Source organism: Halostella salina (genome assembly GCF_003675855.1).
GTDB lineage: Archaea > Halobacteriota > Halobacteria > Halobacteriales > Natronoarchaeaceae > Halostella > Halostella salina.
The window spans coordinates 1-54927 of sequence record NZ_RCIH01000006.1 but is presented as its reverse complement, the minus strand read 5'-3'; the positions used below and the strand labels follow the sequence as shown (position 1 = coordinate 54927).

Below are 54927 nucleotides of genomic sequence, written 5' to 3'. Positions count from 1 at the left end.
TGAAAGCTCGGCGAGACGACGAACTCCGCGCCGGCGAGGCTGGCGGCCCGCGCAGTCTCCGAATCGAGGACGGTACCCGCACCGACCACGACCTCGGTGTCGTCGAGCGCGTCGACCACGTCCTCGATGAGGCCCATCACACCGGGCGTGTCGGCGGTCAGTTCGAGCGCCGTGACGCCGCCCTCACGGAGCGCGTGGGCGATGTCGACGACCGCGTCCGCGTCCGCGCCGCGCATGACCGCGACGACGCCGCTGTCCTGCATCTGCTGGAGCGTCTCCTGCCGTTCCATACCCGACAGTGCCACCGCCGCGCTCTTGTAAGTACTCTTCTCCGCTAAACTACGGCGGGTCGTGGAAAACAGGGGGAGAGCGCCCGTGAGCAGCTTACTCCCGCTTCGCGGCGGGGTTGGTCACCGCGCCGTTGGCGGCGGAGTCGAACGCCGCCCCGTATTTCGCCAGCACGCCGCTCTCGTAGGTCGGTTCGTGGTCGTAGCCATCGAGCCGTGCCTCGATCTCATCGTCGGAGAGGTCCACCGAGAGTTCGAGGTCGTCGATGTCGATTGTGATCCGGTCGCCGTCCTCAAGCGCCGCGATGGGGCCGCCGGCGGCGGCTTCGGGGGCGACGTGGCCGATGGAGAACCCGCGGGTCGCGCCCGAGAACCGGCCGTCGGTGAGCAGCGCCACGTCGTCGGCGTGGCCCTGGCCGGCGACGGCGGAGGTGACGCCGAGCATCTCGCGCATCCCAGGCCCGCCGCGTGGCCCCTCGTTGCGGATGGCGATGGCGTCGCCCGACTCGACGTTGCCCTCCTGCACGTACTTCATCGCGTTCTCCTCGTCCTCGAACACCCGGACGGGGCCCTCGTGGTGGAGGTGGTCCTCGCCGGTGATCTTGATGACCGCGCCGCCGGGCGCGAGGTTGCCCGTCAGGATGCGGATGGCCCCGCGCTCGTGGATGGGGTCGTCGACGGTGTGCAGGAAGTCGGCGTCGAGGTCGGCGACCGCGGGCGGGTCCCGCTGCTCGATGGCCTCGGCGAGCGTGTCGCCGGTGACCGTCAGCGCGTCGCCGTGGAGCAGGCCGGCGTCGTGGAGCTCCCGGAGGACGACCGGGACGCCGCCCACGTCGTGGAGGTCCTTCATCACGCGCTCGCCGCCGGGCTGGAGGTCGGCGATCTTGGGCGTCCGCTCGCTGATGCGGTTGAAATCCTCGATATCCAGGTCGACGCCGGCCTCGGCGGCCATCGCCAACAGATGGAGGACCGCATTGGTCGAGCCGCCGATAGCGACCTGCAGCGCGATGGCGTTCTCGAAGGACGCCTTCGAGAGGAAATCGGACGGCCGGTGCCGGTCCTGCACGACCTGCACGGCGAGTTCGCCGGCGCGCTCGGCCTCCTCGTAACGGGAGTCGGCCTCGGCGGGCGGCGACGCTGCACCGAGCGGCGAGAAGCCCAGCGCCTCAGCGATGGAGGACATGGTGTTCGCGGTGAACATCCCGCCGCAGGAGCCGGCTCCGGGGCAGGCGTTGCGTTCGAGGTCGTCGAGTTCGTCCTCGGACATCTCGCCCTCGGCGACGGCCCCGACGCCCTCGAACACGTTCTGGATGGTGACCTCGCGCCCGTTGTGCTCGCCGGGCATGATCGAGCCGCCGTAGAGGAACACGGACGGCAGGTCCGTCCGGATGGCGGCCATCATCATCCCGGGCATGTTCTTGTCGCAGCCGCCGATCGTGACTAGCCCGTCCATGCGCTCGCCGAAGGCGACGAGTTCGACGCTGTCCGCGATGACCTCACGCGAGATCAGCGACGCCTTCATCCCCTCGGTTCCCATCGAGATGGCGTCGGAGATAGTGATCGTGCCGAACTCGATGGGCATCCCCTCGGCCTCGTCGACGCCGTCGTAGGCGGCTTCGGCGAGGTCATCGAGGTGGACGTTACACGGCGTGATGTCGGCGGCGGGGTTGGCGACGCCGACCATCGGCGACGACAGGTCCGCGTCGTCGTACCCCATCGCGCGGAACATGGCGCGGTGGGGCGCGTGTTCGGTGCCCTCGGTGACCTCGGCGCTGCGCAGGTCGGGATCCTTGCCCCCGTCGCCGGGAGCCCCGTCCGCGTCGTCCCCGCGTTTCGCTTGCTCCTTGTTCATACGCGGCAATTGCGACGCGGCGGCTTAAGGGGTCGGCTCGGGGACAAGCGTTGCCCCCGCCCGAACGTGTGCGCCGACACGCTGGAAGGGGGTCGCGGAACGGCTGGAGGACCAGCCAGCGTTGCCATGGCCGAAACCGAAAACCCCCTCCCCCCCGAACGGCCGGCAATGGCGACTGTCGAAACGGCGGCGCGGCTTCACTTCGGCTTCGGCAACCTCTCGCTGGCCCACGAGCGGCTGTACGGGAGCGTCGGCGTCGCGCTGACCGCGCCGCGGCTCCGGGTCGAGGCGACGCCCGCCGACGCGGTGAGCGCGACCGACGATGCGGCCCGCGAGTACGCCGAGCGCGCCGCCGTACTGCTGAACGTCCCGGGCGCGGCGGTGACCGTCGAACAGCGGCTCCCGCGCCACGTCGGCCTCGGCAGCGGCACACAACTGGCGCTGGCCGTCTACGCGGCCGTCGCGCGGGCGAACGGGATCGACCCGGACGTCCGGGACGCAGCTCCCAAACTCGGCCGGGCCGGGCGGAGCGGCGTCGGCGTCGCCGGGTTCGAGCAGGGCGGGTTCGTCGTCGACGCCGGCCACCCGACGGCGCGGTTCACGACGGACCGCCCGGCGGACGGCGAGTGGCAGGTGCCCGCGGTCGTCGCGCGCCACGAACTCCCGGAAGACTGGCGGTTCGTCCTCGCGCTCCCGGACGCGGACCCCGGCCGGAGCGGCGACGAGGAAGAGTCGAGCATGCGGGCGGTGGTCGAGCGGGCCGACCCCGCCGTCGCCGACGAGATAAGCGGCGTCGTCTCGCGGCGGCTGCTCCCGGCGGCAGCGGAGGGGCGGCTGTCCGCCTTCGGCGACGCGGTCGCGGAGGTCGGCCGCCTCAACGGGGCCTGGTACGCCGACGCGCAGGGCGGCGTCTACCGGCCGCCGGTCGGCACGGTGGTCGAGCGGCTGTCCGACTGCCCGGCGGTGGCGGGGGCGGGCCAGTCCTCCTGGGGGCCGACGGTGTACGGTGTGACGGACGCCACAGGCGTCGACGCGGCGTGCGAGTCGGCCCGCGACGCGCTCCGAGCGGCCGGCGTCGACGGCGACGTACTGGTCGCGCGGGTCCGCAACGAGGGCGCGACGGTTCGCGGGGGCGTGACGGGCGACCCCGTCGGCGAGCGCCCGTAAAGCGTAAGCGAGTCCGCCCGAACGGGTTTGCCATGGACCGCATCCCCTTCGGGGTCTCGCGGCTCGACTCGATGATAAACGGGGGCGCGCCGCCGGGGAGCGTCGTCCTCCTGGCGGGCGACATCGGAGCGGGGGCGCGGGAGTTCCTCTACACGAGCGCGGCGATGAATGCGCTCGTCGAGGCCGAGCCGGAACTGTTCGACCTCTACTACGGCTCGCTCCATGAGAACTCGACCGTGCCGGGGTCGATCCACTACCTCTCTTTCACCAGCGACCAGCCGGCGATCGTCGACGAGATGGAGTTCACCATGGACGGCGACATCGTCGACGCGGTCGCCGACCCGATCCGCTTTGCGGACCTCTCGCCCGAGTACTTCCAGCTCTCCCCGGTGCCGACCGAGTGGTACACCCAGCGAACCGGCGACATCACGTCGCTCGGTGACCGCCACGACCGCCGGGACGTGCTCGACGCGATGGGCGACTACCTGAACGAGCACGCGGCCGGCAACCTCGTCCTCGTCGACTCCGTCACCGACCTCATCAGCGCGGCCAGCGACAGCATGGACTGGTCGGACATCACGATGCTGATGAAGGGGCTGAAGAAGGCCTCCCAGGCCTGGGGCGGGCTCATCCTGTTGCACGTCAACGTCGAGGCGCTGACCGACACCCAGCTCGGCCGGCTCAACGACGCCGCCGACGGGACGATCCGGTTCAAGTGGGAGAGCGGCGGCAGCGAGCGGGACCGCTCGATGATCGTCCAGTCGTTCCGCGGCGTCCTCTCCCGATTGGAGGAGGAAAACATCGTCCAGTTCGAGACGGAGATCGACGACGACGGGTTCAACATCACGAACGTCCGCAAGATCCGCTGACCGCGGGACGCGAGCGGCACGGCAACAACCCTTAAGAACGCGCCCTCCCAAGCCGACACGAATGGCAAGCGAGGAGACGGGGGAGCTGTCAGTCACCGTTCCGCGCGACGTGAGCGAGTGGCTCGACCGCCGGGCCGCGGAGCAGGACACCGACAGGGGGACGGTGCTCCGCCGTCTCCTCGAGTCCGCACACGCCGTCGACCAGCTCGACGACGACGGCTCCCCCGAAGCCGTCGCCGAGCGCCTCGTCGCGCCGGACGACGAGGTCCCCCCCGCCGTCGAGGAGCGGATCGACGACCTCGACGACGAGTTCACGGCGCTCGTCGAGGACGTCCGGGAGCGCGTCATCCAGGTCAAGCGGGAGGCCGACGGGAAGGCACCGGCCGACCACGACCACCCCTCGCTGGACGGCCGGCTCGACGACGCCGACGCCGCCCTCGACCGGATCGAGGACGACCTCGACGAACTCGAGGACCGGGTGGACGAGGTCGACCGGCGGCTGTCGGCTGGCTTCGAGAACTACGAGGACGTGCTGGAGTACCTGACCGACGCCACCGACGACCTGCAGGACCGGACCGACCTGCTCGCCCGCGCCGTCGTCGACGTTCGCACCGAGGTCCGCCGGCTCGCCGGGGAGTCGGCCCGCCGGGCGGAGGCCGAATCGCTCCAGCTGGCGGCCAACCGCGCCGGCATCCGGACCGCCGACTGCGAGCACTGCGGGGCGGAGGTCGACATCGCCCTGCTCGCCGCGCCGGAGTGTCCGGAGTGTGCGACCACGTTCAGCGACGTGGAGCCGAAACGCGGCTTCCTCGGCTCCTCGACGCTTCTCACCGGCGACCCACCGGCGCTGACGAGCGGAGCCGAACCGGACCTCGACGAGGCGCTCGACGACCTCGTAACCGAGGAGGACGGCCGGAGCGCCCCCGAGGGAACCGGGCAACTCGGGGCCGACGGCGGTGAGAACCAGTGACCGACGACGGCGAGCCGGACGCTGCGGCCGATCCCGACGACCCCCTCTCCGGGCTCGTCGACGACCTGCCCGACCCGGCGGTGACCGGGGACGCGGACGGCGAACCCGCCGGGGGGACCGACGCTGCCGACCACGCCGAAGCCGACGCGTCGGCGGACGATCCGCCCGACCGTGAACCGGTCGACGACGCGCCGCTTGGCGACCTCGCCGCGCGGATTGACGAGCGGCGGACCGAACGCGCGTCGGCGACCGAATCGGAACTGTTCACCGAGCAGTCCGCGGAGAGCATCGACAGCGACCGCCTCTGGGAACAGGTCACCGGTGCAGACGACGCCACGCCGCCGGACGACGCCGGCAACGCCCCGCAGCGCGACGAGCGCGTGGTCTCGAAGCGGTCGTACTGTCAGGGCTGCGAACACTTCTCCGCGCCGCCGGACGTGCGCTGTGACCACGCCGGCACCGAGATCCTGGAGGTCGTCGACCTGGACCGGTTCCGCGTCGTCGACTGCCCGGTCGTCCGCGAGGAGGAACTCCTCGACGACGTCGGCGACGCCCGCGACGACGCGTAAGCGGGCCGTTTTTCGTCCCGGAGCGAGTAGCCGGGGGCATGCAGTTCTGCGACGACTGCGGCTCGATGATGAAATCGCAAGACGGAGAGATGGTCTGTACGAGCTGCGGCGCGAGCGTCGAGCGCGACGAGGGCCGGGCCGCCGAGTTCGTCAGCACCGAGTCCCAGTCCGAGGACGACGTGATCGAGACGGAGGAGGGGGCGAACTTCGAGGGGAAACCGACCGCTGACGACGTGGTCTGTGACGACTGCGGCCACACGAAGGCGTGGTACACGATCAAGCAGACCGGCTCGGCCGACGAGCCGCCGACGCGCTTCTTCAAGTGTCAGGACTGTGGCAACCGCTGGCGGGACTACAATTAAACTAAACACCTACTCACCCCATTACCAGTAATCGGTAGACTGTAACAGATCAGACCTCAGCCATATCTATACCAGTCATGCCACCCATGCTGCCCATGCCGCCATTTTATCCATTTTCTCCATGCCGCCCATGCCACCCATGCCACTAAACTAAAGCAAACTTTATGGTGTGGTAGCATTATTAAACGCATATGCCCGATACACACTCCTCAATAACGTTTGAGTCTACGGGGGAAAATGCTCTAAATAGCGCTCTAGACGCATTGGAGATGATCAATTCAAAGGGACAGGATTTCGAGAGAGTATACATAGAATTAGAGTCTAAGCCTCGGGTAGAAGACGATCCAAGTATAGACTCACGTCAAACCACCCAATCAGAATTTATGCGAAATAGTGAAAACGAACAAGTTGAGGGTCAAATACGGCAGGGAACTTCTCATCACAAAATCCTTAGAGCGTTATACAATGATATTCCACATCCACCTGCATCTACTAAAAAAATCTTAGAAAAAACTGACCTTGGCGAAGGAACTGGCTATGCCGCAATGTCAGATCTCCATGATCGGGGTTTAGTTATTCGCTCTGAGGGAGAAGGGCAAAGCTATGAATATGAGATTTCAGAGGCTGGAAAAAATGAGCTAAGACGACTTAGCGGGGATTAAGCAATGGCAAGCAAATCCACAGGTGGAGATAGTGACCCACCTGATTTCACTACTACTATAAATTGGAAGAAGCTATTCTACATGGCAGGAGTGTTTTCTGGCTTCGTAACAGCTATCTATTTTGGCATACAGCTTCTGATGTTAATCGTATAGCCCAAATGAGGCTAACTATTAGCACCGATCATTCGTATTCTATCACGAATTTCGGTTCACGAACGTAGTTTTCGCCACTATTCGGTGAGTTTTACCCCATGGGTGTCCATGGGTGCGATATGCGATTGCACAACAGGGAGGTACGCCAGGACGTCCGGGAGCTCGGGGCGCTCCTCGGGGACGTGCTGGCCGACCAGGCGTCCCAGTCGGCGTTCGAGACGGTCGAGACGCTCCGGACCTCGGCCATCGACTACCGGGCGGACGAACTCGACTCGCGAGCCCCGCTCCAGAACGAACTCGACGGGCTGACGCCCGAGCTGGAGAGCGTCGTCGCCCGCGCGTTCACCACCTACTTCGAGCTGATCAACCTCGCGGAGGAGCGCGAGCGCGTCCGGGCGATCCGAACTGGATCACACGAGGGCGACCTTGAGGACAGCCTGGAGGCGGCCACGGCGGAGCTGTCCGACGCCGACCCCGAGACGGTCGAGCAGGTGCTCGACGACGTGCTCATCGAGCCGACGTTCACCGCGCACCCGACCGAGGCGCGCCGGAAGACGGTGAAATCGAAGCTCCGGCAGGTCGCCAACCACCTGGAGACGCTGGACGAGCGCCTGCTCACCGACAAGGAACGCGGGCAGGTCGAGCGCGACATCGACGCCGAGGTGACGAGCCTCTGGCAGACGCCGCAGGTCCGCAAGCGCCGTCCCAACCCGGAGGACGAAGCGCGCAACGTCCAGTGGTACCTGGAGAACACGCTGTTCGACGTGGTCGGCGAGGTGTACGACGAACTCGAGGACGCCTTCGACGAGGAGTTCGCCGAGTCGATCGACGTGCCGAAGCTGTTCGAGTTCCGGTCGTGGGCCGGGAGCGACCGCGACGGCAACCCGTACGTGACGACCGAGGTGACCGAGAACACGCTGGAGCGCCAGCGCGCCGTCGTCCTCGAACGCTACCGCGAGCAGCTGAAGGAGCTGTCGGGCGTCCTCAGCCAGGACGGGAGCCGGATCGACGTGGGCGAGCGCTTCGAGAAGTCGCTGGCCGCCGACCGCGAGCGCCTGCCCGGCATCGCCGACGAGGCCGAGGAGCGCTACCCCGGCGAGCCCTACCGGCAGAAGCTGAAGCTGATGCGCGAGCGCCTCGACCGCGTCGGCGACGTGCGCCCCGGCGGCTACGAGGACGTGAGCGAACTGCAGGACGACCTCGCCGTGCTGGCCGAGAGCCTGCGCGCCAACGGGGCCGACAGCGTCGCCGAGGCCCACGTCGACCCGCTGACCCGCCGCGTCGACACGTTCGGGTTCAGCCTGGCGAGCCTCGACCTGCGCGACCACCAGGAGAACCACACCGAGGCCGTCGCCGAGGCGCTGGCCCGCGAGGGTATCGACTACGAGTCGATGTCCGAGGACGAGCGCATGGAGACGCTGACCGAGGCCGTCCTCCAGGACGAGCGGGTCGTCGACGTGAGCGACCACAGCGGCGTCTCCGACACGGCAGCGCGCGTGCTGGAGCGGTTCGACACCCTCGCTGAGTGGCACCGGGAGTACGGCATCCAGGCCATCGACACCTACGCTATCTCGATGACCGACGAGCCGAGCCACGTGATGGAGGTGCTGTTCCTCGCGGACCAGGCCGACGTGGTCGAACTGCCGGGCCACTGCGGGCTGGACATCGTCCCGCTGCTGGAGACCGAGCGCGCGCTGTCCGGCGCACGCCGGATCATGGGGACGCTGTTCGAGAACGAGGCGTACGCCCAGGCGCTTGCCGCCCGCGGGAACACCCAGGAGATCATGCTGGGCTACTCCGACTCGAACAAGGAGAACGGCTTCCTCGCGGCCAACTGGTCGCTGTACAAGAACCAGCGCCACCTCGCCGAGATCTGCGACGACTTCGACGTCACGATGCGGCTGTTCCACGGCCGCGGCGGCTCCATCTCCCGCGGCGGCGGCCCGATGAACGACGCCCTGCTCGCCCTGCCCAACGAGACGATCACCGGGCAGGTGAAGTTCACCGAACAGGGCGAGGCGATCGCCGAGAAGTACGCCAACCCCCGGGTCGCGGAGCGCAACATCGAGCAGATGCTCAACGCCCAGCTCCGGGCGCGCTACCGGGCGATGAACAACCCGACCGAGGACATCGAGGACGAGTGGGTCGAGGCGATGGACCTGATGGCCGACGCCGCCCGCGAGGAGTACCGTGACCTGCTGGAGACCGACGGCTTCGTCTCGTACTTCGGACAGGCGACGCCCATCGCCGTCATCGAGGACCTCAACCTCGGCTCCCGGCCGGCCTCCCGGTCGGGCGAGCGCAACGTCGAGGACCTGCGGGCGATCCCGTGGGTGTTCTCGTGGACCCAGTCGCGCTGCATCCTGCCGGGCTGGTACGCGCTGGCGACCGGGCTCCGGGCGTACCTCGACGACGGCGGCGACGTGGAGACGCTGCGCGAGATGTACGAGGAGTGGCCGTTCTTCCGGACGACGCTCGACAACGCGGCGATGGCGCTGGGCCGCACCGACATGGAGATCGCAGCCGAGTACGCCGATCTGGCCGAGGCCGACCTGCGCGAGCGGTTCTTCCCGCGCGTGACCGAGGAGTACGAGGACGCCGTCGACCTCGTCACGGAGATCGCCGGCCGCGACCATACGATCGCTCGCGACTGGCTCCGCGAGAGCCTGCGCCGCCGGAACCCGTACGTCGACCCGCTGAACCTGCTCCAGACGCACCTGCTCCGGCAGACTCACCGGACCGAGGAGGAGGAGCGGACGCTCCGCCTGACGGTGAAGGGGATCGCCGCCGGGATGAAAAACACCGGGTAGCGGCGTTCCGACCGCGGACCGCCGCCCGGCGACGCATCGCAGATCGGTCAAACACCCGTTTGTCCCTTCTGAAAGTACTTACCCGGCGGTGTCCATCCGCCGGATATGCAACGACGACGCCTGCTCGGCGCGCTCACCGCCGGCATCGGCGCGTTCGGGGGCTGTCTCTCCCGGCTCGACGGCGACGCGACCGACCGGACGGACACGACGACGGACTCCGGGGACGGGTCGACCGACGGCGTCCGGGTGACCGACGTGACGGTCGCGCCCGCGCTCGTCGGGGCGAACTCCCCGGACTCCGTCGGAACGTACGGCGACCGGGACGAGCAGTACGTCCTCGCGACCGTGGCGGCAAGCGAGCTACAGGCCCCGCCGCCCGACGAGTTCGCGCTCGCCGCCGGCGGAGAGGCGTATCGAGCGCGAACGGAAGTCGGCTACGGCAGTCGGCTCTGGGAGCGCGACGAGCCGTACGGCGAGGATGCGAACTTCGAGGGCTGGCTCGCGTTCCGCCTCCCGAACCCCCTCGATGCGGATGAGGTCGCTATCGGCTGGGAAGACGGCGAACACGTCCTCGGCGACGACGCCGTCGCGGCACTCACGCGGCCGCCGACCGCCTGGAAGGTTCGGGAGTTCGCCGCACCGGACTCGGTCGCGCTGGGCGAGGAAGCGACCGTCTCGCTGACCGTCGAGAACACGGGTGACGCCGACGGCACGTTCGTCGGCGCGGTCAACCGCGTCGGTCCGTGGATCGCGTACGCGCCGCAGACGGCCACCTCGATCGACGTGGCGGCCGGCGAGACGGCGTCGTGGGAGTTCAGCCACACTGTCGACGAGGACCGCGCCGGCGGCGACGCCGACGAGCGCTCGATGCGGTTTCACCTCCACTGGCGCGGCGAGAAGCTGACCCGCGAAGTGACCGTCGAGATGGAGTGACTGCCGGGAAGCACCGTCCGCGGCGCTTATCCCCTGCGCTCCCGAACAGGACGCCGTGACGACCGAAGCGGACGGCGAGCGCCGCGTCGAAGTGTACCCCGGCAAGGAGGCCGTGGTCGACTTCGACCCCGCGCTGACCTTCGAGTGCGTCGACGACTGCACCTGGTGCTGTCAGCACGGCGTGTTGCTGTACGAGCAGGACTTCCTCGAACTCGCCGACCGCGAGAGCGTGAACCGGGCGACGACGCAGTTCCGGGGGCAGGACTTCGTCAAACGCGAGGAGAAGGACCGCGACGAGCACGTCGCCGACGACGGCGCGGCCTGTTACTTCCTGCGGGAGGACGGTCTCTGTGCGCTCCACGACGAGCACGACTGGAAGCCGGCGCGCTGCTCGGTGTTTCCGCTCGCGGTCAGCGTCGAGGACGGCGACATCCACGTCGACGTGCGCGACTCCGCCCACGAGCACTGCGAGGGGCTGGACGTGAGCGAGCGCCGGGTGATAGAGGAACTCGACGCCTTCCTCCCGGAACTGCTGTGGGACCTCGACGACCCGTCCTCGGACCGGGAGATCTGAGACGGACTCGTCGGGATCAGCTGAGGGATAGCCACGCGAGGAACACGACGACTGCGCCGACCGCGGTGCTGCCGACCGCGTGGAGGCGGAGGCGGTCCAGCAGGCTGTGGGCGTCGTCGCTCACCTGCGCCACCTCGTACACCTCGCCGCCGAGTTCGCACTCGGGGAGGAAGTCCATCGCGACGTGGAGGAACACGCCGGCGGCGAATCCGAACACCGCGGCGTTGACCGTCTGGTTGGCCGGGAGCTCTATCAGCGCCGACGGGATGGCGGTGAGGCCGACGCCGGCGGCTGGCAGGAGCAGCACCGAGACCGAGCGGCCGTCCGCGGCGAGGCGGCGGGCGGCAGCGTAGCCTGCCGGTCCCTTGTGTGAGACGATAGCCAGTCCGAGCAGCGGCCCGAGTTCGGGCATGTTGCCGTAGATGATCCCGATGATCGCGCCGGCCGACAGCGCGTGGGCCGACAGTTCGATCGCGGTGTGGTCGAAGCCGAAGTCGACGTGGGTGAAGCGGTGGCCGACGGTGTGTGCGCCGAAGCCGGCCAGCAGCCCGGCGGCGACGCCGAAGCCGCCGATCTTCGGATGCAGCCCGAACGCCTGCGGGAGCAGGAACACGGCGGCGCTCGTCACCATCGCGCCGCTGGCGAGGCCGTACCCCCACACGAGCGTCAGCGCGCGCTCGTTGCCGGCGCTGCGCGCGCCAAGCGGCGCGGCACCGGCCATCGCGGCGAAGGCGACCCACGAGATGCCCACGACCTTTCCGGCACCCGTCGTCTCGCCGGCGAACAGCGCGACGAAGGCCGTCATCCCGACCAGCAGCGCCACCGCAACGACGCCGATGCCCGAGGTTCCCCGGACAGTGTTAATAACACTAGTTTGCTTGTTAATACTCATTCAGTAGAACAGCGTATCTCGATAGTAATAAACTCCGGGTTATCGCGTGGCCGACCGCCACTCGCGGAGGCCGAGCACGTTCCCGTCGAGGTCCTCGGCCGCTGCCTCGGTCGCCGCCCACCGGAACATGGGCGCGACCTCCGCCGGGTCCCGCCCCTGCGGTCCCGAGAGGTCGGTCGCCACCATGCCGGGGTCGACGCAGCCGACGGCGTACGGCGTGTCGACCGCGAAGCCGCGCGCGACGGCCTCCGCCGCGGCCTTCGAGACGGCGTACGAGCCGAGGCCCGGTTTCGGCTCCCGGGCAACGGATCCGGTCGGTACCAGCACCCGAGCGCCGTCGTTCAGGTGCGGCAGCGCCTCGCTGACCGTCGCGAACACGCCCCGGGCGTTCGTCCGGAGGTGGTCGTCGAACGCCGCGTACGACTCGCCGGAGAGGGGCGTCTCCCCGGTTTCGCCGTGGTAGACGCCCGCGTTGGCGACGACGCAGTCGATCCCGTCGGCTTCGAAGCGGGCGGCCGTCTCCATCAGCCGTTCCACGTCGAACTCGTCGCGGGCGTCGGCCCGGATGCCGGTCGCCGTGCCGCCGTCCGCCTCGATCGCCTCGACCGTCTCGGCCACGGCGTCCGCGTCGCGGGCACAGAGCACCACGTTCGCGCCGGCGTCCGCGAACTCCCGTGCGACCGCGCGTCCGATGCCGTCGGTGCCGCCGGTCACGACGGCCGTCTCGTCGTCCATACCCCGCCTAGGGGCGAGGCGGGCGTAAAACCACGGGGGGAGAGGGGAGCGCTTTTTATCACTCCGCCGTACTGTGAGGTATGCAATCGCTCGCGGGCCGGTCGGTCGTGGTCATCGGCAGCGGGTTCGGCGGCCTCTCGACGGCGTGTTACCTCGCCGACGCCGGGGCCGACGTGACCGTACTGGAGAAAAACGACCAGCTGGGCGGCCGCGCCAGCAGGCTGGAGGTCGACGGGTTCCGGTTCGACATGGGACCGTCGTGGTACCTGATGCCCGACGTGTTCGAGCGCTTCTTCGGCCACTTCGACCGCTCGCCGGAGGCGTACTACGGGCTGGAGCGGCTCGACCCACATTACCGGATCTTCTTCAAGGAGAACGAGGGACGGCGTCCCGTTGCCCCGGAGGGCGAGGAGCTTCCGGAGGGGTTACACGCACGCCCCGACGGCGACGTGGTCGACGTGCCGGCCGACAAGGAGCAGTCCAAGCGCATCTTCGAGGCCTACGAGGACGGGGCCGGCGACGCACTCACGGCGTATCTGGAGGAGGCGTCGTACACCTACGACGTGGGGATGGAACACTTCGTCTACGAGGACCGGAGCCGGTTCCGGGACTTCCTCGACCCGAGCATCGCCAAGCACGCCGACGGACTCTCCCTGCTCGGAACGATGCAGGAGCACGTCGAGGGGTACTTCGACCACCCGAAGCTCCAGCAGATCATGCAGTACACGCTCGTGTTCCTCGGCGGCTCGCCGACGAACACGCCGGCGCTGTACAACCTGATGAGCCACGTCGACTTCAACCTCGGCGTCTACTACCCCGAGGGCGGGATCGGCGGCGTCGTCGACGGCATCGTCGAACTCGGCGAGGAGCTGGGCGTCGAGTTCCGGACCGGCGAGCCGGCGACCGAGATCAAGGGCAAGCGCGGCGGGTTCCTCGTCGAGACCGAGGGCGGGAAACACCTCGCGGACATCGTCGTCAGCAACGCCGACTACGCCCACACGGAGCAGGACCTGCTCCCGCCGGAGAAGCGCGGCTTCTCGGCGGAGTACTGGGACTCCCGGACGTACGCCCCCTCCGCCTTCCTCATGTACCTCGGCGTCGAGGGCGACGTGCCGGAACTCGCCCACCACACCCTCGTCCTGCCGGCCGACTGGCAGCAGCACTTCGACCGCATCTTCGAGGACCCGGGCTGGCCGGAGGACCCTGCCTACTACCTCTGTGTCCCCTCGAAAACCGACGACACGGTCGCACCCGAGGGCCACAGCAACCTGTTCGCGCTGGTCCCCATCGCGCCGGGACTCGACGATGGTCCCGAGGTCCGCGAGGAGTACCGTGACCTCGTCCTCCGGGACATCGCGACCCACGCCGACACCGACCTCCGTGACCGGATCGTCGTCGAGGAGACCTTCTCCGTCTCCGACTTCGCCGACCGGTACAACAGCATGCAGGGGACGGCGCTCGGGATGGCCCACACGCTCCCCCAGACCGCCGCGTTCCGGCCGCCCCACCGGTCGAAAGAGGTCGACGGCCTCTACTTCACCGGGTCGTACACGACGCCGGGCATCGGCGTCCCGATGTGTCTCATCAGCGGGGACGTGACCGCGGAGATGGTGGTCGAGGACGCGCACGCATGAGCGCGGGCCGCGCGGCGTACCTGCTGAAGCTGTCGCGCCCGCGGTTCTGGCTCTACCTCGCCGGGCCGGTCGTCGTCGGCGTGGCCTTCGGCGCGCGGGCGGTAGCCGACCTGTTCACGCCGGTCACCGTCGCGCTGTTCGCGTACTTCCTCGTCCCGGCGAACGTCTACCTCTACGGGATCAACGACGTGTTCGACGCCGACATCGACGCCGAGAACCCGAAGAAAGAGGAGAAGGAGGTCCGCTACGGCGGCCAGCGGTTCGTCGTCGCCGCCGTCGTCGTCTCGGCGGCCCTGCTGGCCGTCCCGACCGCGCTCGCGCCGCCGCTGGCGCTCCCGTGGCTCGCGGGCTACTTCCTGCTGGCGACGGAGTACAGCGCCCCGCCGCTGCGGTTCAAGACGACGCCGTTCCTCGACTCGCTGTCGAACGGGCTGTACGTCCTGCCGGGGGCGGCCGCCTACGCCGCCGTCGCCGGCGAGCACCCGCCCGCGCTGGCCGTCGCCGGCGGCTGGTGCTGGTCGATGGCGATGCACACGTTCTCGGCCATCCCGGACATCGAACCCGACCGCCGCGCGGGGATCCGGACGACCGCGACGGCGCTCGGCGAGCGCCGGACGTACGCGTACTGCGCCGTCCTCTGGACGCTCGCGGCAGTCGCGTTCGTCCCGCTGGACCCGCGGGCCGGCGCGCTGCTGGGCGTCTACCCCGCCATCGTCACGGGCGTCGCGCTGTCGGACGTGGCGGTCGACCGGGCGTACTGGTACTATCCGGCGATAAACACCGTCGTCGGCGCGGTCCTGACGATGGGCGCGCTGTGGGGGACCGTCCATGGATAGGGCCGCCCTCCAGCGGCGGCTGGACGACCTGGTGCGCGAGAACCGCTTCACCATCGCCGTCGTGTTCCCGGCGGTCGGGGCCGTCCTCCTGCTCGCCAGCGCCGAAGGGGTCGTGCCGCCGCCGCTGGCCTTCCAGCCGACGCTCATCCTCTTCGGGACGCTCGTGATGCGCCTGCCCCTCATCGCCGGCGTCGGCCCGCTGGTCGACCGCCGGGCGGCCGTGGCGATACTCGCGGTGACCGCTTACGCCTACGGGATCGAGTTCGTCGGCGTCCGCACCGGGTGGCCGTACGGCCACTTCGAGTACGGGATCGACCTCGGGCCGATGCTCGCCGGCGAGGTGCCGGTCGGGCTCCCCGTCTTCTTCCTGCCGCTGGTGCTGAACAGCTACCTGCTCGTCCTGCTGTTGCTCGGCGATTCGGCCCGGCGGCGCGCGGTCCGGCTGCTGGCGACGCTCGCGACGGTGCTCGCCGTCGACCTCGTGCTCGACCCCGGGGCCGTCGCGCTCGGGTTCTGGGCGTACGACGGCGGCGGCGCGTACTACGGCGTGCCGCTCTCGAACTACGCCGGCTGGGTGCTGTCGGGGGCGGTCGCCGTCGGCTGCTTCGACCTCGGCTTCGACCACGGGGCGCTGGTCGAGCGCCTGCGCGCCTGCTCGTTCATGCTCGACGACCTGGTGAGCTTCGTGCTGCTGTGGGGGCTGGTGAACGTCTTCTACGGCAACGCCGTGGCGGCGCTGGTCGCCGCCGGCTTCCTGGCCGCGCTGCTCCGGACCGACGAGTTCGACGGGGCGGTCCTGCGGCGGCCGGTCGAGCGGTTCGCCGGACGGTGAGGGACTGTAGAACGATGCCTGACGGCGGTTAGCGGACCGGAACCGGCTCCGGCGGTTCGACCTCGTACCGGGCCGTCCCCGATTCGGGGAGCGCGCTGACACGGCGGAACACGGCGACGGGGTCGCGGTTCCACTGCCAGTGCCAGCGCGTCCGGAGCGCCAGCCACGCCTTCCGTGCGGTGCCCAGTTCCGGCTCCGACGAGAGCACGTCGTACCCCTGCTTGCGGATCAGGCGGTGGTGGTCGGCGTACAGCACCGCCGACAGCAGGACGGCGAACTGACAGTCCTCGGGCAGGTACTGGATGCCGGCGACGCCCTGCCGGTACAGCCGCTCGGTGCGGCCGAGTTCCTCCCGCATCGCGTCGGCGAAGGCGTCGGAGAACTCCAGGTTCTCGACCTGCTCCTCGGGGACGCCGTGCCGGTCGAGGGTCTCCTGTGGCAGGTAGATCCGGTCGCGGTCGATGACGTCCTCGCGCACGTCCCGGAGGAAGTTCGTCATCTGGAACGCCTCGCCGAGCGCGACGGCGTGTGGCAGGGCGGCCTCCTCGTCCTCGGTGCCCATGATCGCCGTCATCATCGCGCCCACCGCGGCGGCGGAGCCGCGCATGTACGCCCGGAGGTCGTCGTACGTCTCGTAGCGGTCCGTGTCGATGTCCGACTTCATCGCGTCGACAAAGGCGTGGATCTCGCCGTCCGGCACGTCGTACTCCGCCCGGACCTCCTGGAACGCCGACAGCACGTCGGAGTCCGTCTCGACGCGGCCGAGCGCCTCGTTCCGGAGTTCCTCGAGGCGGGCGGCCTGCTGGTCGGGGGGCGTGCCGTCGGCGTCGTCGACGACTTCGTCGGCGATCCGGAAGAACGCGTAGAGAACGTACGTCGGGTGGCGAACGCGCTCCGGGAGAACGCGGGTGGCGAAATGGAACGTCTTCCCGGTTCGTTGCTGGATCGCCTTGCTCTTCTGGACCCGCCCGTCGTCAGGCATGGTTGTGTCCGGACGCGGCGGCCTGTCTTCGGACGGGACGTGCTACACCGAGCATGAATACACCCATGGTAAGGATTGTAGTAGTATAATAATTCGTGTCGCGTCACGTGGTTCGAACGGGGCGTCTCGGCGGCGCTGAACCCCCGGTCACAGACCGATAGCTCGCTCCGCTGCCCGTCAGAGCGTGTCAGCATGCCGAGATCGCGTATTTGCCCGTCCGGTACGTACGGTGTGTATGCGGGTCACGATCCAGTACTACGACCTCGTCCTCCTGGGCATTCCGGGTAGCCTGGTGCTCGGGGCGGCGGTCAGCGTGCTGACGCCGCTCCCGTCGGCGGCCGGGACGGGGCCGACGTGGGCATCGCGGTCGGCGCGGTCGCGATCAGCCTCGGCGGCTTCACCATCGCCCGCCGGACGATGGAGTCGGTCGGCAACGACCTCACGGAACTGCCGCTGCTGGCGGCGCTGATCGTGGCGCTGACGGCCGCCACCATCACGACCATCCTCTCGTGGATCGGCATCCCGATCAGCCTCGTGATGGCGACGGTGATGACCATCGTCGGCCTCGGCTGGGGCCGTGCGAGTCGGACGGCGACCATCGCCGGCCTCGCCCGGGGCGAGGAGGAGTTCGAGCTATCGATGGGCGTGCTCACGGAGGAGACGCCCGCGGAGGTGCCCCCGATCGGCGAGGAGGACCCGGCGGACGTGGCCGACGCCGATGACCTGGTTCGACCCGACGCAGTCGCACGCTTCGTCGCCTTCTGGATCATCGGGCCGTCGGCGTCGGCCGGGCTGGCGTACGCCTTCCTTCTGGCGGTGCCGGTCTGACCGCCGTCCGCGCTTAAGCCGCTGGTCGTCGTAGGTCGGCCATGCTTTCCCGCGTTCTCGTTCCGATGGACGGCTCCGAGATGGCGGAGCGCGCGCTCGGCTACGCGCTGGAGAACCACCCGGACGCCGACGTGACCGTCCTCGTCGTCGTCGGCGAGCCGTCGGTGATGATGGGCGAGGCGATGAGCCTCGCGTTCGAGGAAGACATCGAGGCGGCCGCCGAGCAGCGCGCCGAGGCGGTGGTCGACCACGCCCGCGAACTGGCGTCGGACCACGACGCGGAGATAGATACCGCCGTCGCAGTCGGCCGGCCCGCCCGGGCCATCGTCGCCCGCGCCGAGAACTACGACGCGGTCGTGCTGGGCAGCCACGGCGGCAGCCTCTCGGACCGCCTGTTCGTCGGCGACGTGGCCGAACGGGTGTTCCGCCGCTCGCCGGGGCCGGTGACGACGGTTCGGTGACGGCGGCCGGCTGTCGACCCGTTCGCCGGCAGGCCTTTGTGCGCTCGGCTCCCGACGACGGCCATGCGATACCTCGTTGCGACGGACTCGGTCCACACGAGCGCGGCGGCGTGTGACTACCTCGGCGAGCGCCTCGCGGACGGCGACGCGGTCGTCGGCGTCGCGGTCGCGGAGACGGACGGTTCCGACGCGGAGCGCGACCGCCGGGAGGCGCTGAACGTGTTTCGCGTCAGGCTCCCGGGCGCGGGCATCGAGACGGAACTCCGGCACGGCGACACAGCCGCCGAACTCCGGAGCGCCGTCGACGACCACGGGGCGGACGAACTCGTCATCGGACCGCGCCGCGGCGACCCGGACGCCGACCCCGTGCTCGGCGGCACGGCCCGCGACCTGCTCGCCGACCCGACGGTGCCCGTCACCGTGGTCCCGCTCGACGGCGGGTAGGGGCGTCAGTCGTCGACCAGATTGTCCGCGAGCATCGGGACGAACGTGCCGATGTCCGACACCATGCCGATGGCCTGCGCGCTCCCGCGGTCGAGCAGCTGGGTGACGGTCGAGGGGTTGATGTCGACGCAGACGACCCGCGTCGTGGAGGGGAGGCAGTTGCCGACGGCGACGGAGTGCAGCAGGGTGGCGAGCATCAACACCATGTCGGCGTCGCGGGCCTGCTCCCGGATGGCGTTCTGAGCCTCGACGGCGTCGGTGATCGTGTCGGGGAGCGGCCCGTCGTCGCGGATCGAGCCGGCGAGGACGTACGGCACGTCGTTCTCGACGCACTCGTACATGATCCCCTCGGTGACGACGCCCTCCTCGACGGCTTCCTCGATGCCGCCGGCGCGGATGATCTCGCTGATCGTGTAGATGTGGTGCTTGTGGCCCTTCCGGGGGTGCTCCATCGTCTCCATGTCCATCCCGAGCGAGGTGCCGTAGAGGCCGCGTTCGAGGTCGTGGACGGCGAAGCCGTTGCCCGCGGAGATGCCATCGATGTACCCCTCGCGGACGAGGCGGGCCAGGTCGTCGGCCGCGCCGGAGTGGATGAGCGCGGGACCGCACACCGCCAGCACGTCGCCGCCGTCCTCCTTGGTCTGCTCGACGGCGTCGGCCACCTTGGCGATGAGCGACTCCGAGGGCCGTTCGCTGGAGACGCCGCCCTGCATGAAGCCGAACGCACCGCCCTCGTCGCCCCGGGGACGCTCCGGCGGTTCGACGCGGATGCCGGCCTCGCCGGTAACGATCATGTCGCCCGCCTCGACGGCGTTGAGCACTTTGGTGTAGGCGCGCGGGCCGTTCGCTCCCGCGTCGTCCCCGCGTTCGACGACGACCGCACAGTCCATCTCGATGGCCTCGACCTCGATCCACTCGCCGTCGACGCGGACGAACGTGGGGTGGTTCGTCGTGGAGTAGAAGCCGGTCGGCACGACCCTGTCCTCGGGTGCCGGCTCCAGCGTCGCGTCGGAGGGGTCCAGCAGGGTCGCCCCGTTCTGGTGGAGTTCGTGGAGGATCGCCTGCAGGTCGTGCTCCGTGTCGGCCGAGACGGCCAGCCGGGCGTACGACTCGGCGTGCTTGTGGCGGCCGATGTCGAACTGCTCGACCTCGAAGGAGCCGTCCATGTCCATGATGAGGCCGAAACAGCGGCCCATCATCCCCGAGTCGATGATGTGGCCCTCCAGTTCCACGGTCCGCGTCGCTGTCATGGGGAACGAATGGCGAGACGGCGACAAGAGCGTTGTGGAGGTGGCGATGCTCCGGGAACTATGTAAGATACAATACACCACGAAAGGCGAATTTTAAGTGAGCCGTCGCCATCACCGCGAGTATGCATCGAACAGCGGTTCTCGTCGCCGCGCTGCTCGTGACGAGCGCTGTCGGCGTTGCGGCCCCGGTAGCGGGGTCCGCGGAGCGTGGGGCAACGGGAACGGCAGACCTCGTGACGCTGGAGATCGCAGTCACCGACGACGACGGTGACCCGGTCGGACAGGCAGACGTGAACGTGACGTACGACGGCGGGTACAACGAGACGACGACCGTCTCGAACGGGCGCGCGCTCGTCGACGTGCCGCGGGGCGTCACGCCCGAGATCCGCGTCTCGCACGACGACTACGTGCGGAACTTCCCCGCCCGGATCGGCGAGATGACCGAGACGACGACGGCCAACGTGACGGTGTATCCGAGGGCGACCGCCGTCGTCGAGGTGGCCGACGCGAACGGCGCAATCGAGAACGCGCGGGTGTTCCTGAAGAAGGAGGGCGACCCCCGGACGGTCGACCGCGGGCGGACGAACGCCGACGGCGTCTTCGAGGCCGAGGACGTCGAGGCCGGCACGTACACCGCGACGGTCGTCAAGGAGGGGTATCTGGAGACGACCAGCGAGTTCAACGTGCAGGGCACCGTCACGGAGTCGGTCGACATCGAGGGCGCGCGGACGAACGTCGGGTTCACCGTTCTCGACGCCTACTTCGAGAACGCGACGCCCGTCGGCGACGCGACCATCTCGCTGGCGAACGGCGGCGAGACCGTCGCCACGCTGACGACCGACAACCGGGCCGGCGAAGCCGCGACCCGTCTCGGCGTGAACACGGAGTACGCCGTGACCGTCGAACACCCCGAGTACGACACGATCGAACGCGAGCTAGCGGTCGACGAGCAGGAGTCGATCGACGCCACGTACAACATCACCCGGTCCGCGGCGCTGTCGGTCAACGCGAGCCGGAACAGCGCCGCCGTCGGCGAGACGATCCGGGTCGTCGTGACCGACGAGTACGGCGAGGCCGTCGGGGACGCGGCGGTGTTCCGCGACGACACCGAGGTCGGCACGACCGACGCCAACGGCGTCCTGAGCGTCCCGATCACGTCGGCCGGCGAGTTCGAGATCACGGCCGAGAACGGCAGCGTCGGCTCGGAGCCCGTGACCGTCGAAGGCATCGACGAGGGCGGCGAGGAACCGACGACCACAACCACCACGACCGAACCGCAGTCCACGACGACGAACACGACGGAGGACGATAGTTCCGACGGCGGCGGGCTCCCCGGCTTCACCGCCGGCGCGGCGATAGTCGCGCTCGCCGGCGCGCTCGTCGCGCTCCGCCGGCGAGGGTAACGCTACGCGTCGTCGAGCGTGACGACGAGCACCGGCCGCTCGCAGCTATCGACCACTTTCTCCGTGACGCTGCCCATGTTGACCAGCCGGTCCCGGCCGGACCGACCGTGGGTTCCGATGGTGATCAGGTCGACGTCGTGCTCGTCGGCGTAGTCGAGCAGTTCCCGGTGGGGGACGCCCTCGCGGAGTTCGGTCACCACGTCAAGCCCGGAGCCGTCGAGGCGGTCGAGGACCGTCTCGATGGCGGCCTCGCCGTCGTCCTCCAGCCCGGCCAGCACCTCGTCCTGTTCGTCCTTGCCGGCCGCGAGGTACACCCGGCGGTCGACGACGTGGACGACGTGCAAGGTCGCGCCGTGGTTCGCCGCGATCTCCCGGGCGTGGGCGAGTGCCGTCACCGTCCCCTCGCTCCCGTCGGTCGGCATCAGTACCTCGTCGTACATGGTCGAGCGTTCGCAATCCACATACTTCAATCGGGGCGTCAGCCCGGAGCCGTCGCGACGGCTCACGCGACCTGCCGGCGAAACGAGAGATTAATGGGGGGCGATCGCAGTGGTAAGCACAGCTTTCCATGGTCCTCGACCTTTCCGGCGGGGCGACTCTCACCGCGGGCGCAGCGCTCGAACTCGTGGTCGCGGTTGCCGCGCTCTGTCTCGCCGTCGGCGTCGGCACCGTCGCCCACGAGTTCGCCCACGCCGCGGTGCTCTCGCTCGGCGGCGTCCCCTGCGAGGTCAACTGGCTGCCGGAGCGCGGCGGGGCGACGCTCCTCCGCGCCGGCGCGCTCGGCACCTGGGCCGCGGTGACGCCGCGCCGGCTCCCCGACGACACCTCGCCGTGGCTGCTGCGCGTCGCCGCGCTCGCGCCGCTCACGCTCGCCGCGCCCGGCGCGCTGGTCCTCGCCGGCACCCTGCCGGACCCGACCGCCGCCGGGGAACCGGCCGTCGTCGCCGCGACGCTTGGCTGGTTCGCCTGCGCGCTCCCCAGCCCGAGGGACTTCTCGCTGGTCTGGTACGCCGAGCGGGCGATCGACCGGCAGTAGCCGTTTGCCGCGGTCACCTCGACGCGTCCGCCGGGGTCGCCGTTTAATTGCGTCGCCGTGGTAGAGCGGCCACCAGTATGCGACTCACCAGTCTCATTCACGGCCGGACCGCAGCGGACACGGAATCAGCGGAGGAGGCGGAACGCGAAGGCGACGGCGTTCGCGGCCGCCTCCTCCACCAGTTGCGGTCCGGCCGCCTGGCGATAGTGACCGGCCTGCTCTGGATCGTGCGCGGCCTGCGCTCCTCCGAGCGCCGCGGGCGGCGGCTGGCGCTCGGCGGCGTCGCCGTGGCCGTCGGCCTGCTCCAGCGCCGGTCACAGCGCGAGGGAAGCACGCTCCCCGAGGGCGACCTCACGGAGACGATCCGGGGCGAGGCGGACGGCGAAGCGACTCCCGACGACGACATGACGGCGGTCGAACTCGACGACCGGACGGACGAACCGCCGGAGGACATGCAGTCCGACATGGAGGCCAGCGACGACCTGACGCAGGAGGACGAGGCGGAGGCGAACGCCGGCGACCTGACCGAGGAGACGCCCGCCGGCGACGAACACGAGACGGACGTGGGCACCGTCGGGGAGGCCGAGACCGGCATCGACCTCGGCTCCGAGGCGGCCGAAGCGGACGAGGCGACGGACGAGGAAGCCGGGAGCATGGCGGTCGAAACCGACGACGAGGGGGACGAGTCGACGGACACCGCGGCGTCGTCCGAGGGCGCTGACGGAGCCGAGAGCGATGACGGCGGCGACGCGGACGACGAGACGGACGCCGACGACGAGACGTAGGCGTGGGAGTGCGACGCAGTGCCGAACGGCCGACGTTTGGCAACCCTTTCGTGGCGCGCCCGTCCAGCGGACGTAATGACCTACAAGATCGGCCTCGTCGGCAAGCCCTCCGTCGGCAAGTCGACCTTCTTCAACGCGGCGACGATGAACGACGTGCCGGAGGGCGCGTATCCGTTCACGACCATCGACCCCAGCGTCGGCGAAGCGTACGTCCGCGTGGACTGCGCCGCGCCGGAGTTCGGCGAGACCTGCACCCCCGAGACGGGCTACTGCGAGGACGGTACCCGGTTCGTTCCGGTGAAACTCGTCGACGTGGCCGGCCTCATCCCCGGCGCACACGAGGGCGCGGGGCTGGGCAACCAGTTCCTGACCGACCTGAACGAGGCCGACGTGCTGGTCCACGTCGTCGACTTCGCCGGCGAGACGGACCTGGAGGGCGAACCCACCGAGGGCCACGACCCGCGCGAGGACATCGACTTCCTGGAGAACGAACTCGACATGTGGTACCTCGACGTGCTGGAGAAAGGGATCGAGCGCCACCGCTCGGGCTATGACGGGACGGAGTCGAAGATCGAGGTCGACCTCGCCGAGCAGATGAGCGCGTTCCGGACGAACAAGGACGAGATCAAGCAGGTGGTCCTCTCGCTGGACCTGCCGCTGGACCCGGACGGCTGGGACGCCGACGACCGCGAGGCGCTGGCCCGCGAGATCCGCAAGCGCACGAAGCCGATGGTGATCGCGGCGAACAAGATGGACACGCCCGAGGCACAGGCCAACTACGAGGCGATCACGAACGACCCCGAGTACGACCACCTCACGGTCGTGCCGGCGAGCGCCCACGCGGAGAAGGCGCTGAAGGCCGCCGACGAGGGCGGCGTCGTCGACTACCGCGCCGGTGACGACGAGTTCGAGATCACGGGCGACGTTGGCGAGGAGCAGGCCGCGGGCCTCGAAACCATCGAGGCGTTCGTCGCCGAGTTCGGCGGCACCGGCGTCCAGCGGACGCTGGAGACCGCGCTGTTCGACGAGATGGGCGCAGTCGCCGTCTTCCCCGGGTCGGCGAACGGCATCGTCACGGATGACGGGAAGGTGCTCCGGGACTGCTTCGTCCTCCCCGAGGGCGCGACCGCCGAGGACTTCGCGTACCACCTCCACTCGGACATCGGCGACGGGTTCCTCCACGCCGTCGACTGCCGGAGTGAACGCCAGATCGCCGCGGACGCGACGCTGTCGAACCGCGACGTCGTAGAAATCGTATCGACGAACTGAGTTACTCGGCGGGGTTGTTGCCGCGCTCGAACAGGTACACCATCTCCCACAGGGCGTCGTCGAGTTCGCTGTCCTCGGCCGCCTCTTCCAGTTTGTCGTACAGGCTGTCGGACACCGTGATTTCTGGCATCACCAGATGATCCGACTTCCGCCCGTAAAAAGGTACGGTGATTCGTAATCGAGTTAATTTTCGCAGTCGGGCGGTTTCGTGATCCGCCAGTCAGCGCGCGGTGGCCGCCAGCGCGAACGTCGCCGCGGCGTCGGGGTCGGCCGCGACGAGGTCTGCAGCGCGGTCGGGCGGCGTGAACGCGCCCGGACCGCCGTACGGCATCGCGTACAGCGCAGCCACGCCGGCGTCGCCAGCGACGTCCGTCGCAGCGAGCGCGCCCTCGCCGTCCAGCAGCGACCGGGGCGCGCCGTAGCAGACGGCGGCAGCGTCCCCCCGCGCGACCGCCGGGGCCGCTTCGAGCGCGTCGCGTCCGCCAACCCGGACGGCGTCGAGCGCCCCCGGATCGGCGCAGCGGACCCACAGATCGAAGCGGGAAAGCGGGTCGAATCCGGCGTCCGCTTCGGCGTCGCGGAGCGCCGCCCGGACGCCGGCGTGGTCCGGCGTGACGAGCGCGCCGGGATGGCGCACCGGCGCGTCCCGCGGGACCGGGACGCGAACGGTGGTCTCCCCGCCGGCCGTCAGCCGGCGGTCGAGCCTCCGGCGGCCGAGACAGCAGGGCGTCTCCGCGCCCGTCGCTGCCAGCGCGACGGCGCGGGGCTCGGTGACGAACGCGTCCGGGGCAAAGGGGAGGACGGAGACGGTTCGGAGCGTCGCGTCGCCGCGGGACTCGACCCGGAGGTCGAGCGCCCGGCCGAGGAACCGCTCGCGGTCGAGTCCCCGGAAGGCGGTGACCTGCGGGCCGCCGAGTCGCGGTCCGCGACCGTCGCCGTGGTCGCCGTCGATGTAGCCCGTTGCGTCTCCGACGAACGCCCAGACGCCGTCGGCGGTTCGGAGCGAGATCCGATGGTCGTAGAAGCCAGCGCCGTCGGTGTGAATCCAGAGGTCGAACTTTTCGTCGAGGTCGTACCCGTCCCGCGTCGGATGGGTGGCCGTCCAGGCGTACGCGTAGCGGTCCCGGGCGACGGTGAAGGTGCAGGTCGCATCGATGTCGGCGAACGAGTCGGGGTCGCCACGGTTCGGGACGAAGGGGTCGAAGCCGACCTCGGTCGGGACGTAGCGGTTCCGGGAGTACCAGCCGAGGCCGTCGACGTTCGCGTCAGTCGCTGTCCGCAGGTCCTCACGCATCGCCACCCGGCTCGGTGTGTGGTTCGGGTTGATCGTGTGGGCCTGAGCGAGGAAGAACACGGGCGCGTCGACGGTCGCCCGTGCGTTCGTGATGAGACTCCGGACGGCGGCGGTGGCAGGGGCCGCCCCGGCGTCCTTCTCGTACCAGCCCCGATAGAAGTCGGTGAAAACGAAGTCGGGCGCGGCGTCGCGCTCGCGGATGGCGTCGACCAGCTCCGGGAAGGCGTCCGGCTGCTTCGAGTCGACCACGTAGGGGAAATGCGGGAAGATCCCCACGTCGATCCCCGTCGATACCGACCTGATCGCCGCGCGCTGGGCCGCGAACACGGTCGGGCCGTACGACAGCAGGTTCTCGACGGACTCGTCGGTCCACTGCCCGTTCTCGGTCCACCGTCCCGGCACCGGTGCTTCCTGCCAGAGGACGATCCGGCCGTCGCCGAAGCGGTCGTGGTACAGCTCCACGACCGAGCGCAGGCTGTCCAGGTGTCGCGCCCGAACGTCGTCGTCCTGGACCACCGAGGCCGCTGGCACCCGGAGAATGCCGGTGTTGAGCCACAGGTCGATCCCGAACTCGGCCGCGGCGTCGAAGTGAGCGCGCACGTCGTCGAGCAGGTCGGGGGGCGTCAGGTCGCCCACCGTCAACACGGCCGCGAGGTCGTTCCGGGCCGCAAACGCCAGGGCGTTGTCGCGGACACGCTCGACGGTCTGCATCGCGCCGCTCACCCAGATGAAGTCCTCGCGGCCGTCGCCGTCCTGTCCGGCCGCCTCGGCGGCCGTCTCACCGTTCCGCGGCGTCGCCAGACAGCCGCTCCCCATCGCACCGGCCAGCGTCCCGCCGGACGTCCGGAGCCAGGCGCGACGCGAGAGTCGGCCGGCGTCAGGACCCGCCACGGCCGACCTCCGTCGGCACCGCCTCCCGGTAGAACCGCTCGACGGCCTCGGTGTACGCCGTCGCGCGGTGGAGGTTGCAGGTGTGGCCGGCGTCCTCGACCACCTCGACCCGTGCGTCGGTCGTGGCCGCGGCGTGGGCGTCCTCGCCGCGCCGGGCGAGCGCGTCGTCCTCGCCGTTGAGCACGAGCGCCGGTCCGGGGTAGCGGCCGAACTCGGCGCGGAAGTCCCGGCCCGCCAGGTCGCGGCCCGCCTCGCCGAACGGGCGCAGATAGAACCCGCCATCGACGATGGCGTCGCGGTGGTCAGGTTCGATGTCGAACGCCTCGACGGCGCGCTCCCAGAGCGAACTGTACGCGCGACGGACCGGTCCGAGCCGGCTTGCAAGCCGCGAGAGCGCGCCGACGATCCGGGTGAGCACGCCGAGCAGGCCGGTCGGGTTAGCGCTGCTGCCGGAGATCACCAGCGCGTCGACCCTGTCGGGGTTGTCCGCGGCGTAGGCCGTGGCGAGGTAGCCGCCGAGCGAAAGCCCGACGACGACGGCGCTCCCGTCCGCGACTTTGCGGACGACACGGTCGAGCAGGTCCAGCGCGCGCTCGAACCGGAATGTCTCGTCCGCGCGCTCGCCGTGGCCGGGCAGGTCGAACGTTATCGCGCGAACGCCGGAGAGCGCCGCCGTTTGCGGGAGCCACTGCGCACGCGTCAGCGTCGCGCCGTGGACGAACACGACGGGTGACCCGTCCGGGTCGCCGCTCACGGTGACGCCGCGCAGGTCGCTCGGGTCCGTACTGTCCATGGGGACGTGGTACCACGGGGGACCGTTTAGTGGTCCGGGTCGTCCGACGCCCCCCGGAGCAGGCCACGGAGGCGCGCGGCCGCGCCGGGGGCGGCCTCGGCGCGTGCGGCGGCGTAGGCGTACTCGGCGAACGCGTTCGCCACGTCGGCGGGGTTGTCGTTCACGTCGCCGAACCGCACGAGGTACTGGTCCCCGCCCCGGAGGTCGATCGCCGCGGGTCGGAGGAGCCGCCGCGTGAGCGGGTCGTCCGCCCGGGCTCGCTCGACCGCCTCGACGGCGTCGAGCTTCGCCGTCCGGACGGCGGCGACCGACTCTGGTCGCTGGTACGCCCCGTCGGCGATCGACGACCGGACCCGCTCGAACGCGCGCAGGTCGCGGTCGGCGGCGGCCCCGGCGAAGGCGGCGAACGCCGGGCGGTCAGCGGGGTCGGGCACCGTCGTCGCGACCGAGTCCGCCGCGAGGTACGCGTCCCGGACGACGTCCTCGGCGGGCGCGTCGGCGATGTCGCGGTCGAACTCCCCGTCGGGGTCCTCGGCGTAGCCGCTCGACACGTCGCCGAAGCGGGCGCGGGCGTCCGCGGCGAGCGCGCGGCCAACCTCGACGAAGCGGTCGCGCCACTCCATCGGCTCGTCCACCGTCGCCACGTAGCGGCCGTGGAGGTGGGCCGCGTCCGAGACGCGGGCGCGTGCCCACTCCACCGTTCCGGCGGCATCGCCGACCGCGAAGACGCCGGACTCGTGTGTCTCGTCGGCCCTGTCGAGCATGTCCGCCGCCCGGGCGACGTGTTGCTCGACCGTGGCGAACGTGGCGAGCGCCGCGACCGGGTCCCCGCCCTCGTAGGTCAACCGGTCCCGGAGGTCGTCCAGCTCCGACCGCACTGCCTCGCGGCGGTCGAGCACCGCCGCCAGCGTCAGTTCGTCCCGACCGGCGGCGTACACCGCACTCGCGTCCGCGGCGCTGTGGCGCGCGTACCGGAGCGATCCGAGCGCCGACAGGGGTGTCGCCGCGTCGACGGAGTCGTCGAGGGCCGACCGGGCGCGGTCGCGCTCCTCGGCGATACGCGTCCGGACGGCCTCGTTGGGAACGTCCTCGGCGGCGAGCGGCTCGGGGATCGGCTCGAGCAGAGCGGCAACGCGCTCCCGCACCTCCTCGCGGTACGTCGGCGTCGGGGACACCGGCAGCGTCTCCGGAAGCTTCGGCGTCGGCAGGGCGGCGACCGACCGGAGCGCGTCGGCGTCGTACGACGGCGCGTCGGCGTCGTCGCTCCAGAGACCGAAACAGCCCGACACTGAGGCCACGGTGGCGCTTCCCGCGGCGGCGAGGAACCTGCGACGGCCCGTGGCCGCGGCCGTCCGCTCCCCGTCCACGGTCGTGTCGGTCGTGGGAGGGCTGCCGCTCACGCCCGTTCACCTCCGTTCGGTCGCACGGCCCGACGACAGTCGCCGCCCGACCCGACCGAGTAGCTCTCCGTCCCGTTCTCGAACGCGAACGGGAGCCGGACGAACGTCGCCTGCACCGCCGTCTCGTCCTCCGAACAGGCGACGGAGGCGTCCCGGACCACATCGCAGAAGTCGACCGAGAACGACCCGTCCGAGCGGCTCACCGACGCGACTTCCCGGCGGTAGCAGTCGCCGATCCTGCCCTGGCTGACCAGAACCGACCCCTCGCCGAACCGCGTCTCGTCGACGAACGCCCGCGCGGCGTCGATGCCGTCGAGTTCGGCGACGAACCGGAGCGAGTGGTCGGGGGACTGCAGCAGCGTGTTGAGCGTCACCCTCCCGTTCGGTCCGTCGTCGCGTTCGTCGGCGACGATCCGTCCGTCCGAGCGGAGGGAGTGCGTCTCGTAGCCGTCGACCGCTTCGCCGGAGGTCGTCGGCGGGTCGCTCCGGTCCGCATCGCTACAACCGGCGGCGGCCGCGAGCAGGCCGGCACAGCAGTGGAGGGTGTGCCTGCGGGACCAGCGGGACATACAGGCCATTATCCGGATGTCGGACAAGTGTTTTTCCCGTCGGTCCCGAACGCGGTCCGACCCACAACGCTTCCCGTCCGGAGCCCGTAGGGTGCGTATGGCCTACACCTGGCAGTACTACGACCTCGTCCTGCTCGGCGTCGGCGGGAGCATGGCCGTCGGCGCCGTCGTCGGCCTCCTGACGGCGCTGTCGCTCCAGCTCGCGGTCATTGCGTCGGGGCTGGTCGCGGTCGCCATCATGGGCCACGGGATGTTCGTCAACGGTCCCGTCGACGCCCCGGAGGACCTCACCGAGGAGGTCGACGCGCTGAACTGATCCGTCGGTCGGTCCGTGACCCCCGCCGTCAGTCCTCCCCGCCGTCGAGGGGTCCCTGCGCGACGCGCTCGCTCGCCCGCTCGACGAACTCGTCGGGGAGGTCGCCGATCTCGCCGGCCTGCACGCGCCAGAGGTTGCTGTAGAGGCCGTCCGCGTCGATCAGTTCGTCGTGGCTCCCGCGCTCGACGATTTCGCCGTCCTCGACGACGAGGATCGTGTCGGCGTCCCGGACCGTCGAGAGCCGGTGGGCGATGACGAACGTCGTCCGGTCGGCCGCGAGTTCGTCGATCGACCGCTGGATCAGCAGTTCCGTCTCCGTGTCGACCGCCGACGTGGCCTCGTCGAAGATCAGGATCGACGGGCGCTGGAGGATGGTCCGAGCGATGGCGACGCGCTGGCGCTGGCCGCCGGAGAGCTTCACGCCGCGCTCGCCGATGTCGGTGTCGTAGCCGTCGGAGAGGTTGGTGATGAACTCGTGGGCCTCGGCGCGCTTGGCCGCCTCGACGACCGCCTCGTCGCTCGCGTCGAACTCGCCGTACCGGATGTTCTCGCGGACGGTGCCGTCGAACAGGAAGTTCTCCTGCCCGACGTAGCCCATCGCGTCGCGGAGGCTCTCCAGCGTCACGTCACGCACGTCGTGGCCGTCGACCCGGACCGCGCCGTCGTCCACGTCGTACAGGCGCAGCAGGAGCTTCACGACCGTCGTCTTGCCCGCGCCGGTCGGCCCGACCAGCCCCACCGTCTCGCCGGGTTCGACGTCGAAGTCGACGTTCCGCAGGACGGACGACTCGTCGTAGCCGAACGTCACGTCGTCGTACTCGACGCGGCCCTCGGGGTCGTCGAGTTCGACCGCGTCCGGGGCGTCTTCGATCCCGGTCGGCAGGTCCATCAGCCCGAGGATGCGCTTGGTCGAGGCGCGGGCGTCCTCGTACCGGTCGACGATGTTGCCCATCTGCGCGAGCGGTTCGACGAGTCGCTGGGTGAGCAGGAGGAAGATGACGAGGTCGCCGGCGCTCAGTTCGCCCGCAAACGGCCCCGGCGGCCCCTGCAGGAGCCAGACGCCGCCGACGACGAACGTCGCGACGAACGCGACGGCGGTCAGCGCCTGCAGCCCGGGCCGGTAGACGAAGTTCAGCCGCAGGGCGAGCCAGTCCAGCCGGAAGTAGCGGTAGGAGTGCTCGCGGACGCGCTCGTCCTCGTGGGCCTCCGTGTTGCTGGCCTTGATCACCTCGATGCCGTTCAGGTTGTTCTCCAGCCGGCTGTTCAGGTCGCCGACCGAGGAGCGAACGTCGGCGTAGCGGTCCTCCGCCAGCCGCATGAACCAGTAGGTGAAGACCCCGGCGAGCGGGATGACGACCAGCGTCACGACCGCGAGCTGCTCGTTGAGCCAGACGAGGACGACGGCGGTCCCGAGCAGCAGGACGCCGAGCTGGATCGCCTGGCTCATCATGTCGTCGAGGAACTGCTCCAGCCGGTTCGTGTCGTTCGAGAGGATCGACATCAGCTCGCCCGTCTGAACCTCGTTGAAGAAGCTCATGTCCAGCCGCTGCATCCGCTGGTAGGTCGCCGTCCGCACCTCGTGTTTCACGCGGTGGGAGAAGAGGTTGAGCGACGCCTGCCGGACGAAGTTGAGGAGGGCCGCCCCGACCATCGCCACGGCCATCGCGGCGACGGAGAACTCGAACTGCGCCCACGCCGTGTCGGGCAGCCACGCCGCCGGAACCAGCGGCAGTTCGAACGGCTCGTCGTCGCGAAACACCGCGTCCAGCGCGGTGCCGAGCACGACCGGCGGGACCAGTGAGAGGAAGCGCGCGAGGATGCTCGCCAGCAGTCCGAGCCCGAACCAGCGACGGCTCCCCCGACCGTAGCGTCGGAACAGCTCCCAGATGGGGTGGTCGATCCGCTCGCGGTACGCCTCGATCAGGTCGGCGTCTACCGTCCGGTCCGTGCTCACGGTGCCGGCGAACCGGTCGCTCGCGGCCCGGGAAAAGCTGTCGGTACCCCGCAGGGCCGTCCGGATCGACCCAGGTGTTCAGTCCAGCGTGGCGGTCACGCCGCGGCCACGCCGGTCACTCCACGCCCGCGCCGGTCGGCGCGTCGGGCAGTTCGACCGGCTCGCTGTCGATGCCGAGTTCGTCGAGCGCGGCCTCAAGATGTTCGGCTTCGGCGAAGTCGGACCCGTCCTCGACGCGGATGCGCTGGGCCGTCGCCAGCACCTCGCCGCGGCGGTCGTCGGGCACGTCGTACTTGTCGGTCGCCAGTTCGATCACCAGCCCGTTGTGGTCCCGGGTGTACAGCGAGTGGAAGATGCCGCGGTCGAACTCGTTGTAGCCGTGCCCGGCCTCGTCCAGCGCCTGCTTCACGTCGGCGAACCGCTCCGCGTCGATGCTGAAGGAGAGGTGATGCACGGACCCCGCCCGGTGGCGGTGTGGCTGCGGGTTCGACTGCCGGTCGTCGGTGACGAAGAAGGTGATGATCCGCCCGTCGCCGGTGTCGAAAAACAGGTGCGTCGAGTCAGGATCGTCGAGGTTCGGCTGCCGGAGCACCAGCGGCATCCCGAGCAGGTCGCGGTAGAACTCGACGGTGTCCTCCTCGTTGCTGCCGATCAGCGTCATGTGGTCGGTGCCGGTGACGTGGATCGGGCTGTCCGGTCGGTCCGCGGTGACGGGGATCTCCCCCTGATCGTCGTCGCTCATACTTCTCGTAGGGGCACGGGACACATACGTCTGACGAGCGAACGTGTGGATCGTCAACACATCTCTCCAAGCTCTTAAACGTGGGCGACGCCTACTTCGGGTAGTGAGTGAAGAATCAGGGCGACGGAATCTCCGAATGCCCGACGACGACGAACTGTTCGCCGTGGTGACCGAACACAACGGCGGGAACCACGTCCGCGTCCGCTGTGAGGACGGCAAGAGCCGCATGGGCCGGATCCCCGGTCGCATGAAGTACCGGACCTGGATCGAAGAGGACGACGTGGTGCTCGTCGAACCGTGGGACTGGCAGGACGAGAAGGCGAACATCGAGTGGCGCTACACGGGGCAGGACGCCGACCAGCTCCGACGCGAAGGCCACATCGACTGAGCGGAACTGTTTTCGCCGCACGCGACGCCCGACAGCGGCGCGACCGGCCTGAGAGCCGTCGGCGGCCGCCGACGAGTTGACGTTCGTCACCGCGAAGTGGAACGTCTCGCTCGTGTCGTCGCCGTACCGAAGGGTCGCGCTGAGGTAGTCCGACGCAGGCTTGTCGGCCGCCGGTTCGAGCGTGAGCGCGACGTTGCCGCTGTCGTACAGCCCGAACTCCGCCGTCCCCGCAGTGCCCGGGTCGTACATCGCGGCCTCGTCCAGCGCCCGGAGCGTGCCGTCGACCGGGAAGCCGTCCGGGCCGTCGGCGGTGACGACGGCGTCGCCCTTCAGACCACCTCGGGACCGGAGCGCTTCACCGTCTCGACCTGCACGTCCGTCTCCAGCACCGTCCCGGACGCGCCGACGGCGATGTCGTTGGTCTCACCCCGGACGACGGTGCGTTCGGCGGACTCATCCAGCTGATCGTCGCCCTCTACACGTCGTTGCTCGCCGGGACACTGTTCGTCCCGGTCGTCGCCGGGCTGTACTGGTCTCGCGCGACGAAGACCGGCGTACTGGCGGGGATGACCTGCGGCGGCGGCACGGTCCTCGGCTGGCAACTGGCCCGCAATACCGTGCTGTCGTCTGCGCTCTCCGTGGTCGAACCCGTCATCCCCGGCCTGCTCGTAAGCACGGTCGCGCTGGTCGCCGGGACGCTGCTCGCGGAGTAGATCGATGTCACCGCCGTTCGTCCAGTAGCCCGGGAGCCAGTACAAAGGCCTCGGCACTCATAGGGCTCGTCGTCGCCGGGTGCCAGCCGGCTCGGCCCGGTCGCCTCGTCATCGGCCGGGCGGACGTAGCGGGTCCCGCCTATTGACCGTTCCGTCCGCGGTCGGTCGCGGCCGGCGGCGACGCGTTCTCGCCGTCGACGGCGTTCGGCAGGCGGGTCGTACAGTGCGGGTCGAACGTCGCCGGCGCGGCGTCGCTGGCGGTTCGCTCGTCGGTCGGGGTCGGTTCCGTCTCGGGACGCGCTGTGGGTCGGTGTGTGGTCTCGGGCATGTGGGCTGGTCGGGAGCGGCAGGCAGGCAGGCAGGTCGGACAGTTACGGAGGCGAAACGGCCGTCGAAGGATCAGGCGCGTACCGGTACGGACGGGAGCATCGGGTTACTCGTCCAGTCGAGCGTATCCTTAATAATTGTTCGTGTTCGTACTGGCGTTGCCGCGACCCCTGACCGACTACCCGCCCACGTCGACGTGGCGCTCGACGAGGCGGACGTTCCGGCGGTTCGCCTTCCAGACCGCGTCGAAGACGGTGCCGAGCAGCGGGATCGACCCGATGGTCGCATCGATGGCGACGTTGAGAAGCATCCGGGCCACGAGGGTCGTCGACGCGCCGAGGTTGACCGCTTCGAGGACGACGTACAGCGAGACCAGCGACATGACCGAGTCGCCGGCGACCGGGAGCGCGCCGACGATGGGGTCGAGACCGATGCGGAAGTCGGTGCCGGGGATCCGGATCGCGTCGTCGAGCAGCGTGCTGACGAGGTCCATCCGTTTCAGCGCGGCCCGCTCCCCGCCGACGAGCGCCTCGACGGCCTCGGCTTCGAGGGTCTCCTGTGACATTGTCCGCCGTAGGCCGCCGAACGGGATACGTTCCCGGGTGCGTCAGGTGACGGGTCCCGCCGGAGACAGGTCGGAAGGCCGGCGGTTCGGCCGCGTCGGCTCCGCCGCGTTCCGGCGCCGTCGATCCGGTCCGTCTACTCCCCGATCCGTTCGCGCGCCGCGGCGACGACCAGCGGGAGCGTAATGGTGGCGTCGGCGTACACGCTGGCGTTGCGGCCGGCCTTCTCTATTTTCCCCCACGAGCGCGCTTCGTCGAGCGTCGCGCCGGAGAGGCCGCCGGTGTTCGGCGGGTCCATCGTCAGCTGGACCGCGAAGTCGTACGCGGAGGGGGCGACCAGCATCGTCTGGAGGACGAAGTTCTTCGGGACGCCGCCGCCGACGACCATCGCGCCGGCCCGCTCGGCGTCGAACGCGAGGTCCGTCAGCGGCGTCATGTCTGCCAGGGCGTCGAGCGAGAACTCGCTCGTCTGGGAGTACATCCACGCCTGCAGGCCGAGCACGGAGTCCTGCACGGCGGGGCAGTAGATCGGCACGTCGTTCTCGTACGCCGCGGCGGCGATGCCAGCGCCCTCCTCGATCCCCTCCGCGTCGTTGACTTCGGCGTTCGCCCGGCCGAGTTCGGCCGTCAGTTCCTGAATGCTCACCGTCCCCTCGCACTCGGGGAACACCCGCGACCGGAGGTGGTCCTCGAACAGCGCGAAATGTTCCTGCGGGAGGTAGACGTTGTAGATGCGGTCGACCTCCTCGTCCCGCAGCTGCTCGTCGTGGTCGCGCATCGACTTGTCCGGCTGTTCGTCCCGGCCGTGGTGGTGCTTCCCGCCGATCGCCTCGATGGCGTCGTGGGTGAGGTTCGCGCCGGTCGTCACCAGCGCGTCGATGTGGCCGTCCCGGATCAGGTCCGCGACGATCCGGCGCATCCCAGCCGGGACCATCGCCCCGGCCAGCCCGAAGAAGTTGGTCACGTCGTCGTTCCCGAGCATCTCGGCGTACACGTCGACGGCCTCGTGGAGCGCCGTCGCGCCGATGCCGGCGCTTCCGTACTCCGCGACGAGGTCGTCGACCGTCATCCCCGCCCGCGCCTCGGCGTGTGCGACCGGGTCGTGCGCGAACTCCTCGCGCTCCGGCTCGTCGTGGTCCTCTGTCATGCGCCGAGATGGACGGGCCAGCGCTTTCAACGCCGCGATCCGGGGCCGCCGTGGGGAGGGCGACCGCCCGGGCCGGCCCGGCTACAGCCCCGTCGGGTGGTCGACGTACGTCGTCTCCAGCCCCCAGTCGGCGGCCACGTCCCGGAGCGTCCGGACGCCGAACGTCTCCGTCGCGTAGTGCCCGGCGAGGACGACCGTGATCCCCGCCTCGCGGGCCTCGTGGTAGGCCTTCTGCTTGCCCTCGCCGGTGATCAGCGCGTCGACGCCCTTCCGGTCGGCCTCGCCGATCCAGTCCGTCCCGCTCCCCGTGAGGACCGCCACGTCCTCGATCTCGTCGGGGCCGAAGTCGAGAAGCTGCACGTCCCGCCCGCCGGTGTCGAGCGCCTCGTCCAGCTGCCGACGGAGATCCGCTGCGGCGAACGGCTCCGGCGCGTGCCCACGCAGCCCGACGTACTCCGGGCCGATCTCGCCGAACCGTTCGCGCTCGGTCAGGCCGAGCAGGTCGGCAACCCCGGCGGCGTTGCCCCACTCCTCGTGGCCGTCCAGCGGCAGGTGGACCGCGTACAGCGGGAGGTCGCGCTCGATCAGGGGCGCGACCCGGTCGTACGTCCGGCCGGTGACGCGGTCGAAGCCCCCCCACGAGACGCCGTGGTGGGTCACCAGCACGTCCGCGCCGGCGTCGGCCGCGGCGTCGATGGTCTCGACGGCGGCGTCGACGGCGAAGGCGGCGTGCTCGACCGTTCCCTCGTCGGGACCGACCTGGAGACCGTTCGCGGCGGCGTCCACGTCGGCGTAGTCGTCGACGCGCAGCTCCTCGTCGAACCGGTCGACGAACGCGGTGAGATCCATGCGCGGCGGTACTCCCGCCGTCGCCGTAGGCGTTTTGTTCCCGGAGCCCGCCGCTCGTCGCTACTCCGGCTTCTGCAGGTAGTTGCCGTCCTCGGCCAGCACGCCGCGGTTGACGGCGGTCTGGATGACGGCGTCGAAGTCCTCCGGCGGGATGTCGTAGGCGTTCATCGCCACCGTCGCTATCTCGTCGCGCTCGACGGGGAACTCGCGGTTCTGCAGGAGCCGAACCACTCGGTTGTACGTCGCCTGCGACGGCGCGTCGCCCGCGCTGGTCGGGTCCGCGCGCTCGGACGCCCCGGAACCGGCTGCGTCCCCGGCTCCGCCGGTTGGGTCGTCGGCGTCGTCGGTCGCCCCACCGCCCGCATCGACGGTCACCGCGTCCGCCGATCCGTCGTCCGTCCCGGCTTCGTCGGCGTCGTCGACCGTGATACCGCCGGCACCGCCGTCCGTGGGGCCGGACGGTTCGTCGGTCGGGGCCGGTTCGGCGTCCGCAGTCGCGTCGGTGTCGTCGGCGTCAGCCGCCGCTTCCGCAGCCGCCGGTTCGTCCGCCTCGCCGGCGGCGAGCGGGTCGTCGCCGAGCAGGTCGGCGGCCGCGCCCTCGTCGATCGACGGCCGGTCGGCCCCGGCGGTGGTTTCATCGCCGTCGGTGGTTTCGTCCTCGGCCGCGGTCCCGTCGCCGCCGCCCGCCTCGTCGCTGGCGGCCGCCGCGGCGTTTGCGCCGGCCTCGTCGAGCGTGCGCTGGCGCTTCTCGGCCGCGGCGACGACGCGGTCCGTGACCGTCGACAGCTTCCGGTGGCAGGAGGGACAGAGGACGACGGTCACCTGGTCGTCGGGCGCGGGCGAGAGCGCGTCCGGGACGACCGGGTACTCGGCGAGCGGCTCCTCGATGGCCGTGCCGCAGAAGTAACACGACGAGAGGGTCATGGTTCGAAGCCTCGCCGGCGCGACGTAAATATCTCCCCCTACCGGGCGTGTTCGCGGACGAACTCGCGGAGGAGTTTGCCCGCGAGCGCCGCCGCCTGGCCGTCGTCGCGGTCGTTGACCTCGACCACATCGAACCCGTCCGCGCGGGGTGCGACCGCCCGGACCGCGTCGCGCATCTCGCGGGGGGTCATGCCGAACGGCTCCATCGTGCCGGTGCCGGGCGCGAACCCGGGGTCCGCGCCGTCGATATCGACGCTCAGGTACACCGACTCCTCGTCGAAGTCGGGCGACCACCCCGCCACGTCCTCGGGCGGCACCACGGTCACGTCGTCGCGGGCGGCGCGCTCCCACTCGGCCTCGCTGCCGGTGCGCACGCCGAGGATCACGGCCTCGTCGGCCACGTCTAGCGCGTGGCGGGTGGCGGTGGCGTGGCTCAGTTCGTTGCCGTCGTAGTCCTCTCGCAGGTCGAGGTGGGCGTCGAGCACGACGACGGCGTCCGGGTCGACGGCGCGGACGCCGGCCACCGAGACGGTGTGCTCGCCGCCGATGGTCAGCGGGACGGCGTCGTCCCACACCACGTCCGTCAGCACGCCCTCGAGGTACTCCAGGTACTCGGCGGCGTCGTCCCAGGCGCGCACGTCGCCGTGGTCGTGCACGGAGAGTTCGGAAAAGCGGGTGTCGGTTCGACGGTCGAAGTCGTCGTACGTTTCGGCGAAGCGCCGGACGCGGTCCGGACCGAACCGCGCGCCGGGCTGGAACGTCGTCGAGATGTCCAGCGGAGCCCCGACGACCACGTACGACGCCTCGTCGCGGTCGGCGGCGGCCCCGGGGAACATCATACGATCTTTCGCTGGTCGTCCATCTCCAGGTACTCGATGTCGTCGTCGGGCGACAGGTCGGCGTCCTCCGGCGTGGAGATGGTGATCGTCTCGTACGTCTCCAGGTCCATCACCTGCGCGACGGTGTCGGACTCCACGCTGACGACCTGGCCCTGCTTGCGCTCGACGATCGGGACCCACACCTTCGCGTCGACCGGCTGGGAGAGCGAGCGCTTCTTGCCGTCGAAGACGCCCTCGGCCTCGATGCGGGCCTTGGCGCTGCCGTGCTTGCCCGGCTTGGCCGTGCTGTAGGAGTTGATCTTGCACGCGGCGTCCTCGATCATCACGTAGTTCCCTTCCTGAAGGTCGCGGACTTCCTTCTGCTCTTTCGCCATAGGGCGGCTTAAACAACGTAACTGTATAAACGATTTGGAAGCGCGGAGCGGGGGTATACGGGCCTGTTCGACCGGTTTTCGGACGATAACGCGTCCCACACGATCGTCCGTCCGGGCCGCGTTCGCGACAGGGGACGATCCTGTCGCCTCCGTCGCCCGTCGGGCCGAACGGCGCTCCGAGCGCACGGGGAAGCCATAAGCCATTTTTGCTGAATGTGTCTCGTTGTGCTTACGATGGTGTTCGGGCGTTCGATATCCGGAGTCAGTGACACGATCAAACGGTTCGTCGGGGTCGACACCGACGACGGCGACGACGGCGTCGACGAGGTACCGACGGTGGCCGACCGGACCGGGTTCGAGGGCAACCTCGACGGGTCGGAGGTCATCGGGCGGAGTCCGATGTCGTACGTGGCGGCGAGCGAGTCCGTCACCGACTTCATGGGCAAGCAGACCAAGTCGAAGCTGGCGAACTACGGCATCGAGGAACTCGACCCTGACGAGTGGTATCCGCTGAAGGTGCCGCTCGCGATGCTGTACGACATGCGGGACGACTACGGGGAGAGCAGTATGCAGAACATGGGGCGACATATCCCCGAACACGTCGAGTTCCCCCCGGACATCGAGGGCGTCGAGGAGGCGCTGCGCTCGGTCGACCAGGCGTACCAGCACAATCACCGGGGAATCGACATCGGGTCCTACGAGTTCGAGAAAGTGAGCGAAAACGAGGGGAAGATGGTGTGTGAGAACCCGTACCCCTGCGAGTTCGACCAGGGGCTGCTCCGGGGCGTCGCCGAGCAGTTCACCGACAGCTTCGTCGACGTGGAGGAAGTCGGCGACGAATGCCGGGCCGAGGGCGGCCAGCGCTGTACGTACCGCGTCACGTGGACCTGAAGCCGCCGGCGTGTCACGCCGGCCGGCGACGTTCTTCCTCGATGGGCTTTCGCCCGTGTCGGGTCAGTACGGGTACTCCCGCGGCTCGCGCTGCACGGAGATCCACTTGAGTTCTGTCAGCGTCTCCAGGATCTGCTCGTCGTTGTACCGGCCGATCCCCGATGCACCGACGCCGCCGAAGGGGACGTGTGGCTCGTCGTTCAGCGGCTGGTCGTTGATGTGGACCATGCCGGTCTCCAGGTCGTCGGCCACGTCCCGGGCCCGGGACACGTCCGACGAGTGGACCGAGCCGGAGAGCCCGTACTCGGTGTCGTTGGCGAGTTCGACGGCCTCCGCGTCGCTCTCGAAGGGGATGACAGGCGCGACCGGCCCGAAGTGCTCGTTGCAGGCCGTCGGCATGTCGTTCGTGACGCCGGAGAGCACCGTCGGCTCGACGAACAGGCCGTCGTGGTCGCCCCCCGCCTCGACCGTCGCGCCCTGCGCGACCGACTCCTCGACGAAGCCGACGATCTTGTCGCGCTGGGACTCGTTGATCACCGGTCCGACGATGTTCCCCTCCTCCAGCGGGTCGCCGATCGGTAGCTGCTCGGCGCGGTCGGCCAGCCCCGCGACGTAGTCGTCGTACAGCGACTCGTGGACGAGGTGGCGGTTGATCGAGATGCACTCCTGGCCCTGGTGGGTAAAGGAGCCGAACGCGCCCGCGTCGACCGCCCGTTCGAGGTCCGCGTCGGACAGCACGATGTGGGCGTTGTTCCCGCCGAGTTCGAGCGCCGGTTCGGTGTACTCCCCGATCGCACGCTGGCCGACGCCGCGGCCGACCTCCGAGGAGCCGGTGAAGGACATCACCGACGGGACGGGGTGGCCCGAGAAGTGGTCGCCGATCGTGTGCCCGTAGCCGGGGACGACGTTGAACACGCCGTCGGGGAGGCCGGCCTCCTCGAACAGCGCCGCGAGCGCCAGCCCGCCCGTTATCGGCGTGTTCTCGTCGGGCTTGAGCACCACGCTGTTGCCGAGCGCGATGGCGGGTGCGACGACCCGGCTGGTGAGATACAGCGGGAAGTTCCACGGCGTGATGACGCCGACGACGCCCGCCGGCTCCCGCACGACGATGTTCTCCTTGCCCGGCGTCACCGACTCCTGGTGGCGGCCGGTCCGGCGCATCGCCAGGCCGGCACCGACCTCGATCGTCCCCTGTGCGAGTTCGGTCTCGAAGCCGGCCTTCAGGCCGACGCCGCCACACTCGACGGCGAACAGCGTCGCGAGGTCGTCGGCGTACTCGTCGATCAGACTCACGACCCGGTTCACGATCCCCGCACGCTCCTGTGGCGGGCGGTCGGCCCACGCCGCCTGGGCCTCGGCCGCGACCTCGTAGGCGTCGTCCACGTCGGCCTCGGTCGCCGACGGAACCGTCGTCAGGGTCGACCGCGTTGCGGGGTTCTCGACCTCGATCACGTCCCGGTCGCCGGCTGGTGCCCACTCGCCGTCGACGTACAGCGCGTTCCACCCGTCGTCCGGGGCGATGTCCAACTCGTCGATATCCGGCTCCTCGACGGAGTCGGTATCAACTGCTACCATGTACCCGGTGATTTGGCGTGTCGTCGGTTGTTACTGTTTCCCTTCTCGACACCACACGAAACCGCACGGGAACGTGTGATCGACCCCGGCGACGGCGAACGCGTTCCGGTGGCTGCGCTGGCCACCCTCGCCCGGAGCCGCCGAGCACCCGAAACCGCTCGGCCCCGTGTGCGTGGCCATAAGCCATTTTACTCGTATGTGTGTGTGTTTCTTCCCACGATGGTGTTCGGTCATTCAATATCCGGGGCGGGTAACAGGATCAAGCGAGCCGTCGGGCTCGGTGGCGACGAGCCGGATTCCGACGTGGACCTCCCGACGGTGGCCGACCGGACCGGGTTCGAGGGCGACCTCGACGGGGCCGAGGCGATCGGTCGCATCCCGATGTCACACGTCGCCGCGAGCGAGTCCGTCACCGAGTTCATGGGCAAACAGACCGAGCACAAACTCGCCAGCTACGGCGTCGAGGAGATAGACCCGGACGGGTGGTACCCGATACAGATCCCCCTCGACATGCTGTACGAACTCCGCGACGACTACGGGGAGAGCAGCATGCAGAACATGGGGAAACATATCCCCGAACACGTCGAGTTCCCGCCTGACATCGACGGCGTCGAGGAGGCACTGCACTCGATCGGCGAGGCGTACCAGCAGAACCACCGCGGTGGGGATGTCGGTTTCTACGAGTTCGAACGGGGAGACGGCGACGAGGGAGTGATGGCCTGTGAGAACCCGTACCCCTGCGAGTTCGATCAGGGACTGCTCCGGGGCGTCGCCGAGAAGTTCACGGACAGTTTCGTGACCGTCGAGGAAGTCGGCGACGGGTGCCGGAGCGACGGCGGCGGACGCTGTACGTACCGCGTCTCATGGGTGTGACCGCGACCGACGGACCGCCCGGCGCTGTCCCCGACCGGGAGCCGGTTACGCGTGCCGGGCGATACACCGGCCGACGCGGTCGAGTCCCTCGTCAAGTTCGTCCGCCGGCAGTCCGAACCCGATCCGGAAGCGGTCGGGGTAACCGAACAGGTCGCCGGGCGCGAGCACGACGCTCTCCGTCTCGACGACTGCGGTACAGAAGTCCCGGGCGTCGTCGAACCCGTCGGGGGTCGTCAGGAACCCGTTGACGCCGACGGGGTCGTGCCAGTCGAGGCCGTAGTCGTCGGCGAACGCCGCGACCCGCTCCCGGTTCCGCGCGGCGTGGTCGCGGTTCTCGCGGAGGATCTCCGATTCCTGCTCGCCGAGCGCCTGTCGGGCGACGTGCTGGCCGAACGTGGAGGGCGAGATGGTGGTGTAATCCTTCCAGTTCCACGCCGTTTCGACCAGTTCCTCGGGCAGCACCGCCCAGCCAAAGCGAAGGCCGGCGAGCCCGTGGGCCTTCGTCACGCTCGACGTGCTGATCCCCCGCGGCCCCATGCTGGCGACGGGCGGGAGCGGATCCTCGGCCAGCTGCCGGTACACCTCGTCGCAGAGCAGATACGCGTCCGCGTCGGCCGCGATGTCGTACAGCGCCCGGACCGTCGCCTCGGGGTGGTAGCGCCCCGTCGGGTTGTTCGGGTTGTTGACGACGACCACCTCGGTCTCGGGCCGGATGGCGTCGGCCACGGCGTCCGGATCGAGTTCCCAGTCCGGCGGCGACAGCGGGACGCGCGTCACGTCACAGAGCGCCTCGGGGACGCTGTGGAGCGCCTGATACGTCGGCGTGACGACGACGGCGTGGTCGCCCTCGTCGAGCAGCGAGAGGAATGCGAGGAAGTTCGCCTCCTGCGCGCCGCAGGTGAACAGCACCTCGTCGGCGTCTCTGCCGTAGCGGTCGGCCACCTCCGCCCGGAGGTCGGGGTCGCCGTTCGTGGGGATGACGTAGCCAAGTTCCCCCGGGTCGGTGTCGAACCGGTCGGCGTCGAGACTGCGGATCCCGCTCTCGGCGAGCATGATGTCGGCCTCGTGTTCGTGCTCCGCGAACCAGCGCTCCAGTCCGAACTCCGCGATCTCCATGGCGGGGTGGTCGGTCGGATCGGTCTTAGGCGGCGGGGTTCGCGTGCGAAGGTCGGCCGGGTCAGTCGCCTTCGCTCCCGCGCTGTTGCTGTTTCAGGTTCTGCCGGGTGAACTGCGGCGTCGCTCGGAGCCCCTTCCGGGAGCGGAAGGACCGGTACAGCAGGACAGCCATAATCAGGGAGAACCCCGCCGCCACAGCCGTCGACTGGACCGTCGCGAAGGAGTACAGCAGCGCGGTCGAGAGCACGCCGGCGGTCAGCAACAGGCCGTAGATGAGCCGCTTGGCGAGTTTGTCGAACACGCCCTCGTCGTCCTCGAAGCCGGCCCGGACGTGGAAGTTCTCGCGGTCGATCCGGTCCAGCGCGCGCTCTATCTTCGGCGGGGACCGCACCGTCGACTGCACCGACTCCTGGACCTGGTCGCTCGCGCCCTCGAGGAACTGCCGGATGCTCTCCTCGCGGTAGCCCTGCTCGGTGAGGTAGTCGGTGGCGATGGCGATGAAGTCGAACTCGGGGTCCAGCGTCACGCAGACGCCCTCGACGACCGTCGCGACCCGGAGCACCAGCGCGAGGTTCTTCGGCAGGCGGAACGGGAACTCGTAGATGGAGTCCTCGATCTGGCCGACGATCTGCTGGACGCGGTACTGCTCGATGTCGTCGCCGCGCACGTCCTGGATGGCCAGTTCCATCACCTCGCCCATCACCTGCCGGTCGGCCTCGGGCGACAGCGTGCCGATCTCGACGAGAGCGTCGAGAATGCCGTCGATGTCCTGGTTGGCGACGGCGATGTAGAAGTCGACGATCTTCTCCTGAATGTAGTCGTCGACGCGGCCGCTCATCCCGAAGTCGTAGAAGATGATCTGCCCCTGGTCGGTCACCGCGAGGTTGCCGGGGTGGGGGTCGGCGTGGAACACGCCGTCCTCGATGATCATCTGGAGGTACGCCCGCTGGAGGTTCTCGGCGAGTTCAGTGCGGTCGATGTCCCGCGCTTCCAGTTCGTCCAGGTCGTTTATCTTCGTCCCCGGCCGGTACTCCATCGTCAGCACGCGCGGGCCGGACCGGCTCTCGACGACCGGCGGGATGACGATGCTGTCGTCGTCGGCGAAGTTGCCGCGGATCTCCCGGAGCATCTCCGCCTCGCGCTCGTAGTCCATCTCCTCCCGGATCGTCTTGGCGAACTCGTCGGCGAGGTTCTCCAGCGAGAACGACCGGGAGTCGTCGATGAAAAAGAGGAGGATCGGCAGCGACCAGCGGAGCACCTGCAGGTCGGCCTCGACCAGCGACTCGATGTCGGGCCGCCGGACCTTCACCGCGACCGGGTCGTCGTCGACCTTCGCGGTGTACACCTGTCCGAGGCTCGCGCCGCTTATCGGCTCGCGGTCGAAGTCGTCGAACGCCTCGTCGACGGGGCCCAGCTCCTCCTCGATCACGACCCGCGCCCGGTCCCAGTCCGCCGGCGGCACCTCGTCCTGTAGCTGTGAGAGGATCTCGATGTACTCCGGGGGGAGGATGTCGGGGCGGGTCGACAGCAGCTGGCCGAGCTTGATGAACGTGGGCCCGAGGGTGAGCAGCGAGTCAAGCAGGCGGTTCGCGCGGCGGCGACGCGTCTCGGCGTCGACCCGGCGACGGCCGCCGAAAAACAGGAAGCGGCGGCGGTCCCGAGCGTACGCGACGAGCAGGGGCAGGAACTGGCGCGCGACGACGATAAACCGCCAGTACGCCCGAAGGTTGACCAGGCTCACCACCCCGCGCTACGCCTCGGTGATCTCGATCGTCGCCTCGGTGGCACCGGTGCCCCGCTTGGGCAGTCGGAGTTCGAGCACGCCGCGGTCGACCGTCGCCGCCGCGCCGTCGTCGGTGGCGTCCGGCGGCAGCGGCAGGTCGGCGTCGAGAAACAGGGACCGTTCCTCCGTGTGGTAGCGGTACTCTGTGGGGATATCCTTCTCGCGCCGCGCCTCGATCCGTAATCTCGCCCCGTCGACGGCCACGTCGACGGTGTCCGCCGTGACCCCGGGCAGGTCGACGACGAGCAGGTACGCGTCGTCGCTCTCCAGGAGGTCAGCGAACACGGCGTCGGGCAGGTCGCGCAGGGAATCACGCAGCGCTGACATGGATGCGGATAAGGATTCAGGGGCGAAAAAGCCCGCGGTCGGCCTACAGCGCCGGAAGCAGGACCAGCGCCACCGCGAGCGCGAGCGCCGCGCCGACGACCCGGTAGAGCGCCGGGGTCGCGAGGCTCCGCACCGCCGCGCGCTCGTCACCGTCCGTGATCCGGAACAGCGGCGCGGAGCCGTCCCGGACGACGGCGTTGACCGCCCCCGCGGCGTTGGACCAGGACCGGTACTCACCCGTTCCGTAGACGTGAACCGCGTCGCCGGGGTCGACGCGGCGCTCGACGTACTTGCGGTCGTTGCCGGCCTTCAGTTCGATCACCCGGAGGTCCCACGTCTTCTCCTCGGAGTCGACGTCGGGCGTCTCCTCGATCCAGCGGGCGATCCGCTCGGGCGGCCGGTCGCCGCCGTCGACGCGGGTGACGTGCTCGTCGAGCGCCAGCGTCGCCCCCGCCGGTTCGACCAGCAGGCGGCCCGTGCCGTCCGAGACGGCGAAGGGGACGGAGCCGCCGCCCTGCTTGATGCTGTTCCAGCTACTCGACTGGCCCGAGGACTGCAGTTCAAGCACCTCGTACTCGCAGACGAGACACTCCTCGCCGGAGAACGGCGCGACCAGCGACCGCTCGTGGCGCTCCGCGGTTCCCTCCACCTCGACCGTCCCGTGCTCGTCGGCGGCCGAGCCGACGGGGATCGGCTCGTTCGCGTGGACGCGGTAGGCACGCAGTCCGTGGCGGCCGGCGTCGAGCAGGAGCACGACGCCGACGAGGGCGAGACCGGCGGACAGGTGCGTCAGGAACGAGAGGCCGGCGGGCATGGCACCCGGTTCCGACGCCCGGACGGTAAGCGTTGGGCCCCACAGCGGGGCCGGTAAACGCTCCTTACCGCCGCTTGTCCGGCCGATAACAAAGCGGCGGCGCGGGATTGCTCGGGACGATGCACGCACGAACGGCCACAGCGGCGGTCGGCGCGCTCGCCGCCCTGCTGGTCGCCGTGGCCGGCGCAGCGGCGGCCCCGGCGGCGGTCGGCGCGCAAGAGGCGAACGAGAGCGGGAACGACACGGCGCTCTCGCCACACGCGACCGTGAGCGGCGGCCCGGCCGTCGGCGAGTCCGTCGCCGGCGGCGACGCGGACGGCGACGGGACCGGCGACGTGGCGGTCGGCCAGCCCTTCGCCGACGGGGCGGGCGGCAACGCCGGGGCCGCGTACCTCTTCTACGGCCCCGTCGAGCGCGGCGAGTACGGCACCGACGACGCCGACGTGACGGTCACGGGGGCCGACGGCGGCGAGTGGACCGGCTACGACGTTGCACTGGCGGACCTGAACGGCGACGGCGTCGACGACCTGGTCGTGAGCGCCCCGCTCCGTGGCCCGGGGTGCGTGTACGTGTTCTACGGCGGGCCGTCGCTGTCGGGGACGCTCACGCCCGCCGACGCCGACGCCGTGATCGCCGGGCAGGGCGACGAGCAGTTCGGGCTCTCGGTCGCGCCGGTCGAGAACGGCGGCGACGGCGGGGGCGCTGACGGCGGCGCGGGCCTGATCGTCGGCGCGCCGCGGAGCGACACCGGCGCGACGGACGCCGGCGCAGCCTACTACTTCGCCGACCTCCCCGCGGACGGTACCACGGCCGACGCGGATCTGGCGCTCGTCGGGGCGGCCGAGGGCGGGCGCGCCGGCTGGGACGTCGCCGGCGGCGACGCGGACGGCGACGGGACGGCGGAGCTGTTCGTCGGCGCGCGGGACGTGGGGCCGTCGTCGGCCGGCGCGGTGTACGGCGTCGCCGCCGACCGAACCGGCCCCGTCTCGCTCGCGGACGCTGACGCGACGATCGTCGGGGCCGAACCGGGCGACAGGGCCGGCTCGACCGTCGCGCTCGCCGACCGGAACGGCTCGGCCGCCGTGGTCGTCGGCGCGCCGACCGCGAGCGCGAACGGGAGCGACTCGGGGGCCGTGTACGTCGTGCCGCCCGCGGACGCCGACCTCTCGGCGGTCGACCCCGCCTTCGTCGGGGGGCCGGGCGAGCGCGCCGGCTGGGACGCGACCGCCGGCGACCTGACCTGCGACGGACAGGTCGACCTGCTCGTCGGCGCGCCGTACGCCGACGGGAACGCGGGGGCGACGTACCTCGTCCCGGCCGACGGGGACCCCGCGCGGGTGCTGACCGGCGAGAGCGGGGGTGACCTCTCCGGCTACCGCGTCGGCCTCGCGGCGAACGCGACGGGCGACGGGACGCTGGACGCGCTGGTCGGCGCGCCACACGAGAACACGACCGGCGTCAGCGGCTCCGCGACGCTGCTGGCCGGCGACTGCGCGGTCGAGACGCCGCCGGCGTCACCGAACGGGACGGACGGCGGGACGACCACCGCGGCCGAGGGAACTGACGCGACGGCGGGCACCGATGCGGCCTCGGAAACCGCCGGTAGCGACGCAAGCGAGACCACGGGGACGGCGGACGACGGGAACCGGTCGCTCGTCCCCGGCGGGACCGTCGCCGCCGTCGCGGTGGGGCTGGCCGTCGCCGCGCTGGCGCTGTGGCGCTACCGCCCCTGACCGCCGTAGCTTTTCCCGCACCGACCCGAAGGGGCAGGTATGAGCGATCTCACCGAGGCCGGGTTCAAGGACCGCACCCGGCTCGACGAGGCACGGGCGACCCTCCGGGACGCCGTCGCTGGGACCGACCGCACCGAGCAGGTCCCGCTGACGGCGGCCGACGGGCGGGTCGTCGCCGAGCGCGTGACGGCCGAGCGCCCGGTGCCCCACTACCGGCGGGCGGCGATGGACGGCTACGCGGTGCGTGCCGCCGACACCTTCGGCGCGAGCGACCGCTCCCCGGCGCTGCTCCGGGCCGGCGACGCGGTGGGGCCGGAGCGGGCGACGCGCGTCCACACCGGGAGCGAACTGCCCGACGGTGCCGACGCCGTCGTCATGGTCGAACGGGTCGAGCAGGTCGGCGACGACCTCGAAGTGTTCGACGCGGTGGCCGAGGGCGAGAACGTCGCGCCGGTCGGCGAGGACGTGAGCGAGGGCGAGACGCTGTACGAGCCGGGCCACCGGCTCCGGCCGTCCGACCTGGGCATGCTGAAGTCCGTCGGCGTCGACGAGGTGGCCGTCTACGACCGGCCGACCGTCGGCGTGGTCCCGACCGGCGAGGAACTCGTCCAGCGCGACCCCGCCCCCGGCGAGGTGGTCGAGACGAACGGGCTGACGGCCTCCCGGTACGTCGAGCGCTGGGGCGGCCGCGCCACGTACCGCAACGTCGTGACGGACGACCGGGAGGCCCTGCGCGCGGCGGTCCAGCGCGACCTGACGAAGGACCTCGTGGTCACGACCGGCGGCTCCTCCGTCGGCGAGCGCGACCTGATCCCGGAAGTCGTCGACGACCTCGGGGAGGTGCTGGTCCACGGCGTCGCGGTGAAGCCCGGCCATCCCGTCGCGCTCGGCGTCGTCGCGGACACCCCCGTGCTGATGCTCCCGGGCTACCCCGTCGCCTGCATCGTCAACGCCGTGCAGTTCCTCCGGCCGGCGCTGAAGTGGGCGGGCAACATGCCGCTCCGGGACCCCCCGACCGTCGAGGCGCGGCTCGACCGGAAGGTCCCGAGCGAGCCGGGCACCCGGACGTTCGCCCGGGTCCGGCTGACGGACGAGGACGGCGAGCGCGTCGCCGTCCCGACCCGAGCGAGCGGGGCGGGCGTCCTCTCCAGCGTCGCGCTGGCCGACGGCTGGGTCGAGATCCCGGACGACAGCGAGGGCGTCGCCGCCGGCGAGACCGTCGCCGTGCAGGACTGGGAGTGGTCGGCATGACTTCCGTCAGACGCTTCCCCTGCGGGACTGCGACTGACGACATCACCCTCACCACGGAGGGGTTCGCGTGACGGAGCGCAAGGAGTTCCGCGACCTCGCGCCGCCCGCCGAGGCCCGCGAGGCGATCGCGTCGCTGGACCTGGCCCCGGACCCCGAGTCGGTCCCCATCGACGATGCCGGCGGTCGCGTCCTCGCCGAGCGGGTCGACGCCGGCCTCGACGTGCCGGGGTTCGACCGCGCGTCGCTGGACGGCTACGCGCTCCGCGCCCGGGACACGTTCGGCGCGGACGAGGCCGACCCCGCGCGCCTCGACCTGGTCGGCGCGGTCCACGCCGGCGAGGAGCCGACCGTGGAGGTGGGCGACGGCGAGGCCGTGGAGATCTCGACCGGCGCGGTGATGCCCCCCGGGGCGGACGCGATGGTGATGATGGAGCAAACTGACCGCGTCGAGCCACGCTCGACGGACGGCGCGAGCGGCGAGGCCGCGAGCGAGGAAGATGGGGAAGTGCTCGTCCGCACCTCGGTCGCGCCCGGCGACAATGTGATGCTCGCGGGGGCGGACGTGGCAGCCGGCGAGCGCGCGCTCGGCCCCGGCACCCGCCTCACGGCCCGCGAGATCGGCCTGCTGTCGGCGCTGGGCGTCGGCGAGGTGCCCGTTCGGGGCAAGCCGCGGGTCGGCATCGTCTCGACGGGCGACGAGCTGGTGCGCCCGGGCGAGGAGTTGCACAGCGAACGCGGCCAGATCCACGACGTGAACTCCTACGCCGTCGCCAGCGCCGTCGAGGAGGCCGGCGGCGAGGCCGTCACCTACCCGCACGCCGGCGACGACCGGGCGGAGATGGAGCGGGTGCTTACGACCGCCGCCGAGGAGTGCGACCTGGTGCTGTCGTCGGGGTCGACGAGCGCCAGCGCCGTCGACGTGGTGTACGACGTGGTCGAGGACCGCGGCGAGCTGTTGCTCCACGGCGTCGCGGTCAAGCCGGGGAAGCCGATGCTGGTCGGACGGATGGAGGGTTCGGCCTACGTCGGCCTGCCGGGCTACCCCGTCTCCGCGCTCACCATCTTCCGGACGTTCGTCGCGCCGGCGGTCCGCGAGGCGGCCGGCCTCCCCGAACCGCGGACGGCGACGGTCGAGGGCCGAATGGCCCGGCAGGAGCGGTACGCGGAGGGCCGCCTGCGGTACATGCCGGTCGGCCTCGTCACGGACGGCGACGGGGGGACGCTCGTCTACCCCGTCGACAAGGGCAGCGGCGCGACGACCAGCCTCGTGGAGGCCGACGGCGTCGTCGCGGTCGACCCCGACACGGACTACCTCGCAGCGGACGAAAGCGTCACCGTCGAACTGTTCTCGCCCGAGGTCCGGCCGCCGTCGCTGTTCGGCGTCGGCGAGGACGACCCGCTCCTGTCGCGCCTGCTCGACGGCGTGGCGAACCCCCGGTACCTCTCGGTCGGGAGCCGGGGGGGCCTGCGCCGTCTGCGCGACGGGACGCCGGACGTGGCCGTGACCGCGGGGCCGGTCGAGCGCGACGTGGACGCCGCCTCGCTCGGCGAATGGACCCGCGAGTGGGGGCTGGTCGTGCCGGCGGGGAACCCCGAGGGGGTCGAGGGGGTCGCCGACCTGGTCGACCGCGACCTGCGGCTCGTCAACCGGACGACCGACTCCGGGCTGCGGACCAGCCTCGGGAACGCGGTCGCGGCGCTGGCCGACGAGCGCGGCGTCGACCGGCGGGACCTCGTCGATGCCATCGACGGCTTCGACCTGGCGGTCCGCGCGGTCGAGAGTCCCGCCCGGAAGGTCGCGGCCGGGCAGGCCGACGCGGGCGTGGGGCTCCGGGCGACCGCGGCGACGCTCGGGCTCGGCTTCGTCCCGGTCGGCGAGCAGACGGTGCGCGTGCACGGGAACCCGGACCGGGCGGAGAAGGCAGGGGTGGCGGAGCTACGCGAGGCGCTGTCGGGCGTTCCGGAACTCGCCGCGGACCTGCCCGGCTACAGCTCCGCGAACGACGAGACGCGGTAGTCACCCAGCACGCACCGCCCCTGGAGGTCTGGGTCGTGGCGCTCGACGTGGATCCCGTCGAGACCGGCGTTCCACGCCGCGCCCACGTCGCAGGGGGCGTCGCCCGCAAGCGCGCCGCGGTGGCCGTTGTGTGCAACCTGCATCTCCCGTTTCGCTCGGTCGACCGGCGCGGGGTCGGGCTTCCAGCCGACCTCCTCCGAGCAGCAGACGATCGTCTCGAACCAGTCGCGGATGTCGAGGGTGTCGAACACCACGTCGGCGACGGGCTGGGGGCAGTGGGTGACGATCCCCGAGGGCGCGTCGACCTCCGCGACCCGTGTGGCGTCGTCGTAGAGGTACGTCGCCTCGGCGCGGGCGACGGGGTCATCCACCTCGTCGAACGTCTCCCAGAACGACCGGATCGAGAGGCCGTCCGGCAGGAGCGCGGACCGGTGGTCGTCCGTCCCGTGCCAGACGAGGTAGCGCTCGTCGTCGGTAAAGGAGAGACCGAGGCGGTCCTCGACCTCGGAGAGGGTCTCGTGGCGGTAGGCCGACTCGACGTCGACGAGCGTCCCGTCGAGGTCGAACAGCCAGTAGTCGTACTCCGGGACCATAGGGCCAGTCACTACGCCTCGGGTCCGAATAAGTATTCCCCTCCTACGGTCCCGCCAACCGCGGGTCTCGACCCGCCGCTGGGCCGACGGACCGCCGCGCACGGTCAGCTTTAACATCGCTCGGTCCCGGGCAATAGCAGAACGATGGATCCGGACACCGACCCGACCCGCTTCCTCTCGGTCCTCGACGGCCGGGGCGACGTGCTCGACTCGCTCCGGGAGGATCCGAAGGGGAAGCGGGAGCTGGAATCCCAGCTTGGGGTTTCCCGGTCGACGGTCGACCGGGCCGTCCGCGAGCTGGAAGCCGAAGGGCTGGTCGCACGCGCCGGTGACGGGTACGACCTCACGGCGGCCGGCCGGCTCCTCGTCCGCGAGTACCGGCAGTTCGAGCGGACGGCCGCAACGATCGCCAGGCTCGACCCGTTCCTCAGGTGGCTGCCGGCGGAGGAGTTCGACGTGAACCCGCGGTGGCTGACGGAGGCCGACCTCCACACGCCCGAGGAGGGGGACCCCTACGCGATGATCAACCGTCACGTGGCGGCGATCGCCGACTGCGACCGGTTCCGCGGGATGCTGCCGCTGGTCGGCCTCCACGCCCACGAGACCGTCCACGAGCGCGTCGTCGAGGACGGGGCGACCGTCGACATGCTGCTCGAATCGGCGGCGCTGGAGACGATGCAGTCGCCGGCGTACCGGCCGAAAGCCGCCGAACTCATCGAACTGGACCGGTACGACGTCCGCGTCACCGACGAGCCGGTCCCCTACTTCCTCGGGGTGTTCGACGGGGAGCGCGTTCAGATCGGCGTCGACGCGGACGGCGAACCGCGGGCGCTGCTGGAGTCCGACGACGACCGTGTCGTCGAGTGGGCCGAGGCGAAACTGGCGGACCGCCGGGCGGCCGCAACGCCGGTCCCGCCCGCAGAATTCGAATCGGACGACTGACCGCTCGGCGGGCCGACCATTTTTGCGACCGGAGCCGCTAGAGCGGACGAATGCGTTCCCTCCGCCCGCTCGTGCTTGTCGCGCTGCTGGTTCTCGCCGGGTGTACGGCACCGGCAACGCCCGGAGCCGACCGAACCGCGACGACGGCCGCGCAGGCCCAGCCGACAGACGGGGAGCCTGCCCCGACCGACGGCGAACCGAACGGGACGACGGCCGCCGCGTCCGACCGAACCGAGGACGTGCAGGGCTGGGAGGACGGCTACTGGTACAACGACACGCTGTCAGTGAACGCGAGCGACGGCCTGACCGACGCGGAGCTCGACGCCGTCGTGGCGCGGTCGATGGCCCGGGTCGAGCGCGTCCGCGGGGTGGAGTTCGACAGCGATGTGCCCGTCAGCGTCATCAGCCGGGCCGAGTACCGCAACGACACCGCCGCGACGGGCACGGGCGGCGGGGCGTTCGCGAACGTCCGGAACCGCGCGCTGTTTCTCGTGGGCGACGACGCGGACGCCGCGGACGTGGCCCAGGAGAACCGGGCGTCCGCGGTGCTTGGCTACTACGACATCCGCGACGACCGGATCGTGCTCGTCTCCGACAGTGAGCAGCCCCGGGTCGACGAGATAACGCTCGCACAGGAGCTGTACCACGCCTACCAGTTCCGCTACGGCAACGCGGTCGAACCCCGGATCCCCCCGACCGCGTCCGACGACCGCGTGGCCGCGCTCCTGTCGCTGATCGAGGGCGACGCGAACCTCGTCGACGAGCGGTACGCCGCCCGCTGCGAGGCCGAGTGGGACTGCCTCCGGCCACGCGACGACGGCGGGGACGGCAACGCGTCGACCGCCGGCATCCACATGGGGCTGTACATCCACTCCTACTTCCCGTACGCCGAGGGACAGGCGTACGTCGAATCCGTCCGCGAGCGGGCCGGCTGGGAAGGCGTCTCCGACCTGTACGCCGACCCGCCGACGAGTACTGCGGCGGTGATCCACGGCGGCACCGAGGAACCGATCCCGCTCTCCCTCCCCGACCGGAGCACCGCCGACTGGGAGCGCGTCGGGGGGGCCGCCGGGTCGCAGTCGACGACGCTCGGCGAGCGCGGCCTCGCCACCATGTTCGCGTACACGCTGTACGACGACCGCGACGGCGCGGTGATCGACCGGGCGGCGTTCGTCCGGTCCGAAAACGGCAGCCAGCGACTCGACTACGACATCAACTACTCGAACGGCTGGGGCAACGACCGCCTGTACGCCTACGAGAACGGCGACAGGACGGGCTACGTCTGGCGGATCCGGTGGGACGACGTCGCCAACGCCACGGAGTTCGTCGACGGGTACGAGAAGCTGCTCGCATACCACGGCGCAGAGCGCCGCGACGGGCGGTGGGTCATCGACGACGGTCCCTTCGCCGCCAACTACTACGTCGAGCGCGAGGACGAGGCCGTGACGCTCGTCAGCGCGCCGTCGAAACGCGGGGTCGTGGAACTGTACCCCGCCGCCACCGCGGCGTTGTCCTCGGCGGACTGAGCCGGGGGTGGTCGTACGTCGGGAAGCGCGGTCGGCCGACGACCGCCAGCCATCGGACCGTCGTCCGACAGCAGGTGTCACCGGAACGCCCTTGTGGCCCCGCGCGCAGGCACCCGGCATGCGACGCGCGCTCGCGGCGTGTCTGCTCGTCCTCGCCCTCGCCGGCTGTCTCGGGGCGATCACGGACGACGGAAGCCGGACGACCGAACGGATCGAGGTGACCGTCGTCGAGGTGACCGACGGCGACACCGTCGAGGTGGCGTACCCCAACGGAACCCGGGAGACGGTGCGCCTGCTCGGCGTCGACACGCCCGAGGTCCACGTCGAGAACGACCCGGCCGAGTACGAGGGCGTCCCGGACACCGAGGCCGGGCGAGCCTGCCTGCGGGAGTGGGGGAACCGCTCGTCGGCGTTCGCGCGCTCCGAGCTGGCGGGCGAGGAGGTGACGCTCGTGTTCGACGACGAAGCGGACCGCCGGGGCGGCTACGGACGCCTGCTCGCCTACGTCGACTACGACGGCGGGCGGTTCAACCGGGCGCTGGTCGAGCAGGGGTACGCCCGGCTCTACGACACGACGTTCGCCGACCGGGACGACTACGCCGCGGCGGAGGAACGCGCCCGCGAGAACGACACCGGGCTGTGGACCTGCGCGGATCCGTAATAGCGTCGGGTCCCCGTCAGCGGTAGTGTTCAGATAAGCTGATTCCATGCGAAGCTGAACGCTCTGAGCCAGTTGTTGGCGGTGTCTGCGTCGGCGTTGCTGAAACAGTTTGAGAACGAAGAGGTTCGTCGTTTTACTTCACGAAAG

The 54927-nt window shown here is 70.3% G+C and carries 57 protein-coding genes and 1 pseudogene (1 of these 58 only partly in view); 29 read left to right on the top strand and 29 right to left on the bottom strand.

Annotated features, from left to right (window positions below; genetic code table 11):
- Positions 1-290, bottom strand: the beginning of a protein-coding gene (locus D8896_RS12455; RefSeq protein ID WP_121822435.1) for a bifunctional 4-hydroxy-2-oxoglutarate aldolase/2-dehydro-3-deoxy-phosphogluconate aldolase. The gene continues 355 nt to the left of window position 1, outside the view; 290 of the gene's 645 nt are visible here — the first part of the coding sequence; the start codon lies at positions 288-290; its stop codon lies beyond the left edge, outside the window.
- Between the two features lie 94 nt (positions 291-384).
- Positions 385-2139, bottom strand: coding sequence for a dihydroxy-acid dehydratase (gene ilvD, locus D8896_RS12450; RefSeq protein WP_121822434.1), 1755 nt, complete (start codon positions 2137-2139; stop codon positions 385-387).
- Between the two features lie 168 nt (positions 2140-2307).
- Here ilvD and D8896_RS12445 point away from each other — a divergent pair, with 168 nt between their 5' ends.
- The 9 genes from D8896_RS12445 (at position 2308) to D8896_RS12410 (ending at position 11208) form a co-directional block, all read left to right on the top strand.
- Positions 2308-3306, top strand: coding sequence for a beta-ribofuranosylaminobenzene 5'-phosphate synthase family protein (locus tag D8896_RS12445; protein ID WP_121822433.1), 999 nt, complete (start codon positions 2308-2310; stop codon positions 3304-3306).
- Between the two features lie 32 nt (positions 3307-3338).
- Complete coding sequence (locus tag D8896_RS12440) at positions 3339-4175, top strand: RAD55 family ATPase (protein ID WP_121822432.1); 837 nt, start codon at positions 3339-3341, stop codon at positions 4173-4175.
- A 61-nt stretch (positions 4176-4236) separates the two neighbouring features.
- Positions 4237-5145, top strand: coding sequence for a hypothetical protein (locus tag D8896_RS12435; RefSeq protein WP_121822431.1), 909 nt, complete (start codon positions 4237-4239; stop codon positions 5143-5145).
- Positions 5142-5714 (top strand): hypothetical protein, encoded by a 573-nt coding sequence (locus D8896_RS12430; protein WP_121822430.1) that lies wholly within the window; start codon positions 5142-5144, stop codon positions 5712-5714. The genes D8896_RS12435 and D8896_RS12430 overlap by 4 nt, the downstream gene beginning before the upstream one ends.
- Positions 5715-5752: 38 nt before the next feature.
- On the top strand, positions 5753-6076 hold the full coding sequence (locus D8896_RS12425) for a transcription factor S (protein ID WP_121822429.1): 324 nt from the start codon (positions 5753-5755) through the stop codon (positions 6074-6076).
- Positions 6077-6267: 191 nt separating this feature from the next.
- Positions 6268-6738 carry a hypothetical protein gene (locus tag D8896_RS19435; protein WP_162991551.1) on the top strand — a complete coding sequence of 157 codons (471 nt, stop codon included), beginning with the start codon at positions 6268-6270 and terminating at the stop codon, positions 6736-6738.
- A gap of 272 nt (positions 6739-7010) precedes the next feature.
- Positions 7011-9701 carry a phosphoenolpyruvate carboxylase gene (gene ppc, locus D8896_RS12420; RefSeq protein ID WP_121822428.1) on the top strand — a complete coding sequence of 897 codons (2691 nt, stop codon included), beginning with the start codon at positions 7011-7013 and terminating at the stop codon, positions 9699-9701.
- Positions 9702-9806: 105 nt separating this feature from the next.
- The gene (locus D8896_RS12415; RefSeq protein WP_121822427.1) at positions 9807-10634 is read left to right on the top strand and encodes a COG1470 family protein; all 828 of its coding nucleotides are present in this window, start codon (positions 9807-9809) and stop codon (positions 10632-10634) included.
- A gap of 55 nt (positions 10635-10689) precedes the next feature.
- Positions 10690-11208 carry a hypothetical protein gene (locus tag D8896_RS12410; protein ID WP_121822426.1) on the top strand — a complete coding sequence of 173 codons (519 nt, stop codon included), beginning with the start codon at positions 10690-10692 and terminating at the stop codon, positions 11206-11208.
- Positions 11209-11224: 16 nt separating this feature from the next.
- Here D8896_RS12410 and D8896_RS12405 read toward each other — a convergent pair whose 3' ends face one another.
- Entirely contained in the window at positions 11225-12100 is an 876-nt protein-coding gene (locus tag D8896_RS12405; RefSeq protein WP_121822425.1) for a ZIP family metal transporter, read from the bottom strand.
- 39 nt (positions 12101-12139) lie between these two features.
- Entirely contained in the window at positions 12140-12835 is a 696-nt protein-coding gene (locus tag D8896_RS12400; RefSeq protein ID WP_121822424.1) for an SDR family NAD(P)-dependent oxidoreductase, read from the bottom strand.
- 80 nt (positions 12836-12915) lie between these two features.
- Here D8896_RS12400 and D8896_RS12395 point away from each other — a divergent pair, with 80 nt between their 5' ends.
- Genes D8896_RS12395 through cruF form a run of 3 tightly spaced genes read left to right on the top strand, consistent with a single transcriptional unit; the run spans position 12916 to position 16137 of the window.
- Complete coding sequence (locus tag D8896_RS12395; protein WP_121822423.1) at positions 12916-14469, top strand: phytoene desaturase family protein; 1554 nt, start codon at positions 12916-12918, stop codon at positions 14467-14469.
- Positions 14466-15305, top strand: coding sequence for a prenyltransferase (locus tag D8896_RS12390; protein ID WP_121822422.1), 840 nt, complete (start codon positions 14466-14468; stop codon positions 15303-15305). The genes D8896_RS12395 and D8896_RS12390 overlap by 4 nt, the downstream gene beginning before the upstream one ends.
- Complete coding sequence (gene cruF, locus D8896_RS12385) at positions 15298-16137, top strand: bisanhydrobacterioruberin hydratase (protein WP_121822421.1); 840 nt, start codon at positions 15298-15300, stop codon at positions 16135-16137. The genes D8896_RS12390 and cruF overlap by 8 nt, the downstream gene beginning before the upstream one ends.
- Positions 16138-16165: 28 nt before the next feature.
- Here the strand turns inward: cruF and D8896_RS12380 are convergent, their stop codons facing one another.
- Entirely contained in the window at positions 16166-17119 is a 954-nt protein-coding gene (locus tag D8896_RS12380) for a phytoene/squalene synthase family protein (protein WP_121822420.1), read from the bottom strand.
- 354 nt (positions 17120-17473) lie between these two features.
- Here D8896_RS12380 and D8896_RS12375 point away from each other — a divergent pair, with 354 nt between their 5' ends.
- From D8896_RS12375 to D8896_RS12365, 3 genes are all read left to right on the top strand, one after another.
- Positions 17474-17947, top strand: coding sequence for an inorganic phosphate transporter (locus tag D8896_RS12375; protein WP_121822419.1), 474 nt, complete (start codon positions 17474-17476; stop codon positions 17945-17947).
- 41 nt (positions 17948-17988) lie between these two features.
- The gene (locus tag D8896_RS12370) at positions 17989-18408 is read left to right on the top strand and encodes a universal stress protein (RefSeq protein ID WP_121822418.1); all 420 of its coding nucleotides are present in this window, start codon (positions 17989-17991) and stop codon (positions 18406-18408) included.
- Positions 18409-18471: 63 nt separating this feature from the next.
- Positions 18472-18852, top strand: a complete 381-nt coding sequence (locus D8896_RS12365) for a universal stress protein (RefSeq protein ID WP_121822417.1) — start codon at positions 18472-18474, stop codon at positions 18850-18852.
- A gap of 5 nt (positions 18853-18857) precedes the next feature.
- On the opposite strand, the gene D8896_RS12360 is transcribed toward D8896_RS12365, so the two are convergent.
- Positions 18858-20102: an ornithine cyclodeaminase gene (locus D8896_RS12360; protein WP_121822416.1), complete on the bottom strand. Its 1245-nt coding sequence runs from the start codon at positions 20100-20102 to the stop codon at positions 18858-18860.
- 122 nt (positions 20103-20224) lie between these two features.
- Here D8896_RS12360 and D8896_RS12355 point away from each other — a divergent pair, with 122 nt between their 5' ends.
- Entirely contained in the window at positions 20225-21505 is a 1281-nt protein-coding gene (locus tag D8896_RS12355) for a carboxypeptidase-like regulatory domain-containing protein (RefSeq protein WP_121822415.1), read from the top strand.
- A 2-nt stretch (positions 21506-21507) separates the two neighbouring features.
- Here D8896_RS12355 and D8896_RS12350 read toward each other — a convergent pair whose 3' ends face one another.
- Positions 21508-21945 (bottom strand): universal stress protein, encoded by a 438-nt coding sequence (locus D8896_RS12350; RefSeq protein WP_121822414.1) that lies wholly within the window; start codon positions 21943-21945, stop codon positions 21508-21510.
- Between the two features lie 128 nt (positions 21946-22073).
- Between D8896_RS12350 and D8896_RS12345 the strand changes: the two genes are divergently transcribed.
- From D8896_RS12345 to D8896_RS12335, 3 genes are all read left to right on the top strand, one after another.
- Positions 22074-22541, top strand: coding sequence for a hypothetical protein (locus D8896_RS12345; RefSeq protein ID WP_121822413.1), 468 nt, complete (start codon positions 22074-22076; stop codon positions 22539-22541).
- A gap of 77 nt (positions 22542-22618) precedes the next feature.
- Positions 22619-23326: a hypothetical protein gene (locus tag D8896_RS12340; protein ID WP_121822412.1), complete on the top strand. Its 708-nt coding sequence runs from the start codon at positions 22619-22621 to the stop codon at positions 23324-23326.
- A gap of 75 nt (positions 23327-23401) precedes the next feature.
- Entirely contained in the window at positions 23402-24595 is a 1194-nt protein-coding gene (locus D8896_RS12335; RefSeq protein ID WP_121822411.1) for a redox-regulated ATPase YchF, read from the top strand.
- Between the two features lies 1 nt (position 24596).
- Here D8896_RS12335 and D8896_RS12330 read toward each other — a convergent pair whose 3' ends face one another.
- The 5 genes from D8896_RS12330 to D8896_RS12310 form a co-directional block, all read right to left on the bottom strand.
- A complete protein-coding gene (locus D8896_RS12330; RefSeq protein ID WP_121822410.1) occupies positions 24597-24725 on the bottom strand; it encodes a phosphohydrolase in 129 nt (42 codons plus the stop codon).
- A 90-nt stretch (positions 24726-24815) separates the two neighbouring features.
- Positions 24816-26780: a hypothetical protein gene (locus D8896_RS12325; protein WP_121822409.1), complete on the bottom strand. Its 1965-nt coding sequence runs from the start codon at positions 26778-26780 to the stop codon at positions 24816-24818.
- Entirely contained in the window at positions 26767-27573 is an 807-nt protein-coding gene (locus D8896_RS12320; protein WP_121822408.1) for an alpha/beta fold hydrolase, read from the bottom strand. The genes D8896_RS12325 and D8896_RS12320 overlap by 14 nt, the downstream gene beginning before the upstream one ends.
- A gap of 26 nt (positions 27574-27599) precedes the next feature.
- Positions 27600-28973, bottom strand: coding sequence for a hypothetical protein (locus D8896_RS12315; protein ID WP_121822407.1), 1374 nt, complete (start codon positions 28971-28973; stop codon positions 27600-27602).
- On the bottom strand, positions 28970-29542 hold the full coding sequence (locus D8896_RS12310; protein ID WP_121822406.1) for a hypothetical protein: 573 nt from the start codon (positions 29540-29542) through the stop codon (positions 28970-28972). Before D8896_RS12310 ends, D8896_RS12315 begins: the two co-directional genes overlap by 4 nt.
- Positions 29543-29639: 97 nt before the next feature.
- Here D8896_RS12310 and D8896_RS12305 point away from each other — a divergent pair, with 97 nt between their 5' ends.
- Positions 29640-29858, top strand: a complete 219-nt coding sequence (locus D8896_RS12305; protein ID WP_121822405.1) for a hypothetical protein — start codon at positions 29640-29642, stop codon at positions 29856-29858.
- Between the two features lie 28 nt (positions 29859-29886).
- On the opposite strand, the gene D8896_RS12300 is transcribed toward D8896_RS12305, so the two are convergent.
- Positions 29887-31812: an ABC transporter ATP-binding protein gene (locus D8896_RS12300; RefSeq protein ID WP_121822404.1), complete on the bottom strand. Its 1926-nt coding sequence runs from the start codon at positions 31810-31812 to the stop codon at positions 29887-29889.
- 115 nt (positions 31813-31927) lie between these two features.
- A complete protein-coding gene (locus D8896_RS12295; RefSeq protein ID WP_121822403.1) occupies positions 31928-32554 on the bottom strand; it encodes a VOC family protein in 627 nt (208 codons plus the stop codon).
- A gap of 103 nt (positions 32555-32657) precedes the next feature.
- On the opposite strand from D8896_RS12295, the gene D8896_RS12290 reads away from it, so the two are divergent.
- Complete coding sequence (locus D8896_RS12290) at positions 32658-32942, top strand: translation initiation factor eIF-1A (protein ID WP_121822402.1); 285 nt, start codon at positions 32658-32660, stop codon at positions 32940-32942.
- A 329-nt stretch (positions 32943-33271) separates the two neighbouring features.
- On the opposite strand, the gene D8896_RS19430 is transcribed toward D8896_RS12290, so the two are convergent.
- The 8 genes from D8896_RS19430 to D8896_RS12250 form a co-directional block, all read right to left on the bottom strand.
- Positions 33272-33700, bottom strand: a complete 429-nt coding sequence (locus D8896_RS19430; RefSeq protein ID WP_162991550.1) for a hypothetical protein — start codon at positions 33698-33700, stop codon at positions 33272-33274.
- Between the two features lie 94 nt (positions 33701-33794).
- Entirely contained in the window at positions 33795-33983 is a 189-nt protein-coding gene (locus D8896_RS12280; protein ID WP_121822400.1) for a hypothetical protein, read from the bottom strand.
- A 177-nt stretch (positions 33984-34160) separates the two neighbouring features.
- Positions 34161-34547: a DUF4112 domain-containing protein gene (locus D8896_RS12275; RefSeq protein WP_121822399.1), complete on the bottom strand. Its 387-nt coding sequence runs from the start codon at positions 34545-34547 to the stop codon at positions 34161-34163.
- Between the two features lie 134 nt (positions 34548-34681).
- On the bottom strand, positions 34682-35692 hold the full coding sequence (locus D8896_RS12270) for a deoxyhypusine synthase (protein WP_121822398.1): 1011 nt from the start codon (positions 35690-35692) through the stop codon (positions 34682-34684).
- Between the two features lie 81 nt (positions 35693-35773).
- Positions 35774-36541 carry a Nif3-like dinuclear metal center hexameric protein gene (locus D8896_RS12265; RefSeq protein WP_121822397.1) on the bottom strand — a complete coding sequence of 256 codons (768 nt, stop codon included), beginning with the start codon at positions 36539-36541 and terminating at the stop codon, positions 35774-35776.
- A 60-nt stretch (positions 36542-36601) separates the two neighbouring features.
- On the bottom strand, positions 36602-37465 hold the full coding sequence (locus tag D8896_RS12260; protein ID WP_121822396.1) for a hypothetical protein: 864 nt from the start codon (positions 37463-37465) through the stop codon (positions 36602-36604).
- A 38-nt stretch (positions 37466-37503) separates the two neighbouring features.
- Positions 37504-38301: an agmatinase gene (gene speB, locus D8896_RS12255; RefSeq protein ID WP_121822668.1), complete on the bottom strand. Its 798-nt coding sequence runs from the start codon at positions 38299-38301 to the stop codon at positions 37504-37506.
- A complete protein-coding gene (locus tag D8896_RS12250; protein ID WP_121822395.1) occupies positions 38301-38678 on the bottom strand; it encodes a translation initiation factor IF-5A in 378 nt (125 codons plus the stop codon). The genes speB and D8896_RS12250 overlap by 1 nt, the downstream gene beginning before the upstream one ends.
- Before the next feature lie 234 nt (positions 38679-38912).
- Here D8896_RS12250 and D8896_RS12245 point away from each other — a divergent pair, with 234 nt between their 5' ends.
- Positions 38913-39569, top strand: coding sequence for a 4-vinyl reductase (locus D8896_RS12245; RefSeq protein WP_205596822.1), 657 nt, complete (start codon positions 38913-38915; stop codon positions 39567-39569).
- Positions 39570-39632: 63 nt separating this feature from the next.
- On the opposite strand, the gene D8896_RS12240 is transcribed toward D8896_RS12245, so the two are convergent.
- Positions 39633-41144 carry an aldehyde dehydrogenase family protein gene (locus D8896_RS12240; protein WP_121822394.1) on the bottom strand — a complete coding sequence of 504 codons (1512 nt, stop codon included), beginning with the start codon at positions 41142-41144 and terminating at the stop codon, positions 39633-39635.
- Positions 41145-41363: 219 nt separating this feature from the next.
- Between D8896_RS12240 and D8896_RS12235 the strand changes: the two genes are divergently transcribed.
- Entirely contained in the window at positions 41364-42017 is a 654-nt protein-coding gene (locus tag D8896_RS12235; RefSeq protein WP_205596821.1) for a hypothetical protein, read from the top strand.
- Between the two features lie 45 nt (positions 42018-42062).
- On the opposite strand, the gene D8896_RS12230 is transcribed toward D8896_RS12235, so the two are convergent.
- From D8896_RS12230 to D8896_RS12215, 4 genes are all read right to left on the bottom strand, one after another.
- A complete protein-coding gene (locus tag D8896_RS12230) occupies positions 42063-43133 on the bottom strand; it encodes an aminotransferase class I/II-fold pyridoxal phosphate-dependent enzyme (RefSeq protein ID WP_121822393.1) in 1071 nt (356 codons plus the stop codon).
- Between the two features lie 61 nt (positions 43134-43194).
- On the bottom strand, positions 43195-44877 hold the full coding sequence (locus tag D8896_RS12225) for an ABC1 kinase family protein (protein WP_121822392.1): 1683 nt from the start codon (positions 44875-44877) through the stop codon (positions 43195-43197).
- Between the two features lie 6 nt (positions 44878-44883).
- Entirely contained in the window at positions 44884-45243 is a 360-nt protein-coding gene (locus D8896_RS12220; protein ID WP_121822391.1) for an Hsp20/alpha crystallin family protein, read from the bottom strand.
- A gap of 43 nt (positions 45244-45286) precedes the next feature.
- Positions 45287-46057: a hypothetical protein gene (locus D8896_RS12215; RefSeq protein WP_121822390.1), complete on the bottom strand. Its 771-nt coding sequence runs from the start codon at positions 46055-46057 to the stop codon at positions 45287-45289.
- Between the two features lie 119 nt (positions 46058-46176).
- Here D8896_RS12215 and D8896_RS12210 point away from each other — a divergent pair, with 119 nt between their 5' ends.
- From D8896_RS12210 to D8896_RS12200, 3 genes are all read left to right on the top strand, one after another.
- Complete coding sequence (locus D8896_RS12210; protein ID WP_121822389.1) at positions 46177-47790, top strand: FG-GAP repeat protein; 1614 nt, start codon at positions 46177-46179, stop codon at positions 47788-47790.
- 39 nt (positions 47791-47829) lie between these two features.
- On the top strand, positions 47830-49041 hold the full coding sequence (locus tag D8896_RS12205) for a molybdopterin molybdotransferase MoeA (RefSeq protein ID WP_121822388.1): 1212 nt from the start codon (positions 47830-47832) through the stop codon (positions 49039-49041).
- 67 nt (positions 49042-49108) lie between these two features.
- Positions 49109-51058, top strand: a complete 1950-nt coding sequence (locus tag D8896_RS12200) for a molybdopterin biosynthesis protein (protein WP_121822387.1) — start codon at positions 49109-49111, stop codon at positions 51056-51058.
- Here D8896_RS12200 and D8896_RS12195 read toward each other — a convergent pair.
- Positions 51028-51651, bottom strand: a complete 624-nt coding sequence (locus D8896_RS12195) for an HAD family hydrolase (protein ID WP_121822386.1) — start codon at positions 51649-51651, stop codon at positions 51028-51030. The two genes, D8896_RS12200 and D8896_RS12195, sit on opposite strands and share 31 nt — an antisense overlap.
- A gap of 144 nt (positions 51652-51795) precedes the next feature.
- Here D8896_RS12195 and D8896_RS12190 point away from each other — a divergent pair, with 144 nt between their 5' ends.
- From D8896_RS12190 to D8896_RS12180, 3 genes are all read left to right on the top strand, one after another.
- Complete coding sequence (locus D8896_RS12190; protein WP_121822385.1) at positions 51796-52593, top strand: helix-turn-helix transcriptional regulator; 798 nt, start codon at positions 51796-51798, stop codon at positions 52591-52593.
- Between the two features lie 50 nt (positions 52594-52643).
- The gene (locus D8896_RS12185; protein WP_121822384.1) at positions 52644-54119 is read left to right on the top strand and encodes an Hvo_1808 family surface protein; all 1476 of its coding nucleotides are present in this window, start codon (positions 52644-52646) and stop codon (positions 54117-54119) included.
- A 118-nt stretch (positions 54120-54237) separates the two neighbouring features.
- Positions 54238-54780, top strand: coding sequence for a thermonuclease family protein (locus D8896_RS12180; protein ID WP_121822383.1), 543 nt, complete (start codon positions 54238-54240; stop codon positions 54778-54780).
- A 29-nt stretch (positions 54781-54809) separates the two neighbouring features.
- Here D8896_RS12180 and D8896_RS12175 read toward each other — a convergent pair.
- Positions 54810-54927 (bottom strand): annotated as a pseudogene (locus D8896_RS12175) (IS6 family transposase); the annotation flags it as partial.

What these genes read in the sequence shown, in the direction of transcription:
- ilvD (WP_121822434.1), bottom strand. Translation starts at nt 2,139, where the DNA reads ATGAACAAGGAGCAAGCGAAACGCGGGGACGACGCGGACGGGGCTCCC.
- D8896_RS12445 (WP_121822433.1), top strand. Translation starts at nt 2,308, where the DNA reads ATGGCGACTGTCGAAACGGCGGCGCGGCTTCACTTCGGCTTCGGCAAC.
- D8896_RS12440 (WP_121822432.1), top strand. Translation starts at nt 3,339, where the DNA reads ATGGACCGCATCCCCTTCGGGGTCTCGCGGCTCGACTCGATGATAAAC.
- D8896_RS12435 (WP_121822431.1), top strand. Translation starts at nt 4,237, where the DNA reads ATGGCAAGCGAGGAGACGGGGGAGCTGTCAGTCACCGTTCCGCGCGAC.
- D8896_RS12425 (WP_121822429.1), top strand. Translation starts at nt 5,753, where the DNA reads ATGCAGTTCTGCGACGACTGCGGCTCGATGATGAAATCGCAAGACGGA.
- D8896_RS19435 (WP_162991551.1), top strand. Translation starts at nt 6,268, where the DNA reads ATGCCCGATACACACTCCTCAATAACGTTTGAGTCTACGGGGGAAAAT.
- ppc (WP_121822428.1), top strand. Translation starts at nt 7,011, where the DNA reads ATGCGATTGCACAACAGGGAGGTACGCCAGGACGTCCGGGAGCTCGGG.
- D8896_RS12415 (WP_121822427.1), top strand. Translation starts at nt 9,807, where the DNA reads ATGCAACGACGACGCCTGCTCGGCGCGCTCACCGCCGGCATCGGCGCG.
- D8896_RS12405 (WP_121822425.1), bottom strand. Translation starts at nt 12,100, where the DNA reads ATGAGTATTAACAAGCAAACTAGTGTTATTAACACTGTCCGGGGAACC.
- D8896_RS12400 (WP_121822424.1), bottom strand. Translation starts at nt 12,835, where the DNA reads ATGGACGACGAGACGGCCGTCGTGACCGGCGGCACCGACGGCATCGGA.
- D8896_RS12395 (WP_121822423.1), top strand. Translation starts at nt 12,916, where the DNA reads ATGCAATCGCTCGCGGGCCGGTCGGTCGTGGTCATCGGCAGCGGGTTC.
- D8896_RS12390 (WP_121822422.1), top strand. Translation starts at nt 14,466, where the DNA reads ATGAGCGCGGGCCGCGCGGCGTACCTGCTGAAGCTGTCGCGCCCGCGG.
- cruF (WP_121822421.1), top strand. Translation starts at nt 15,298, where the DNA reads ATGGATAGGGCCGCCCTCCAGCGGCGGCTGGACGACCTGGTGCGCGAG.
- D8896_RS12380 (WP_121822420.1), bottom strand. Translation starts at nt 17,119, where the DNA reads ATGCCTGACGACGGGCGGGTCCAGAAGAGCAAGGCGATCCAGCAACGA.
- D8896_RS12370 (WP_121822418.1), top strand. Translation starts at nt 17,989, where the DNA reads ATGCTTTCCCGCGTTCTCGTTCCGATGGACGGCTCCGAGATGGCGGAG.
- D8896_RS12365 (WP_121822417.1), top strand. Translation starts at nt 18,472, where the DNA reads ATGCGATACCTCGTTGCGACGGACTCGGTCCACACGAGCGCGGCGGCG.
- D8896_RS12360 (WP_121822416.1), bottom strand. Translation starts at nt 20,102, where the DNA reads ATGACAGCGACGCGGACCGTGGAACTGGAGGGCCACATCATCGACTCG.
- D8896_RS12355 (WP_121822415.1), top strand. Translation starts at nt 20,225, where the DNA reads ATGCATCGAACAGCGGTTCTCGTCGCCGCGCTGCTCGTGACGAGCGCT.
- D8896_RS12350 (WP_121822414.1), bottom strand. Translation starts at nt 21,945, where the DNA reads ATGTACGACGAGGTACTGATGCCGACCGACGGGAGCGAGGGGACGGTG.
- D8896_RS12345 (WP_121822413.1), top strand. Translation starts at nt 22,074, where the DNA reads ATGGTCCTCGACCTTTCCGGCGGGGCGACTCTCACCGCGGGCGCAGCG.
- D8896_RS12340 (WP_121822412.1), top strand. Translation starts at nt 22,619, where the DNA reads ATGCGACTCACCAGTCTCATTCACGGCCGGACCGCAGCGGACACGGAA.
- D8896_RS12335 (WP_121822411.1), top strand. Translation starts at nt 23,402, where the DNA reads ATGACCTACAAGATCGGCCTCGTCGGCAAGCCCTCCGTCGGCAAGTCG.
- D8896_RS12330 (WP_121822410.1), bottom strand. Translation starts at nt 24,725, where the DNA reads ATGCCAGAAATCACGGTGTCCGACAGCCTGTACGACAAACTGGAAGAG.
- D8896_RS12320 (WP_121822408.1), bottom strand. Translation starts at nt 27,573, where the DNA reads ATGGACAGTACGGACCCGAGCGACCTGCGCGGCGTCACCGTGAGCGGC.
- D8896_RS12310 (WP_121822406.1), bottom strand. Translation starts at nt 29,542, where the DNA reads ATGTCCCGCTGGTCCCGCAGGCACACCCTCCACTGCTGTGCCGGCCTG.
- D8896_RS12305 (WP_121822405.1), top strand. Translation starts at nt 29,640, where the DNA reads ATGGCCTACACCTGGCAGTACTACGACCTCGTCCTGCTCGGCGTCGGC.
- D8896_RS12295 (WP_121822403.1), bottom strand. Translation starts at nt 32,554, where the DNA reads ATGAGCGACGACGATCAGGGGGAGATCCCCGTCACCGCGGACCGACCG.
- D8896_RS12280 (WP_121822400.1), bottom strand. Translation starts at nt 33,983, where the DNA reads ATGCCCGAGACCACACACCGACCCACAGCGCGTCCCGAGACGGAACCG.
- D8896_RS12275 (WP_121822399.1), bottom strand. Translation starts at nt 34,547, where the DNA reads ATGTCACAGGAGACCCTCGAAGCCGAGGCCGTCGAGGCGCTCGTCGGC.
- D8896_RS12270 (WP_121822398.1), bottom strand. Translation starts at nt 35,692, where the DNA reads ATGACAGAGGACCACGACGAGCCGGAGCGCGAGGAGTTCGCGCACGAC.
- D8896_RS12265 (WP_121822397.1), bottom strand. Translation starts at nt 36,541, where the DNA reads ATGGATCTCACCGCGTTCGTCGACCGGTTCGACGAGGAGCTGCGCGTC.
- D8896_RS12260 (WP_121822396.1), bottom strand. Translation starts at nt 37,465, where the DNA reads ATGACCCTCTCGTCGTGTTACTTCTGCGGCACGGCCATCGAGGAGCCG.
- speB (WP_121822668.1), bottom strand. Translation starts at nt 38,301, where the DNA reads ATGTTCCCCGGGGCCGCCGCCGACCGCGACGAGGCGTCGTACGTGGTC.
- D8896_RS12250 (WP_121822395.1), bottom strand. Translation starts at nt 38,678, where the DNA reads ATGGCGAAAGAGCAGAAGGAAGTCCGCGACCTTCAGGAAGGGAACTAC.
- D8896_RS12245 (WP_205596822.1), top strand. Translation starts at nt 38,913, where the DNA reads ATGGTGTTCGGGCGTTCGATATCCGGAGTCAGTGACACGATCAAACGG.
- D8896_RS12240 (WP_121822394.1), bottom strand. Translation starts at nt 41,144, where the DNA reads ATGGTAGCAGTTGATACCGACTCCGTCGAGGAGCCGGATATCGACGAG.
- D8896_RS12235 (WP_205596821.1), top strand. Translation starts at nt 41,364, where the DNA reads ATGGTGTTCGGTCATTCAATATCCGGGGCGGGTAACAGGATCAAGCGA.
- D8896_RS12230 (WP_121822393.1), bottom strand. Translation starts at nt 43,133, where the DNA reads ATGGAGATCGCGGAGTTCGGACTGGAGCGCTGGTTCGCGGAGCACGAA.
- D8896_RS12220 (WP_121822391.1), bottom strand. Translation starts at nt 45,243, where the DNA reads ATGTCAGCGCTGCGTGATTCCCTGCGCGACCTGCCCGACGCCGTGTTC.
- D8896_RS12215 (WP_121822390.1), bottom strand. Translation starts at nt 46,057, where the DNA reads ATGCCCGCCGGCCTCTCGTTCCTGACGCACCTGTCCGCCGGTCTCGCC.
- D8896_RS12210 (WP_121822389.1), top strand. Translation starts at nt 46,177, where the DNA reads ATGCACGCACGAACGGCCACAGCGGCGGTCGGCGCGCTCGCCGCCCTG.
- D8896_RS12205 (WP_121822388.1), top strand. Translation starts at nt 47,830, where the DNA reads ATGAGCGATCTCACCGAGGCCGGGTTCAAGGACCGCACCCGGCTCGAC.
- D8896_RS12195 (WP_121822386.1), bottom strand. Translation starts at nt 51,651, where the DNA reads ATGGTCCCGGAGTACGACTACTGGCTGTTCGACCTCGACGGGACGCTC.
- D8896_RS12190 (WP_121822385.1), top strand. Translation starts at nt 51,796, where the DNA reads ATGGATCCGGACACCGACCCGACCCGCTTCCTCTCGGTCCTCGACGGC.
- D8896_RS12185 (WP_121822384.1), top strand. Translation starts at nt 52,644, where the DNA reads ATGCGTTCCCTCCGCCCGCTCGTGCTTGTCGCGCTGCTGGTTCTCGCC.
- D8896_RS12180 (WP_121822383.1), top strand. Translation starts at nt 54,238, where the DNA reads ATGCGACGCGCGCTCGCGGCGTGTCTGCTCGTCCTCGCCCTCGCCGGC.